Here is a 57,036-nt window from a genome sequence, read left to right as displayed (position 1 = left end):
GCTGCGGCCACGCCACAGCGGTAGCCGGTGAAATGGTCTTCATGCCTATGATTTGCCCACAACGAACGCACACGGATGCGGGGTGGGAGAAGCATGGAACACACGATGAAAAAGGGCGTGCACCACGGTGCGCGCTGGGGAGCCCTGGGCGCATTGGCGCTGGGCCTGGCCGCCTGCGGTGGAGGCAGCACGGACAGCAGCGGCAGTGGGCAGGAGGCGTCGCAGTCTTCGTCCAACGTGGTCTATGTCCAGCACAAGTCCGCCTACGAAGCAACGGCTGCAGCGCCCAGCCAGCCGGGCGTGGCCATCAAGCCCGTCACCGCGACCTCGTCCGCGGTGGAAAACCCCGGCATGGCGGCCACGGCCGCCATCGACGGCAACCTCGGTAGCCGCTGGGGCAGCACCTTCGTGGACGATGCCTGGATCCAGTTCGACTTTGGCGCCAAGGTCGACGTGGGCTACATGAAGCTGGTCTGGGAGCGCTCCTACGGCAAAGAATACGCGCTGCAGGTTTCGCAGGACGGAAGCACCTGGACGCAGATCCGCTACGTCACCAACGGCAAGGGCGGCACCGAGGAGTTCCTGAACCTGGGCATGAGCGCGCGCTACATCCGCCTGCAGGGCGTGGCGCGGGCCGGCGGCTACGGCTACTCGCTGTTCGAGGTGGAGTTCAAGACACCGGGCACCGACAACACCCAGGGCGTGGGCGCGACCTCGGCCTGGCGCTACCCGGCCAACGGCCAGGGGCTGGCGCCATTGCCCTCCGCACCCGAGGCCGCCGAGCTGACACAGTTCCGCCTGGCCGACGGCACGCTGGTGACGCGCTTCGGCGCACGCGCGCTGGGCCGCCATGGCCGCGAGCGGGGTGAAGAGTGGAACGAGATCGGCTTTGGCCCCAACGACACGGTGGACCCTGTCACGGGTGCGCCCGTGGACAAGGGCCCCGGCGCGCACTTGACCTTCGTGACCCAGTATTTCCAGAACCGCACCTGGGGCATGGAGATCCTCGACAACAGCCGCGTGGCGGGCGTGACCAAGCCAACGCTGGTGGTCAACCGCTACACCACGGTGGACTTTCTGCCGGGCGACACGGCGTTCTTTCGCGCGTTCGACCGGCCCGGCGTCACCGGCTACGGCTGGATGAACCCGGGCGAGCTGGTGGACCGCAACGTCAAGGTCTGCGCACCCACGCCCTACCCGGCCAATGGCCGCCTGGCCAGCCCCGACGGCATCAACGGCCCCTGCACCCTGCGCATCAAGGACTACCCGGGCCACGGCGGCCTGGGCGCCGATGGCCTGCCCAACGGCACCAACGTGCCCTCGCGCGCACTGGTGGCCGGGGACGCCATCGAGGTCTCTCCCGCGATGTTCAGCACGCGCGAATCCATGTCCTCCAAGGGCGACAACGGCGGCATCCGCTACTACTCGGCCGAGTGGCTGTACGTGGTGGGTACGGGCCTCGTGCCCTGGTATGGCGTGCAGCCCCGGCTGAACTCGGCGCCGCTGCCGGCGATCACGCTCTCGGGCGGCACCGGCTCGGTCTCGTACAACTACTCGGACAACGGCGCCTCGATGTTCCAGCAGCCGTTCAACAACGTGGGCATGCAGAACATGCAGCGCTTCGTCGAGGGGCGCCGGCTGATCCACACCAGCTTCGACACCGGTGCCCACAGCGAGCCGGGCAACGACCCGTACATGCCCGCCGCCAAGCTGCAGGGCACGCACTTCAACCAGTCGGCCTGCGTGGCCTGCCACGTCAACAACGGCCGCAGCCCCGCCCCCATGCAGGTCAACCAGCGCCTGGACAGCATGTCGCTGCAGACCGCCAGCCTGGGCGATGCCGGCCAGCAGCAACCGCACCCGCGCTACGGCAGCGTGCTGCAGATGAACGCCCGCGCCGCCACCGGCGAAGCGCAGGACTGGGGCAACAGCGTGCGCGTGGCCAAATTCGAGACGCGCAATGTGCGCCTGGCCGATGGCAGCGTGGTGGAGCTGCGCAAGCCCGTGCTCGGCTTCGACGGCCCGGTGCCCGCCGTGCACTCGCTGCGCGCCGCGCCCCCCATGATCGGCATGGGCCTGCTCGAAGCCGTGCCCGAGGCCGACATCCTGGCCCGCGCACGCACCGTGCCGGATGCCGATGGCGTGAAGGGCATGCCCAACTATGTGTACGACCCCGAGAGCGGCGTGGTGCGCCTGGGCCGCTTCGGCTGGAAGGCATCCAAGGCCACCCTGCGCCAGCAGGCCTCCACGGCGCTGCTGCAGGACATGTCGGTCACGTCCACCGTCTACCCCTCGCGCGACTGCAACTACGGCCCCACCGCCTGTGCATCGGGCGTGCGCAAGCCCGGCATCACCGAGGCCGACCTGGCCTCGATCTCCAACTACCTGGCCCTGGTGGCCGTGCCGGCCCAGCGCAGCCAGGCCAGCGGCTTCCCCAAGGGCGTGGCACCGCTGGACGAGCACCGCGTGAACCCGCAGCAGGTCACCCTGGGCGCCAAACTGTTCGACACCCTGCGCTGCGTGGCCTGCCACACGGCCGAGATGAAGACCGGCTCGGGCCACCTGTTTGCAGAACTGCGCGACCAGACCATCCGCCCCTACACCGATCTGCTGCTGCACGACATGGGTGCCGAGCTGGCCGACAACTTCGCGCAGGGCCAGGCCACGGGAGCCCTGTGGCGCACCGCGCCGCTGTGGGGCATCGGCTATACCGAGAAGGTGATGGGCGCTGGCCAAGCCGCCAAGGTGGGCTACCTGCACGACGGCCGGGCCCGCTCGCTGACCGAAGCGGTGCTCTGGCATGGCGGCGAGGCCGATGCGGCACGCCGCCGCTTCGAGGCACTGCCCACGGCAGACCGCGAAGCGCTGCTGGCCTTCCTGCGATCGCTGTGATCGGCCTGGAGCGGGCGCCCCGCTCGCTCCAGCCGCTCAATACAGGGTCGTGCGCTGCCGCTCGGGCAGTGCCTGGTCATAGGCCGCGCCATCGAAGCTCTGGCTGATGGCCGACAGGATGGCACCGGGCGTGGGCACGGGCCGGGGCGCACCGGGCTCGGTGGCCTCCCCCCACAAGCGCGAGCGCAGGATGGCGCGCGCGCACTGGAAGTACACGGCCTCCACCGCGATGCGCACCACGCACTTGGGCGGCTGGCCGCTGACCACGAAGCGCTCCATGAGATCGGGTGCCGTGGTGATGCTGGCGCGGCCGTTCACGCGCAGCGTCTCGCCCACGCCGGGGATCAGGAACAGCAGCGCCACGCGCGGGTCGGCCACGATGTTGCGCAGGCTGTCCACGCGGTTGTTGCCGCGCCGCTCGGGCAGCAGCAGGGTGCGCTCGTCCAGCATCTGCACGAAGCCCGGCGCATCGCCGCGCGGCGATGCATCGAGTCCGCCCGGGCCCGAGGTGGCCAGCACCGCGAAGGGCGATGCCTCGATCATGCTGCGGTACGAGGGGTGCACGAAGGGCACCTCCTTGGACAGCGAGGCCTCGCCGGGCGTGCCGAACAAGGCTTCGAGCTGGGCAATGCTCTCGATGGAATGGGCGGTATCGACAACGGTGGCGGTCATGTCAGGTTCCAGGGGTTGGTGGCGAATATTGCGGGGGGCATAGCCGCCATGGTGCAGCGCCGCACTGTCTGCGGCAAACGAGTTTACGGCCGCCCATGCGTGAGAAAATCACACGCATGACACCCCGCCTGCCCCCGCTCAACGCCGTGCGCGCCTTTGCCGCTGCAGCACGCCACCAGAGCTTCACGCTGGCGGCGGCCGAGCTGTTCGTGACGCATGGTGCCATCAGCCGGCAGGTCAAAAGCCTTGAGGAGTTCCTGGGCGTGGCGCTGTTCGAGCGGCGCGTGCGACAGGTGTCGCTTACGCCCGAAGGGCAGCGCTTCTTCGCCGAGGTGGCGCCGGCGCTGGAACAGATCGGCGCGGCCGCCCGGGCGCTGATGGACGATGCACCCGCGCGCTCGGTCACCATCAACGTGCGGCCCTCGTTCGCGGTGCGCTGGGTGATTCCGCGGCTGCCGGACTTCGTGGCGCAATTCCCGGGTATAGCCCCCAGGGTCGTCACCAGCACCGTATCGCCCGACCAGGCCAGCGAGCATTTCGATGTAGCGATCCGCCGCGGCCGCAGCGCGGGCTGGCCGGCGTCCATCGCCGTGCAGCCCTTCCTTCTGGACGAGGCACTGATCGTGGGCACGCCGGCGCTGCTTGCCAACGCACCCGTTGACGGCCCCCGCGACCTGGCCGCCCACGCCCTGCTGTGGTCGCGCTCGCGCCCCGACGACTGGGAGCACTGGAAGCGCCAGGTGGGTGCACCGCGCATGCGGCCCGAGAGCCAGCTGCAATTCGACCACCTGCACTTCGTGTTGCAGGCCGCGCTCGATGGCCTGGGCTTTGCGCTGGCCCCGGCTTCGCTGGTGGCCCACGACCTGGCCGCCGGCCGCCTGGTGTGCCCCCTGCCCGCGCTGCGCCTGCCGCTCACGCGCCACTACTACGGCCTGGCGCCCGACGCGACACCCGAGGCGCAGTGCTTTGCGCAGTGGCTGCAGAGCCAACTGGAAAGCAGCACAGGCCTGGGTTGAGGCTCAGACGTCGATGGCCTCGGCCGATCCCGCTTGCTTGCGCAGCTCGAACTTCTGGATCTTGCCCGTGCTGGTCTTGGGCAGCTCGCCAAACACCACGGCGCGCGGCACCTTGAAGCCGGCCAGGTGCTGCTTGCAGTGGGCCACGATGTCCTCGGGCGTGAGCGTGGCGCCGGCCTTGAGCTCGACGAAGGCGCAGGGTGTCTCGCCCCACTTGGGGTCGGGCCGGGCCACCACGGCTGCGGCCAGCACGGCGGGGTGGCGGTAGAGCACGTCTTCCACCTCGATGGAGGAGATGTTCTCGCCGCCCGAGATGATGATGTCCTTGCTGCGGTCCTTGATCTTGATGTAGCCGTCGGGATACTGCACCGCCAGGTCGCCGCTGTGGAACCAGCCGCCGGCAAACGCCTCGTCGGTGGCCTTCGGGTTCTTGAGGTAGCCCTTCATCACGATGTTGCCCTTGAACATGATCTCGCCCATGGTCTCGCCGTCCTGCGGCACGGGCTGCAGGGTTGCGGGGTCGAGCACGCGCACGTCGCGCTCCAGGTGGTAGCGCACGCCCTGGCGGGCGTTCAGACGGGCGCGCTCGCCGATGTCCAGGTCATCCCAGGCCCCGTGCTTGGCGCACACAGTGGCGGGGCCATACACCTCGGTCAGGCCATACACGTGGGTCAGGTCGAACCCCATCTTCTCCATGCCCTCGATCATCGACGCAGGCGGCGCGGCGCCGGCCACCATGGCCTTTATGCCGGCGGGCACGCCGGCCTTCATGGCATCGGGCGCATTCACCAGCATGCCGTGCACGATGGGTGCGCCGCAGTAGTGCGTGACGCCGTGCTGGCGCATGGCGTCGAAGATGGCCTGCGCCTCCACGCGGCGCAGGCAGACGTTGACACCCGCGCGCGCCGCCACCGTCCAGGGAAAGCACCAGCCGTTGCAATGGAACATGGGCAAGGTCCACAGATAGACCGCGTGCTTGGGCATGTCCCACTCCAGCACGTTGCTGATGGCATTGGTGGCCGCGCCCCGGTGGTGGTAGACCACGCCCTTGGGATTGCCCGTGGTGCCGCTGGTGTAGTTCAGGGCGATGGCATCCCACTCGTCAGCAGGCAGTTCCCAGGCGTGCTGCGCATCGCCTGCGGCCACGAAGGTGTCGTAGTCGGTGCCGCCCAGGGATTGGGCAGCCGGGCCGTACACGGCGTCCTGCACTTGCAGCACCAGCAGCGGCGCAGTGGACTTGCGCCATGCAAGGGCCTTGGCGAGGGTGCCGGTGAACTCCGGGTCGACAATGATGGCACGGGCCTCGCCGTGGTCGAGCATGAAGGCGATGGTCTCGGGGTCCAGGCGGGTGTTGATGGCGTTGAGCACGGCGCCGGCCATCGGTACGCCGAAATGCGCTTCCACCATGGGCGGGGTGTTGGGCAGCAGTGCGGCCACGGTGTGGTTCTTGGCTATGCCGGCGCGGTTCAGGCTGCTGGCCAGCTGGCGGCAGCGCGCATAGGTCTGGCCCCAGGTCTGGCGCAATTCGCCATGGACGATGGCCAGGCGGTCCGGGTAGACCTCGGCCGTGCGCTCCAGGAACCCGAGGGGCGACAGGGGCGCGAAGTTGGCCGGGTTGCGGTCCAGGTGCTGGTCGAACATGTGGGGCATGGCAGGGATTTCCTTCGCGGGGACGATGAACCGCCCTATTACAACGCAGGGTTCTGGCGGGGATCTGCGGGCGAACCCGGGGCCCGCCCCGGCGATAGAGGAAAATGCAGCGGTGTCCATCCCCCAGTCATTCATCCAGGAACTGCTAGCCCGCACCGACGTGGTCGAGATCGTGGGCCGCTACGTCCCGTTGAAGAAGGGCGGGGCCAATTTCATGGGCCTGTGCCCCTTTCATGGGGAAAAGTCGCCGTCCTTCAGCGTCAGCCCCTCCAAGCAGTTCTACCACTGCTTTGGCTGCGGCAAGAACGGCAATGCCATCGGCTTCCTCATGGACCATGCGGGCATGGGCTTCGTCGAGGCGGTGCAGGACCTGGCCCAGCAGGTGGGCCTGCAGGTGCCCGACGACGACATCTCCCAGCAGGAAAAGGAGCGCGCCGCCGCCGCCCGCCAGAAGCAGGCCACCCTGACCGACGTGCTGGAAAAAGCCGGCGACGCCTACCGCCGCCAATTGCGCGAATCGCAGCGGGCCATTGCCTACTTCAAGGGCCGGGGCGTCTCGGGCGCGGTGGCCAAGCGCTACGGCCTGGGCTATGCGCCCGAGGGCTGGCGCAGCCTGGCCAGCGTGTTCCCGCAGTACGACGACCCGCTGCTGGAGGAGAGCGGCCTGGTCATCGTGGGCGAGGACGGGCAGGACAAGCGCTATGACCGCTTTCGCGACCGGGTGATGTTCCCCATCCGCAACGTCAAGGGTGAATGCATCGGCTTTGGTGGGCGCGTGCTGGGCGACGACAAGCCCAAATACCTCAATTCGCCCGAAACCCCGGTGTTCCACAAGGGGCGCGAGCTCTATGGCCTGTTCGAGGCACGCACCGCCATCCGCGAGCACGGCTACGCCCTGGTCACCGAGGGTTACATGGACGTGGTGGCCCTGGCGCAGCTGGGTTTTCCGAACGCCGTGGCCACGCTGGGCACGGCCTGCACGCCCGAGCATGTGCAAAAGCTGCTGCGCTTCACCGAATCTGTGGTGTTCAGCTTCGACGGCGACAACGCCGGCCGGCGCGCCGCGCGCAAGGCGCTGGACGGCGCCCTGCCCCACGCCACGGACACGCGCAGCATCAAGTTCCTGTTCCTGCCGGCCGAGCACGACCCCGACAGCTTCATCCGCGCCAATGGGACCGATGCCTTTGCCAAGCACGTGAGCGAGGCCGTGCCGCTGAGCCGCTTCCTGATCGAGTCGGCCAGCGATGGCTGCGACCTGACCACGGCCGAGGGCCGCGCCCACATGGCCAGCAACGCCCGCCCGCTGTGGACGGCGCTGCCCGACGGCGTGCTCAAGCGCCAGTTGCTGGGCGAACTGGCCGAACTGACGCAGTTGAACGCGCGCGACCTGTCCGAGCTGTGGAACCCCGGCGGCGCCCGCGCCCCCGCTCCGGCGCCGGCACCCCAGCAGCGCCCGGCACGCACGCAGGAAGCCGCCAACCCCTATGCCGATGAGCCGCCCTGGGGCGGCGCCCCGTCCGACCTCGACGGCTGGCACCCCCCGCATGAGCCCGATTACGTGGGAGGCGGGTACCAGGGCCCGAGCGACGGCGGCCATGGCGGCTACAGCGGCGGGGGAAATGGCGCAACCGGCAATGGCAAGCCCCCCTTTCGCAAGGGCGGCGGCAGCGACTGGGTCAACACCGGTGGCAAGTGGAAGAAAAAGGACAAGGACTCCCCCTGGGGGCCCCAGCCGCGCCTGCCGCGCACACCCGCCATGGGCCGGGCAGACCACGCCGCGCGCCTGCTGCTGTCGCACATGGGCTTTCTGGAAGAACTCACACACGACGACCATGCCGCCCTGTGCGCACAGCCCTCGCCCCATGGGCCGCTGTTCACCTGGCTGGAGGGCCAGTTCCACGAGCACGGCCCCCAGGCCTGGGAGGTGCTGCGCGAGGGCCTGCGCGAGCACGAATGCGAAGACCTGGCGATGAAGGTGATGACCGGCGCCCATGCCCAGACCAAGGGCGAGTCGCAGGAACTCCGGCTGGAGCTGCGCGATCTACTGAACCGGATGCTCATAGAGGACATCAAGGAACAGCAGAAAGTGCTGATCCTTCAGGCAGCGCAGGACACGTCGGCCCTGGAGCGCTACCGTGTGCTGGAGCAAAAACGCCTGGTTTTGTTGAACGCAACCGTCAAGGTGGCTTGAAATTGCGTCAAATGGTATAATGTAGGGTTAGGCAAGAGCGACAGCAGCACCTCCGAGCCGGGCCACCGTGACAAACGCGCACAACCGCCCACCCATCGCAAGGACTGCACACCAAATGTTCGCCCAGACATCTTGCCCCTGAGGGATACCCCTCAAGCTGCAAAAGCATCGCTTTTGCAGTGCCACCCGCGCCGGGATCTGTGGCGCTTGCGTTTTCTTTGTGTCCGTTTTTGATTCTGAGGTTGTTCATGCCCGCTCAAAAGTCCGCGAAGCCATCCAAGTCAGCCCCAGTGACCGCCGCGAAGGCCGTCTCAAAAACCGCGGCCAAGGTGCCGGCCAAGGCAACTGCCTCCAAAACAGTTGCCGCGCCCGCCCCGGTCGCCAAGAAAGTGAAAACTGTGCCCTTGAACAAGTCTGCCGAGAAGACGGAAGCCCCCGAAGAACTCAAGAAAGCCCGTGCCAAGGCTGCCGTCGACGCAGACGGTGAAGAGGCCCCCAAGAAGCGCCCTGGCCGCCCCGCCAAGGTCGCAGGTGCCGCCACGGACGAGGCCAAGGTGCCGGCCAAACGCGGCCGCAAGCCCAAGGCCGCCGCCGGTGGTGCCGCGGAAAGCAGTGACGATGCCGACCTGTCGGACATCGAATCCGACCTGGAAGGTGAAGTCGAGGTCGAGGCCGAAGCCACGCCCACGGCCGAGAAGGTCAAGCCGCTGCGCATGAAGATCAGCAAGGCCAAGGAACGCGCCCTGATGAAGGAATTCGGCCTCGACGAAACCGTCCTGACCGAAGAAGACCTGGCCAAGCGCCGCTCGCGCCTGAAAACCCTGATCAAGCTGGGCAAGACGCGCGGCTACCTCACGCACGTCGAAATCTCCGACCACTTGCCCGACAAGCTGGTCGATGCCGAAACGCTCGAAGCCGTCATCACCACGCTGAACGACCTGGGCGTGGCCGTGTACGAGCAGACGCCCGATGCCGAGGCGCTGATCATCACCGACAACGCCCCCGCAGGCGCCAGTGAAGAAGAAGCCGAAGAGGCCGCCGAAGCCGCCCTGTCCACCGTGGACAGCGAATTCGGCCGCACCACCGACCCCGTGCGCATGTACATGCGCGAAATGGGCACGGTGGAGCTGCTCACCCGCGAAGGCGAAATCGAGATCGCCAAGCGCATCGAAGGCGGCCTGATGGCCATGATGGAGGCGATCAGCGCATCGCCCGCCACCATCGCCGAGATCCTCAACATGGGTGAGGAGATCCGCGAAGGCAAGGTCGTCATCTCCACCATCGTGGACGGCTTCTCCAACCCCAACGAGGCCGACGACTATGTGGCCGAAGAAGACTTCGACGAATTCGACGAAGCCGACGACGACGATGGCAAGGGCGGCTCCAAGGCGCTGACCAAGAAGCTCGAAGAACTCAAGAAGCAGGCGCTGGAGCGCTTCGACAAGCTGCGCGACCTGTTCGAGAAGGTCCACAAGATCTACGACAAGGAAGGCTACGGCACGCCAGCGTACGTGAAGGCGCAGCACGCCCTGTCGGAAGAGCTGATGACCATCCGCTTCACCGCCAAGACCATCGAGAAGCTGTGCGACATGGTGCGCGGCCAGGTGGACGACGTGCGCAAGAAGGAGCGCGAGCTGCGCCGCATCATCGTGGACAAGTGCGGCATGCCGCAAGAGACCTTCATCAAGGACTTCCCGGCCAACCTGCTGAACCTGAAGTGGGTGGAAAAGCAGGCTGCCGCCGGCAAGCCCTGGAGCACGGTGATGGCGCGCAATATCCCGCCCATCCAGGAACTGCAGCAAAAGCTGACGGACCTGCAATCGCGCGTGGTCGTGCCGCTGACCGAGCTCAAGGACATCAACAAGCGCATGAACGAGGGCGAAGCCACCTCGCGCGATGCCAAGAAGGAAATGATCGAGGCCAACCTGCGCCTCGTGATCTCCATCGCCAAGAAGTACACGAACCGCGGCCTGCAGTTCCTGGACCTGATCCAGGAGGGCAACATCGGCCTGATGAAGGCCGTGGACAAGTTCGAATACCGCCGCGGCTACAAGTTCTCGACCTACGCCACGTGGTGGATCCGCCAGGCCATCACGCGCTCGATCGCCGACCAGGCGCGCACCATCCGTATCCCGGTGCACATGATCGAGACGATCAACAAGATGAACCGCATCAGCCGCCAGCATCTGCAGGAGTTCGGCTTCGAGCCCGATGCGTCCATCCTGGCGGCGAAGATGGAGATCCCGGAAGAGAAGATCCGCAAGATCATGAAGATCGCCAAGGAACCGATCTCGATGGAAACCCCCATCGGCGACGACGACGACAGCCACCTGGGCGACTTCATCGAGGACGGTGCCAACACCGCTCCCATCGATGCCGCCATGCAGGCCGGACTGCGCGACGTGGTCAAGGACATCCTGGACGGCCTCACGCCACGCGAAGCCAAGGTGCTGCGCATGCGCTTCGGCATCGAGATGTCCACCGACCACACGCTGGAAGAAGTGGGCAAGCAGTTCGACGTGACGCGCGAACGCATCCGCCAGATAGAAGCCAAGGCGCTGCGCAAGCTGAAGCACCCCAGCCGCTCGGACAAGCTGCGCAGCTTCATCGATTCGCTGTAAGCAGCCTGCCGGTGAAGGCCCCCCAAAGGGCCTTTCCCTCAGAACGCCCTGCCCCGCACCTGCGGCGCAGGGCGTTTTTCATGGTGGCGTGGCGGCCACAGGTGTCACCCGCTTCGGCGTATACCCTGATACTCTGGACAGCCAAATGACAGTTTCAGAGCCCACCATGGGCAACTGGATACATTCGCTTACCAAGGGAACCCATGACCGCCCACACACCCCTGAACACGCGGCGCCGGCAGGTGCTGATCCGCGCGGCTGCGCTTGCCGCGCTGGCAGCACCCTTTGGCAGCACGGTGCTGGCCCAGGCCCGCCCCCCGGCCAAGGTCGCCAAGCTGGCGGGCACGCTGCGCATCGTGATCCCCGCCAATGCCGGCGGAGGCTGGGACCAGACCGGCCGCGCACTGGGCACCGCCCTGGTGGGCGCGGGTGCCGTGGACCAGGTGGAGTACGAGAACGTGGGCGGCAAGGGCGGCACCATCGGCCTGGCCCGCTACGCCGAAAAATACGCCAATGACCCCAACACCCTGCTCATGGGCGGCATGGTGATGGTGGGCGCCGTGGCACTGCAAAAGCCGGCGGTGGACCTCACGCAGATCCAGCCCATTGCGCGCCTGACCAGCGACTACCTGGTGGCCGCCGTGCCCGCATCGTCCCCAATCCGCACGGCCAAGGACCTGGTCGCCGCCATGAAGGCCGACCTGCCCGCCCTGCCGGTGGCTGGCGGCTCTGCGGGCGGGGTGGACCACATCTATGCGGGCGTGCTGGCCCGTGCCGCCAAGGCCAGCCCCGAGGCACTGGTCTACCGCCCCTTTGCGGGCGGCAATGAGGTGGTGGATGCCTTGGTCACCGGCAAGGCCGCCCTGGGCCTGTCGGGCTACAGTGAGTTCAGCGAAGCGATTGCCTCCGGCAAGCTGCGCGCCATCGGTGTATCGGCCCGGCGCAGTGTGTTCGGCCTGCCCGCGTTCCGCGAACAGGGGATCGATGCCGTCATGGCCAACTGGCGCGGCGTGTTCACGGGCAAGGGCGTCTCTGCCGCCCGCCTGGCCGAGATGGTGACTGCCGTGGAAGCCGCCACCGTGCACGAATCCTGGGTGCGCACCCTGAAAACCAACAAGTGGGATGCATCCTGGCTCACCGGCAAGGACCTGACCGAGTTCATGGAGCTGGACCTGACCACCGCGCGCGTGATGGTCTATCTGCTCAAGCTCAAAGCCTGACACCTCCCTTCGCGAGGCTCTTGCATTGCACCGCCTACCCGCTGCCGACACCTAGGACCTCCTGATGAAAATGTCCCGCTACTCCATCGGCACGCGCATGGCCGGTGCATTGGGCCTGGTGCTGGCGCTGATGATCGGCGCGGCCCTCTTCGGCATTGCCGCGCTGTACAGCACGCTGGGTACCTATGACAGCACGGTGCAGCAGCGCGTGGCCCAGGAGCGCGCCGTGACGCGCATGGAGAGCGAGTTCAAGACCCAGGTGATGGAGTGGAAGAACACGCTGCTGCGCGGCGAGGATTCGCGCAAGCGTGAACTGCACTGGAACGCCTTCCAGGCCAGCGAAAAACGCGTGGCCGATGCCGCCAAGGCCCTGGCACCGCAGCTGGTGGACAGCAGCGAGCGCGCTGCGCTGCAGAAGTTCGTCGATGCCCATACGCAGATGGCCCAGGGCTACCGCAAGGGCTTCGAAGCCTTCCAGTCCCTGGGCTTCGTGGCCTCGGCCGGCGATGCCGATGTGGCCGACATCGACCAGGGCCCGGCCAAGCTGCTGGGCGAACTGAGCCGCCAGGTGGCCGACAGCAGCGCTGCCATTGCGCAGCAGGCCGCGCAGGATGCCCGCCGCGCACTGGTCAGCAGCCTGGTGGCGCTGGCGCTGGTGAGCGCCCTCGGGGTGTTTGCCGGCTGGGTGCTCACGCGCTCGGTGGTGGGCCCGCTGCGCGTGGCCGTGTCCCTGGCCAACAAGGTGGCCGCAGGCGACCTGACGACCACCATCGCCATCGACGGCAATGACGAACCCGCGCGCCTGCTGCAGGCCCTCTCGGCCATGCAGGAGAACCTGGAGCGCGTGGTCTCGGGCGTGCGCACCAATGCCGAGGGCGTGGCCAGCGCCAGCGCCGAGATCGCGCAGGGAAATACCGACCTGAGCATGCGCACCGAAGACCAGGCCTCGTCGCTGGACGAAACCTCGTCCTCCATGCAGCAGTTGCAGCAGACCGTGCAGAACAACGCGGCGAACGCCCAGCGGGCGAACGAACTGGCCAAGAGCGGCGCCTCGGTCGCCGAGCGCGGCGGCCAGGTGGTGGGCCAGATGGTCGAGGTGGTGCAGGGCATCCAGGAAAGCTCGCGCAAGATCGCCGACATCATCGGCGTCATCGACGGCATCGCCTTCCAGACCAACATCCTTGCGCTCAACGCCGCCGTGGAAGCCGCACGCGCGGGCGAACAGGGCCGCGGCTTTGCCGTGGTGGCCAGCGAAGTGCGCAGCCTGGCCACGCGCAGTGCAGGTGCCGCGCGCGAGATCAAGGCACTGATCCAGACCAGCGTGGAGCGCGTGGAAGCAGGCTCGAGCCTGGCACGCAATGCCGGCAGCACCATGGGCGAGGTGGTCCAGTCCATCCGCGGCGTGAGCACGCTGATGGAAGAGATCAGCCAGGCCAGCGCCGAGCAGACCAACGATATGCTGCGCGTGACCCAGGCCATCGTGCGCATGGATGACGCCACGCAGCAGAACGCCGCGCTGGTGGAACAAAGCGCAGCCGCCGCCGGCAGCCTGAGCGGCCAGGCGCATCAGTTGGTGGAGGCTGTGGCCGTGTTCCGGCTGCGCTGATCAAGACGTGGCAGGTGAGGGGCCAGCAGCCTCGCGCGCTACCGCATCCCACAGCGCCTCGGCGGCGCGCCCCATCTGCACGTGGGAGCGGTACACCCGGATCTCCAGCTCGATGCTCCACTGCGGCGTGGCCGCAGCGCAGGCCAGCCGCCCCGCTGACAGATCGTCGACCACAAGACTCTGGGGCAACCAGGCAATGCCCCGGCCCTCGAGTGCCATCGTGCGCAGCACGGAAGCCAGGTGGGCCGTGAAAACCGTCTGCGTCGAGAGCTTTCCGAGCGCACCGTCGATGGTCTTGTGCAGGATATTGCCAAGCCCCGATTCCGCACTGTAGGCCAGCAAGGGCGCAACCGCACCGGAGCGCTCCAGGCCATAGAGGGCGGCACCGTCCGGCCCTACGGCGCACACGGGCCGCAAGACATCGGTACCGACGCAGACCGATGGATAGGCCTGCGCGTGCAACAGGCTGGGGGCCTGCGCATGGGCATGGCACAGCACGAACTGCACCTTGCTCTGGGCCAGCAGCGCCTCGCAGCGGTGCAGCATGTCGGACTCCAGCTGCAAGGTCCCCGCCATGGTGTGCGCACCATAGCTGCGCAGCCACCCCGGCATGAAGGTCAGCGACAACGCATGGGTCGCCGCAAAGCGCAGGCTCTTCGAATTCGCCTCGGCCACGGCGCGCGCCGCGCCGGGCAGGCGCGCCACCTCGGCGAGCAGCTCGGGCGCAACGCCTTGAAACCACTGGCCCGCCTCCGTCAGCCTGACCGGCTGCGTGCTGCGGTCGAACAGCTCCACCCCCAGCCACTCCTCCAAGGCACGCACGCGGCGACCGAAGGCAGGCTGCGTCATGTGGCGGTCTTCTGCGGCGCGGGAAAAATTTCCGACGGCGGCAAGGACCAGGAAATCCTCCAGCCAGGAGATGTTCATAACAAGCCCGCTGTGCTCTGAAAGCACTGAAGAGAACAAAAACGGCATTGGTCAAACACCGCGCGGTTGCGGATCATACCCATCCCGTCACCCGTTGTGACACCCCGTTTCGACACCCGGAGCACCGCATGAAAATCGTTGAGATCAGAGAGAAGACCATCCCCATAAGTTCGCCCATCCGCAACGCCTACATCGACTTCAGCAAGATGACGCTGAGCCTGGTGGCAGTCGTCACCGACGTCATCCGCGACGGCAAGGCGGTGGTGGGCTACGGCTTCAACTCCAATGGCCGCTATGGCCAGGGCAAGCTCATGCGCGAGCGCTTCATCCCGCGCGTGCTCGAAGCCAGCCCCGAATCACTGATCGACGACAGCGGCAAGAACCTCGACCCGCACAGGATCTGGAACGCCATGTTCACCAACGAAAAGCCGGGCGGCCACGGCGAGCGCTCCGTGGCCATCGGCACCATCGACATGGCCGTGTGGGACGCAGTGGCCAAGATCGAAGGCAAGCCGCTGTTCCAGCTGCTGGCCGACCGCTATGGCAACGGCACGCCGAACCGCAAGATTTTCGTCTATGCCGCCGGTGGCTACTACTACCCCGGCCAGGACCACGGCAAGCTGAAAGACGAAATGAAGAGCTACATCGACCGCGGCTACACCGTGGTCAAGAAGAAGATCGGCGGCGCTTCACTCGACGAAGACCTGCGCCGCATCGACTCCATCATGGAAGTGCTGCAGGACGGCCAGAAGCTGTGCGTGGATGCCAATGGCCGCTTCGACCTGGACACCGCCATCCAGTACGCCAAGGCGCTCTCGCAATACGACCTGTTCTGGTACGAGGAGCCCGGTGACCCACTCGATTTCGAGTTGCAGGCAGCCTTGCGCAACTACTACAAGAACCCCATGGCCACGGGCGAAGACCTGTTCTCCATGCAGGACGCGCGCAACCTGATCCGCTATGGCGGCATGCGCCCTGACCGCGACTGGCTGCAGTTCGACTGCGCACTGAGCTACGGCCTGGTGGAGTACCTGCGCACGCTGGACATGCTCAAGGAACACGGCTGGTCCGCAAGCCGCTGCATCCCGCACGGCGGGCACCAGATGTCGCTGAACATCGCGGCCGGCCTGGGCCTGGGCGGCAACGAGTCCTACCCGGACCTGTTCCAGCCGTTCGGCGGCTTCCCGGACGGCGTGCAGGTGGTCGACGGCCACGTCACCCTGCCCGACCTGCCGGGCATCGGCTTCGAAGGCAAGGCCGACCTGTATGCGCAGATGCAGGCACTGTCGGCCTGATCACCCCCTCAAAAACAGAACCTGAAGGAGACAAAGCCATGGGCATTTTGAAGCAAGGGGCTGCAGCCGCAGCCATCGGACTGGTTGCGATCAGCATCAGCACAACCGCATGGGCGGAATTTCCGGACAAGCCAATTACCTTGGTCGTCCCCTTTTCTGCTGGCGGCCCCAGCGACAAAATTGCCCGCGATCTGGCTGAGGCCCTGCGCAAGCCTTTGGCCCAGACCGTGATCGTCGACAACACTGCGGGCGCGGGAGGCACCATCGGTGCGGCGCGCGTCGCACGTGCCTCGCCGGATGGCTATACCCTGCTGGTGCACCACATCGGCATCTCCACCGCACCAGCGCTCTACAAGAAGCTGCCCTACAAAACGCTGGAAGACTTCGAGTACCTCGGGCTCATCAACGAAGCGCCTTCGACCCTGATCGGCAAGCCAGGCCTGGCGGCCAGCAACTTTGCGGACTTTCGCAAATGGATCAGCGCCAATGACGGAAAGGTCAACCTCGCGAATGCGGGCGTGGGCTCGGCATCCCACCTGTGCGGACTGGTGCTGCAGGCCACCCTGCAATCGAAGATGGTCTTCGTTCCCTACAAGGGAACGGCGCCTGCCATGACCGACCTGATGGGTGGACAGGTGGACCTGATGTGCGAGCAGGCCACCAACGCCGTGCCCCAGATCGAAGCGAAGAAGGTCAAGGCCTTTGGCGTCACCAGCAAGCAGCGCATGGCGTTGCCAGCGCTTGCCCAGGTGCCCACGCTGGCCGAAGCAGGCCTGGCCGGCTTCGAGATGTCGGTGTGGCATGGCGTTTATGCCCCCAAGGGCACGCCACCGGCGGTGCTGGCGAGGCTGAGTGCCGCCATCCGCGCAGCGCTCAAGGACCCCGAACTCATCCAGCGCGAGGAGGCACTCGGTGTGCGCATCGTGACCGACGCGCGCCTGGAACCTGCGGAGCACAAGAAATACGTAGAGGGCGAAATGAACCGCTGGGCCAGGATCATCAAGGACTCCGGGGAAACTGCGGACTGAAGGCCGAAAGCGGTCTCCAGGCCCCATCCGCCGAGGAGACCCGGGACTGCCAGGCCTCTCAGAACGGCACGCGGCCCCGCCAGATGTCCCGGTACATCGCCCAGTCCCCCATGAAGCTGTACAGGGGGCGCTTGAAGCTGGCCGGCTTGTTCTTCTCGAAGCCGAAATGCCCGACCCACGCGAAGCCGTAGCCGCACAGCAGGCCGACCAGCAAGAAGGACGGCTGCCGCGTGGCCACAGCCCAGGCCACGCAGAGAAGTGACAGGGTCGAGCCCACGAAATGCAGCCGTCGGCAGGTACGGTTGCTGTGCTCGGTCAGGTAGAACGGGTAGAACTCCGCGAAGCTCTTGAAGGCGCGCGGATCGGTCGGGGTGGCGCTGATGTCCATGGTGCCTGTCTCCGGTGGGCATTGTTGGTTGCTCCTGCTTTATACGCCCACGCATGCAGGGGTGGGCGTGCCGTATTTGACAGCGCGCCATGGGGATCTTCCAATAGGCCGCTTCGCCGATCCACGATTGCCTCCCCTGCCTTTGCCCTCTCCCCCTTGCTCCCTGACACAGGACGCAGCCGTACCCTGCAGTCCAAATGAAAGCGGCCCCGGCCGCGAGCACGCCATCGATGCGCTGCGCGGCTTTGCGCTGCTGGGCATCCTGGTCGTCAATGCGGGCAGCTTTGCCTCGACCTACTTTGGCCTCGGCGTGGCCGACCCCGCGTTCTCGCGGCCCGTGGACCATGCCGTGCGCTGGTTCATCAGCCTGGTCTTCGAGACCAAGTTCTACCTCTTGTTCTCGCTGCTGTTCGGCTACAGCTTTGCCTTGCAGATGGATGCCGCCCAGCGCTCCGGCAGCGCCTTCGTGCCGCGCTTGCTGCGGCGCCTGGCGGGGCTTTTGCTGCTGGGGATGGCCCATGCATGGCTGCTGTTTTCGGGCGACATCCTGGTGACCTATGCGCTGCTGGGTTTGTTGCTGCTGGCGCTGCGCCAACTGCGGCCGGGTACTGCGGTGGTGATGGCCGTGGCGCTGCTGGCGCTGGTGTCTGCGGGCTGGGGACTGCTCGCCTGGCTGATGTCGCTGGCGCCGCCGATGGACTGGCCGCTGGCCGAGATCCACGCCAAGGCACATCAGGCCGCACAGGCCTACCGTTCCGGGGCGATCGAGGCCATTGCCCAGCGCGGGCGCGACATGGCCGATGGCGTCTGGTTCGTGCTGGTGTTCGTGCAGGGGCCTTGCGCGCTGGCCATGTTCCTGCTGGGGCTGGCGGCCCATCGCTCGGGCTACCTGGCCACCATTGCGCTGCAGCCGGCACGCCTGCGCCGCTGGGTACTGTGCTGCCTGCCGGTAGGCGGCCTGGGTGCCTGGGTCTATGCCGCAGCGCAGAACAGCACCGTCCGCCAACCCGATCATGTGTCGGCCGCCACGCTCGCGCTGGACCTGGCGACAGCGCCCTTCCTCACCTTCAGTTATGTCGCGGCACTGCTCTGGGCCCTGCAGAGCGGAGCTGCAGGCCGCCGACTGGGCGCCTGGCTGGAACCTGCGGGCCGCATGGCGCTGTCCAACTACCTGCTGCAGTCCCTGGTGGGTGCACTGGTGTTCACGGCCTACGGCCTGGCGCTGGTGGGGCGGGTGTCGCCGCTGGCGGTGTTGCTGGGCTGCATGGCGCTCTATTCGGCACAGCTCGCGCTGAGCCGCCACTGGATGGCGGGGCACGCCTACGGTCCCATGGAGTGGCTGCTGCGTGCGTTCACGCTGCTGGGCTGGCCTGCATGGCGGCGTGCACCCCGGCCGGCAGAATGATCACCGGCCGATGGGCACGAGCTGATCGTCCGCCATGCCCACCAGCAAAGCCTTGCCGTCCGGCTGCACCCGGAATTCGCCAAAACGCGCCTGCTCCCAGCGGCTGGCGTCGCCCTCGGCGAAGTACCAACCGTCCGTCACCAGCGTCCAGTCGCCGTTCTTGGGCGTGAGCTGGATGCGGAACTCGCCGGGGGCAATGGGCGCATCGTACTTTTCGACGCGCTCCCAGGCCACCACGCCGCGCGCATCGAGCTGGCCCACGGCATAGGGCCGGCTGCCCAGCAGACCCTCCACGCCGGCTTCGCGCCGGTCGATATCGACCATGGGCGGCAGGGTGAAGCGCAGGCGCATGTAGTCGCCCTGCATCAGCGAGCGCGGGTCCACCGGGGCCAGGGGCACGTAGACCTTCTGGCCGTTGGCAATGGTGTTTTCCTTGTCAGCGATGCCGATGTTGGCCACGGCCACGGTGGCCACCGCACTCAGCGCCAGCAGCCAGGGGCCCATGCGGTGGGCCCAATGGCGGGCGGCATGGCCAGTTTCACCGGGCACCGCAGCGGCGCGTGGCGTGCGCAGCGCACTCCAGGCCAACACACCCAGCAGCGCACCGCAGCCCACGAGCACCATGGCCTTGGTGGTCAGGGGCCAGGCCAGCAGGTAATAGAAACCACCCATGATCCAGGTGCAGGCCAGGGCGGCCGCCGTGGCCTGGCCCCAGCGGCGGGTGGTGCCGGCGATGGCCAGGGCCAACAATGCGCTGCCGAGCAGGGGCGAGAACCAGCACAGCATGGCCAGCACCAACGCCACCACGGCAGCGCGGGGCTGGCGCAGCACCGGCCAGGCGCGCTGCGCGATGGCGGCGGCAACCAGCGCCAGCAGCACGCTGGCCGCCTGCACCAGCCATTGCAGCGCAAAGGCGCGCGGCCCGACCTCCCGGCCGACCTCGCGCACCAGCTCGCCACCGATGCCAGCACCGAACGCACCGCCCACCAGGAAGGTCTGGCCCGACAGGCCGCAGATGCCCCACAGCAGCACCAGCAGCCACCCGCAGGCCAGGGGCTCCAGCAGCGCCGCCAGCCAGTTGCCGGCCGTACCGCGGCCCAGCGCATGGCGCTGCCACAGCAGCAGCCCCACCCACACCGCGAGCACGCCATGCACCATGCTCCAGGGCACCAGCGGCGACAAGGCCCAGCGGCCATCGGAGCCGGGCCAGATGAGGACAGCGAACAGCACTGCCGCTCCCGCACCCAGCAGCACACGCAGCCAGGGCAAGGCCACCAGCGCGGCCACGCCCAGCGCCACCACCAGCATGAAGGCGGCCGCCGGCTGCAGGCCCATGTCGCGTCCGAAGGCAAAGCCCAGCAGGCCCGCGCCCGTCAGCAATGCCGGAAACGCCAGTTGCTCCAGGAAGATCGGCAGGTCCTTGCTGCGCAGGGCGGCCGTGGCGCCGGCCAGCACCACGGCGCCGATGAGGTAGGCGCCCGCGTCCCGCACGATCCACTCGCCAAAGAACAGGCCGAACATGGCCAGCAGCGGCAGCGCGGCCAGCCAGGCGCCCAGCGCCGTGAGCAGCACCACGGGCCAGGGGCGCGCCGTGCCGCCGGCACGGTGTGCATCCGCCGCCGAGGCGCCGGCCGGCAGAATGCCCTGCTCCACGGCGGCCTGCACAATGGTTTCAAGCGCACCGGGCTTGGGCACGGGCGCCGCAGCGCTTGCAGACCGATTCACGGGGTCGATGGACGCGTCGCTCATGCCGCGTCTCCTTGCTGCTGCGCGGCGCGGCGCGCCAGGCGCATCACCAGATTCACGGTTGCCGCCAAAAGCCCCGCGGCCACCAGGCCGATCAGCAGCAGCGAGCCCACGAAATCACCGAAGCGGGAGCCCGAGAACATGGCGCGCGCCAACCCCGTCACCAGCAGGATGTTGAGCCCCAGCGCCGCACCGCTGAGCAGGAAGATGTCGAAATGCGTGCGCATGCCCACCAACGCGGCAGCGGCGGCCAGCAGCACCAGGCCCAGGCCGTAGTGGCCCGCCACGGGTGAATGGAACAGGCCGCCGAGTGCGGTGAGCGTGACCAGCATCAGCGCCAGCGTGCCTGCGGTGCGCAGCGCCCAGACGCCCGCACCGGTGAAGCGCTGCGCCTGCGGCAGCATGGCCGCCGCCACGGCCAGCGCGGCGCCCAGGGAGACCAGATGCACCGTCATGTCCGCAGGCGATACGCGCCAGCTGTGGCCCGTGTGCGCCTGCGCCCACAGCGAGATGCCGACCATGGCCACCAGGGTCCAGGGCACCCACACCACATCGCTGCGCACGGCCAGCGCCAGGGGCAGCGTGAGCACGGCCCACACGGCAAACAGCTGCCAGGGGTCGGCCCCGGTCTGGTAGGTCTGCCCGAAGTAGGCGAACAGCGCGCCCGTGCCCAGCAGCGCCAGCATGGCCAGCGGCGCACGCGCACCGGCCCGGAACGCAGCGCCTGCGCACATGGCCAGCACGAAGCCCTGCAGCAGCGCAAAGCGCATGAAGCGGCCCAGGCTCTCCCAGTTGGCAGCGATCCACATCACCAGCCCCAGACCGCCGAGCGCCGCCGCGATGACCGCGACGGTGCGCCACAGCGTGGTGTGCAGGGCGGCGGGCGGGCGGTCGAACCCCGCCAGCCCGAGCAGGCGCGTGGCGGCCGGTCGGTCCAGCGTGTGCTGGCGGGCCAGCTCGAACAGGGCGGTGCGCAGGGTCATGGGAGGGGCCTTTGGCTCAGGACAGGGAAATAAAGTCGCGGATCGCCATCAGCGTACCGTCGGGCGCCTCGCTCATCTGGTTGTGGCCCACGGGCAGGCTGGTGGTGTGCACCACCTTGCCCGCGGCGCGTGCAGCGGCCACCAGGCCCTGCGCGGCCTTGGGCGCGGTCATCTGGTCCTGCGCGCCCAGCGCGAACAGTACCGGGCACCGCACGGCCGCCATGGCCTGCTCGCCGTTGGCATAGCTGTCGCAGGCCACGAAGCCGCGGTGGAACACGTTGACCGCAGTGTTGCTGCGCAGCACCTTGCGGCCCAGCGCCATGCCGGCGTTGTAGACCCAGAAGCCCGCGCCCGAAGGCGGCGCCAGCGTGCTGCGCGAGAACACGTTGACCATGCGCAGCGCCTTCTCGGGCTCGTTGAGCGCCGCATCGATCAGCGCCGGCGAGACCTTCATCGGGTAGGCCGTGCCCACCAGCACCAGGTGGCTCACGCGCTCGCCCAGGCGGGCCGCGGCCTCCAGCGCGATCAGCGAGCCGAAGCTGTGGCCCACCAGTGCCGCGCGCTGCACGCCTGCGGCATAGAGCAGCGCAGCGATGAAGTCGGCCCCCGCCTCCACGCTGGCCGGCGCCTCGCCCGCGCTGCGGCAATGACCGGGCAGGTCCACCGCCAGCACGTTCCAGCCATGGTTGGCCAGGTAGCGGCTTTGCAGGGCCCACACGCTGTGGTCGTTGAGCACGCCGTGGACCATGACCACGGTGGGCAGTGCGGGGTTGAACGCCTTGCCGCCGGTGTAGCAGTAGGTGGTGTGGCCGTTGACTTGGATCTGCATACGGATGGGTCCTCTTTGTTCGCTTGTCTTTGTTGCGTTGTGGTGGTGTCGGGTGCGATGCCGGCCTCAGCGCGGCGGCACGCCGGCAGCCAGGTCGTCCAGCACCTGGATCCAGCGCTGCGCTGCGTCGCGCACCTTGGCGCTTGCATCGCTGGCGGCCGTGGCCTCGGCCAGCGGGCGCTCGGCGGCCGCCTCGCTGCGCCAGTAGTCCAGGGCCAGCACGGCCAGGTAGCGCACCGTCTCGTCGCCATCGTGCGCCACGGCATGGGCCAGCGCGGGCACGGCGCGTGCACCGGCCTCGGCGCCCAGGGCCCGGTCGCCCAGCGCCATGGCGGCATGCTGGCGCACCACGGTCAGGGGCGAGTGCAGGCCGCGCACGGCTTCATCCACCTCGTGCGGGCGCAGCGTGCAGGTGCCCGAGCCGGGGCGCAGCCATTGCTCCACCAGCGGCAGCAGTACGGGCCGCACGGCGGGCAGGGACTCGATGGGGCGGTAGTCGAGCGGCAGCGGGTCGAGCGCGTGGTTGCGGAACGCGCCGTAGGGCGATGTCAGGCCCTGGGCCACGCATTCATCGCTGAGCGTTCCGGCCTGGGCCTGTTCCAGCAGCCAGGCGCTTTCGCCCAGATGCGCCAGCGCACCGGCGCAGATATTGCGCCCGGCCTGGGCCCGGTGGCGCATGCTGCCGCGCGGCACGGCTTTGAGCACCTGCGTACGCAACGCGGCCAACACCTCGGGCCTGGCCGCACCGATCTCGCCCAGCAGGCGCGCGGCCTCGCATTGCGTTGACGTGCGCTCCAGCAGTGACAGCAAAGCGGGGATGGCGGCAGGTCCGAAAGCCCGCAGGGCGCGCTGCGCCGCTTCGCCATGGCGCTGGGCCTGCGCGCGCGTTAGCCCCAGTTCGGGGGCAGGCTGGTGCGCCAGGCAAGCCAGGTGGTAGCGCAGGCGCTCGGCATCGGGCAACTCTGCGACGCGCCGGGCCTCGGCCAGGTCGGCAGCATGGCCGGGCAGCAGCCGGGCAAATGCCTCTTCGCCCACACAGCGCTGGGCGATGGCGATGCCCTCGTCGCTGTCCTCGTGCAGCAGCACGGCAAAGCCGGGCGTGAGCCGGTCGGCCACGGGCGACGCTTGCAGGGCGGCACGCAACCGGTGGCACACGCTCACCAGCGCATCGACGCAGCGGCGGTCTGCGGCCTCCCATTGCGCCACGTCGCCGCCCTGGGCCTCGGTCGCCAATGCGGCCTGGGCAGAGGCCATGGCGGCGCTGTCCGAGGACATCTCGGGCCAGCGCCAGTCGGCAGGGTTCCAGCGCAGGCTGTGGAGCGTGCCGCCGTCATCTTCCGGTTCCACCTCGGCCAATGCCGCCTCGCTGCCCATGGATACGGTAGGCAGGTAGATGGGGCCATCGAGTTCGCGGTACATGCCTGCGAGCGCCACGGCGTAGACGTCGCCGCACAGCGGGTGTGCCTGCAACGCGGGCAGCACCAGCGCCAGCGCGTCGTCCAGCAGCGTCTGCTCGAAGGCCTGCCAGTCCATGGCGGGTGCCTTGTCAGCCATCACCGGGCTCAGGCCGCCTTCTCCGCGGCCTTGAGGGCGCGCTTGAGGTCGTCGATCAGGTCATCGGCATCCTCCAGCCCGATGGACAGGCGGATCGTGCCCTGCGTGATGCCGGCATTCACCAGCGCCTCGTCGCTCATGCGGAAGTGCGTGGTGCTGGCCGGGTGGATCACCAGGCTGCGGCAGTCGCCCACGTTGGCCAGGTGGCTGAAGACCTTGAGCGCCTCGATGAACTTCTTGCCCTGCTCGCGGTTGCCTTTGAGGTCGAAGCTGAACACCGAGCCCGCGCCGCGCGGCAGCAGCTTCTGCGCCAGGGCGTGGCTGGGGTGCGATTCGAGCATGGGGTGGCCCACACGCGAGACAAAGGGCTGGCTGGCCAGGAACTCGACCACACGCGCCGTGTTGCGCATGTGCCGCTCCATGCGCAGCGGCAGGGTCTCGATGCCCTGCAGGATCAGCCAGGCGGTGTGCGGGCTCATGCAGGCGCCGAAGTCGCGCAGGCCTTCGCGGCGCGCGCGCAGCAAGAAGGCGCCCACCGAGCTTTCCTCGCTGAACACCATGTTGTGGAAACCCTCGTACGGCTCAGTCAGCTCGGCGAACTTGCCTGCCGAGCGCGGGCCGTCCCAGTCGAAGCTGCCGCCATCGACCACGATGCCGCCCACCACCGTGCCGTGGCCCGAGAGGAACTTGGTGGCCGAGTGGTAGACCAGGTCGGCGCCAAGCTCCAGCGGCTTCATGAGCCAGGGCGAGGTCAGGGTCGAATCGACCAGCAGCGGCACACCCGCCTCGTGCGCAATGGCACTGATGGTGGGGATGTCCAGCACATCCAGGCCCGGGTTGCCCACGGTCTCGCCGAAGAACAGCTTTGTATCGGGCCGCACGGCCGCGCGCCAGCCGTCAATGTCGCCGGGCTTGACGAAAGTGGTCGCTATGCCGAAGCGCGACAGCGTGTAGTGCAGCAGGTTCTGCGAGCCGCCGTACAGCGCCGTGCTGGCCACGATGTGACTGCCCGCGCCCATCAAGGTGCAGATGGCCAGGTGCAGCGCGGCCTGGCCGCTGGCGGTGGCGATGGCACCCACGCCGCCTTCCAGGGCCGACACGCGCTGCTCCAGCACCGCATTGGTGGGGTTGCTGATGCGGCTGTAGACGTGGCCGGGCCGCTCCAGGTTGAACAGCGAGGCGGCGTGGTCGCTCGATTCGAAGACGAACGAGGTGGTCAGGTGGATCGGTACGGCGCGTGCGCCGGTGGCGGGGTCGGGTGTGGCTCCGGCGTGCAGCGCAAGCGTGTCAAAGCCGGGGTCGGAGTAACCGGGCATCCAATGTCTCCCATGTTGTCGGTGCTGGCAGGCATTGTGGGCTATATTTCATGCGAACAGGCCTGTTGCGCCCCACCGAGCCCCATTGGAGACCGATCATGAAAGTCAGCGATATCCTTCGCGTCAAAGGCAACACCCTTTACACCGTGACCCCCGACGAACCGCTGGCCAATGCCGTGGACATCATGGCCGACCGCGACATCGGCTCGCTGGTGGTGATGGAGCTCGGTGACCTGGTGGGCATGCTCACCTTCCGCGAAGTGATCCAGGCCATCGTCAAGAACGGCGGCAGCGTGGGCACGCTGCAGGTGCGCTCGGCCATGGACGATCACCCGCTGACCTGCACCCTTGAAACCGACATGGACGAGGTGCGCCGCATGATGCTGGACCGCCACGCCCGCTACATGCCGGTGATGGACAAGAAGATGCTCATGGGCGTGATCAGCTTCTACGACGTGGCCAAGGCCGTGGTGGACAGCCAGAACTTCGAGAACAAGATGCTCAAGGCCTACATCCGCGACTGGCCAGAGGAAGAATCGGGCGGCTGAGCGCGGACTGCGCCAACGCACCCTGATTGCCGCCGCCCCGGTCCGCATCCATGCGGTTGTTGCTGCGCCTGTGTACCTGCCTGGCCTGCTGGTTCGTGCTGACGGGCTGGGCTGCGCCGGCGGCGATTGCCTTGTCTGCGGTGGCAGATGCCAGCTCGCTGGGCTTGCGGGCAGAGGTGCTTGAAGACAAAACCCGGGCACTGGGCATTGCCGACGTCCTCGCAGCGCCGGATCTGCCCTGGCGTGCCAACGGCACCGAGGTGCTCAATTTCAGCTTTTCCCACTCGGCGTACTGGGTGCACCTGCGCCTGCACAACGACACGGCCGCACCGCTGACGCGGTTGCTGGAGACGGCGTCGGCGCTGCAGGACGTGGTGGACCTGCACGTGGTGCACCGTGGGCAGATCACCGAGACCGTTGCCACGGGCGACCGGCGGCCGTTTGCCAACCGACCCCTGCCCTACCGGTATCCCGTGTTCCCGCTGGCGGTGGCACCCGGCGAGACGCTGGACCTGTACCTGCGGCTCGACACGCACGATGGCCTGTTCGAGGCCATGCCCCTGGTCCTGCGCACCCCCCAGGGATTTCTCAGGCACAGCCAGACCGAGAGCGTGGCCTTTGGTGCCTACTACGGTGCCATCGTGGCGCTGCTGCTGTACAACCTGCTGCTGTTCGCGCTGGTGCGCGACGGGCTGTTTCTGAAGTACGTGCTGTACCTTGCGGCCTACCTTACCTGGAACCTGTGCTTTACCGGCATCGGCTTTCACTACCTGTGGCCTGGCGCACCGGACCTGAACAACCAGATGCTGGCAGTGGCAGTGCCGCTGATCTTCGTAGCGTTGACGGCTTTCTCTGCCAGCTACCTGCAGACACGCACCCGCGCACCGCGGTTGCACCGAACGATGGTTGGCCTGGTGGTGCTGTGCACCTTGCAGCCCATCACGGGGCTGCTCGACTTTTACGCAGCCACGTTCATCACCATCCTTCCCATCGGCGCGGCCATGCTGGTGGTGCAGATGATTGCGGCATTGCGCATCGCCGTGGCGGGCTACCGCCCCGCGCGCTTTTATGTGCTGGCCTCTTCGGCACTGGCGCTGGGGGCGTTGGTCACCTTCCTCAAGGTGTTCGACCTGGTGCCATCGAGCCCGCTGGTGGAGTACAGCCTGAACATCGGATCGGCACTCGAATTCATTTTGCTGGCCCTGGCGCTGGCAGACAAGATGAACCAGTTGAAGGCCGAGAAACTGGCGGCAGAGCAGCAGGCCCTGGCCGTGCAGACCGCACTGGCACAAGACCTGGACCGCAAGGTGCACGAGCGCACCCAGGCCCTGGAGCTGGCCAACGCGCAGCTGCAGACGGCCGCCATCACCGATGCGCTGACAGGCATCTACAACCGGCGCTATTTCGACACCCTCCTGCGCCGTGAATTCAACCGGTGCATGCGCCAGCAGGCATCGCTGGCGCTGTGCGTCATCGACATCGACAACTTCAAGAAGTACAACGACCGGTTTGGACACCAGCAAGGCGACGAGGCCCTGAAGGCCGTGGCACAGGCGCTGGCGCAGCGGGTGCAGCGATCTACGGACCACCTGTTTCGCGTGGGGGGTGAGGAATTCGTGGTGCTGATGGCGGGCCAGACGCGTGCCAGCGCCATGGGCCACCTGGAGATCCTGCGCCTGGCCGTCCAGGCCCTGGCCATGCCGCATCCCGACAACCCGGCGCAGGTGGTGACCGTCTCCTGCGGCATGGCCTGGAGCGAGGTCATGCAAGGCGAACCCGATGCCCTGTATGCCCAGGCCGACCAGGCGCTGTACCGCGCCAAGCAGGCCGGGCGCAACCAGTCGGCGCAGTAGCCAGCCACCGGTTGCCCACTCTGGGATAATCGCTGCCCATGAGCGGCAACACCATCGGTACCCTATTCGCTGTCACCAATTTTGGTGAATCCCACGGCCCGGCCATTGGCTGCGTGATCGACGGCTGCCCGCCGGGCATGCTACTGACCGAGGCGGACATCCAGGCCGACCTGGACCGCCGCCGCCCCGGCACCAGCCGCCACGTGACCCAGCGCAACGAGCCCGATGCGGTGGAGATCCTCTCGGGCGTGTACGAGGGCAAGACCACCGGTACCCCCATCGCGCTGCTGATCCGCAACACCGACCAGCGCAGCAAGGACTACAGCAACATCTCCGAGAGCTTTCGCCCGGGCCATGCCGACTACACCTACTGGCACAAGTACGGCATCCGCGACCCGCGCGGCGGCGGCCGCTCGTCGGCACGCCTGACGGCACCCACCGTGGCTGCGGGCGCCGTGGCCAAAAAATGGCTGGCCGAGCAGTACGGCACGCAGTTCCGCGCCTGCATGACGCAACTGGGCGAGCTGCCCATCCCCTTCGAGAGCTGGGACCATGTGCGCCAGAACCCCTTCTTCGCCCCGGTGGCCGACGTGCAGCAGTACGAGGACTACATGGACGCGCTGCGCAAGGCCGGTGATTCGTGCGGCGCGCGCATCCGCATCTCGGCCAGCGGCGTGCCCGTGGGCCTGGGCGAGCCGCTGTACGACAAGCTCGACGCCGACATCGCCCACGCCATGATGGGCCTGAACGCCGTCAAGGGCGTGGAGATCGGCGCCGGCTTCGACAGCGTGGCCCACCGCGGCACCATGCACGGCGATTCGATGACGCCCCAGGGCTTTCGCACCAACCACGCCGGCGGCGTGCTCGGCGGCATCAGCACCGGGCAGGACCTGGAAGTGTCGATAGCGATCAAGCCCACCAGCTCCATCATCAGCCCGCGCGAGTCCATCGACATCCACGGCCAGCCCACCGAGGTGATCACCAAGGGCCGCCACGACCCCTGCGTGGGCATCCGCGCCGCGCCGATTGCCGAGGCGCTGCTGGCGCTGGTGGTGATGGAGCACGCCCTGCGCAACCGTGCCCAGTGCGCGGACGTGGTGCGCGAGGTGGCGCCCATCCAGGCGTCGTTCCTTTGAACGCCTACGCACAAAGCGCCGCGCGCCGCCGGCCGCTGGCGTTCGCCGCGTCTGCCCTGGCAGCAGCCGCCCTGCTGGCGGGCTGCGCATCCCCACCCGCGCCACCCACCCACATCGACATCGGCCTCATCGCCTTCAACGACCTGCACGGCAACCTGGAACCGCCGCGCATGGCACTGAACGTGGCCGCGCCCGACGGCAGCGGCCAGGCGCGCGTGCCCGCAGGAGGCGCGGCCTACATGGCCAGCGCCATCGCGCACCTGAAGACCCTGCACAGGCACCATGCGGTGGTGGCGGCGGGCGACATGGTGGGCGCATCGCCCCTGGTGTCGGCCTTGTTCCTCGACGAGCCGACGATCGAGGCCGTCAACCGCATGGGCATCGACTTCAACGCCGTGGGCAACCACGAGTTCGACAAGGGCTGGCGCGAGCTGCTGCGCCTCAAAAACGGCGGCTGCGAGAAGCACACGGTGCGCGTGCCCTGCCAGCTCAACCCCACCTTCCCGGGCACCAACTTCGGTCTGCTGGCAGCGAACACCTCGCACGACGACGGCCGCCCGCTGCTGCCGCCCACCGGCATCAAGCGCTTTACCGAGGGCGGCGTCACGGTCAGCGTGGGCTTCATCGGCCTGACCCTGCGCGGCACGCCCGCGATGGTGGCGCCCGCCGGCGTGGCCGGCCTGCGCTTTGCCGACGAGGCCGATACCGTCAACGCACTGATCCCGGGCCTGCGCGCCCAGGGGGCCGATGTGATCGTGGTCATGGTGCACGAGGGCGGCGAGACCGAGGCGGCGCTGGGCGAGACCAGCTGCAAGGGCCTGAGCGGCGACATCCTGCCCATCCTGGAGCGGCTCGACCCTGCGGTGGACGTGGTGGTCTCGGGCCACACGCACCGCTCCTACCTGTGCGACTACGGCACCGTGAACCCCGCCCACCCGCTGCTGCTGACCAGCGCCGGCCAGTACGGCACGCATGTCACCGACATCAGCCTGCGCGTGAACACCGCCACCCGCCGCGTGGTGCGCAAGAGCGCACGCCAGGTCATCGTGCAGGGCGAGGGCTTCACCAGCGGGTCTACCACCTTCGCCGTGGACACACGCTTCCCCGTCTTCGCGCGCGATGAGGGCGTGTACGCCATCGTGGAGCGCTACCGCGCCGCCGCCGAGCCTCAGGCCCAGCGCCCCGCAGGGCGCCTCACCGGCCCTGTCTCGCGCGAGCCTGCTGCGTCGCTCGAAACCTCCATGGGCAACCTGATCGCCGACGCACAGTTGCTTGCGGCCCAGGGCCCGGGCCTGAATGCCCAGATCTCCTTCATGAACCCCGGCGGTGTGCGCGGCGTTCTGGTGCCTGGTGCGGATGGCCAGGTGCGCTATGGCCAGATGTTCACGGCACAGCCGTTTGGCAACAGCCTGATGGTGCAGTCGTTCACGGGTGCACAGGTGAAAGCCATCCTTGAGCAGCAGTTCGCCAGCGGCACCAACACCGCGCAGAGCCCTCGGGTGCTGTCGGTCTCCAAGGGCTTCACCTACCGCTATGACCTGCGTTTGCCTGCGGGTCAGCGGGTGAGTGGGGTGTTGCTCAATGGGCAGCCGCTGCGATCCGATGCTGTGTACCGGGTGGTGGTGAGCAGTTTTCTGGCTACCGGCGGGGACAACTTCACTGTGTTCACGCAGGGGCTGGATGGGTTGGGGGCGGGGCAGGATCTGGATGCGTTGGAGGCTTACTTCTCGGCTGCTGGGGGGGCTGTCGTTCCCCCGGCTACGGATCGGATTGTGCGGGTGGATTTGCCCTGATCCTTCAGGGTTCGTTTCTGGCTTCGTGCCTGTGTGGAGGGCGGAGGCCGGGGTGTGCGCCCGGCGGCGCACCTACCTTCTTTTGCTTCGTCAAAAGAAGGTAGGCCAAGAAAAGACGACCCCGCTGCCCGTGTCCCCCTCGCCGGTGGTGAGGGGGCAGCCTGCGATGCTCGGTCCTGGGGTGCACCGCGGAACTCGCTGCGTTCGCCCTTCGGACGAACTCCGCTCGGACAACCGCGGTGAGTCAGTTCACGATGCGCGTGTCCTTCGGCACGCGCTCACCCCAGGCCCTGCGCTTCTCGGCACGGTCAGAAGGGGGTGGGATCGGGCTCCACTCGGGCCATCGCTCCGCTCGGCCTGTGGTCCTTCGCTGCGCTCGGCTCGCCAGAGCGATCGCCCAGCGCGTCGGCAGCGCGCAGCGCGAACCGACACCCGGCGTAGCTGCGAAGCAGCAGCCGTGGGGACCCCGCTCCCCACCCCTTCTGGCTGCGCCGAGAAGCGCAGGGCCTGGGGTGGGTGCGTGTGCCGAAGGACACACGCACTTCGTGATCTGGCTTGCCGCAGCTGTTTGAGCGAAGTTCGAAGAACGTAGCGAGTTCTGCGGCACCACCCCAGGACCGAGCATCGCAGGTTGCCCCCGTTCGCCCGACAGGGCGAATGGGGGACGCAGACTGGGGGTCGCCTTTTCTTGGCCCACCTTCTTTTGGCGACGCAAAAGAAGGTGGGTGCGCCGCCGGGCGCACACCCCGGCCTCCGCCCTCAGCCCAGGCGCGCACCATCAGAGCGAAGCGGCACCCACACAACAAATCAGAACTCGTAGTTCGCCGACAGCCAGAGGCGACGCCCATCCTGGCTGTTCGTATACAAGTTCCGATAGTTCGTCACCGCAGGCGCCCCCGGCACCGTATACGCCGTGTAGTCCACAAAATCCTTGTTGAACAGGTTGTACACCGCCGCATTGACCGTGAACTGCGGCGTGACCTTGTAGCTGCCTCCCACATGGAACTGCGTGTACGCCCTGAAGTCCCCCAAAGCCGCCTTCGCAGCCCGCGTATCCGCCGTAGTCCCCGGATCGCGGAACCGCTCGCTGCGGTACTCCGCACGCAGCCACACATTCCACTGCCGCGAAGGCTCCCAGTTCAGCCGCGCATTGAGCGCATGCTCCGGCGTATCCATGAGGGTATTGCCCACATTCGGCCCGCTCTTCTGCTCGCTCTTCATGTAGGTGTAGTTGGCCGTTGCCGACCAGCCTTGTTGCTCGGGATGCGCATGCTCAGTTCGAGCCCGCGTCACGGCCTCGTCCACATTGATGGACTGGCCAAACGCATCCACACACGGTTGCAACGCGCGTGTACGCACGCATGCGCCGCCCTCAGTACACATCGCGCCGGTAGCGCCCGCTGCGCACCAGCCCGGCCATGGGCACGGGCCCGAGCAGGCCGGCGAGCGCCATGTCCACGCCCTGCGCCATGCCCTGCAGGCTGCCGCACACGTAGATGGCCGCGCCCTGCTCCTCGACCCAGGCGCGCACGGTGGCGGCCTGCGCCTGCAGCAGGTCCTGCACATAGACCTTGTGGGCCGGGTCGTCGCGCGAGAAGGCCAGGTCAAGCCGTGTGAGAGCCCCACTGGCCTGCCAGGCGGTGAGCTCGTCGCGAAAGAGGAAATCGTGCGCAGCGTTGCGCTCGCCGAAGAGCAGCCAGTTGGGCCCGGCACCGGCCTGCGCCCGGGCCCGCAGGTGGCTGCGCAGGCCGGCGATGCCCGTGCCATTGCCCACCAGGATCAGCGGGCGCGCAGCATTGTCTTCGAGCCGGAAATTGCGGTGCGCGCGCAGGCGCATTGGCACCGCGGCGCCCACCTGCGCCCCCTCGGTCAGCCAATGCGATGCCAGGCCTGGCGTGCCGTCCTCGCGTGTGGCCTGGCGCACCACCAGGTGCACACGGCCATCGCTGGCGAGCGAGGCGATCGAATACTCGCGCGGGTGCTCCATGTCGCCGGGCACGCACACCTGCACCAGGTCGCCCGACTCCCATGCAGCCGCCGCGCCAGCGGGCGGTGCCAGCTCCACCAGGTGCACGGGCGCCCCCTCGCTGCCGGGGTTCAGGTGGCTGCGCGCTGCCAGGGTCCATGGGCCAAAAGCGGGTGCTTCCCACGCGGGCAACTCGCTCAGGCTCGATACCTGCGCCAGTTGGTGCTGCCAGGCCGTGAGCGCGGCAGGCGCGCCGTTGTCCATCTCCACGCGCTCGAACAACGGTGTGGCGCCGCGCGCGCGCAGCCATGCGTCAAGCTGGCGGCCAAAGCCGCAGAAGTGGGCGTACTGGCGGTCGCCCAGCGCCAGCAGGCCGTACTGCAGTTGCGACAGGTCCGGCATGGCTTCATCACCCGCCCCCATGTACGCCTCCTGGAAGGCCGCAGCATTGTCGGGCGCATCGCCCTCGCCGTAGGTGCTGGCCAGGAACAGGGCACGCCGGCTGCGCGCGAGCAAGACGGCGTCGAGCTTGTCGAGCGCGCACAGGTGCACAGGCTCACCCGCCGTGTGCAGCAGGCGTGCCGTCTCGCGCGCCAGTTCTTCGGCCTGGCCAGTCTGGCTGGCGTACACCACCAGCAGCGGCTGCACGCCTTCGCGCGCGGATGCCAAGGCCAGGGCCTGCACGGCCTGTGCCTGGTGCCTGCGCTGCTCGCGCAGCCAGATGGCGGCGCACAGGGCGGCGTACAGCAGCACCAAAGCGACGGCAGCGGCCAGCCGCACGGCGGGGTCGGAACCATTCATGAAAATTCGGGGAAGTGCGCAGCAAACGCCGGGCTCGCAGTCCATACCGGACCTTGCGCAGTGCGCTCACACAGCAACGCAGCCACCCCTTGCTCCAGAGCAAAGGTCAGGCCTGCTGCGGGCCCCAGCACGGTGAGCACCGTGGCCAGGGCATCGGCATGCATGCATTCCTGGTGCAGCACCGTCACACTGGCCAGCGCATGCACCACGGGCTCGCCAGTGCGCGGGTCGATGGTGTGCGAGTAGCGCCGGCCCCCGTGGTCAAAGGCATGCCAATGGTCGCCCGATGTAGCGATGGCCATGCCCTGGAGAGGCAGCGCCCGGGCCGAGCCAGCCTCGCCTGCCACGGCCACGCGCCAGGGCTGGCCGCCGGGGCGTGTGCCGCTGGCGCGCAGCTCGCCACCGACCTCGGCCAGAAAATCCACCCAGCCCTGCGCCTGCAGGGCCTGCACCACCAGGTCCACTGAGTAGCCCTTGGCAATGCCCGACAGATCCAGCTGCAGGCCCCCGGGCTGCAGCGCCTGCTGCCCCTCGTCGCGCAGCACCAGGCCTGCGCCCACGCTGTGCGGACGCAGGGCCTGCAGCTCCTGCGCCGAAGGCATCGTGGCGGGAGCCATGTGGTCGGCCTGCGGGTCGTGCCGGGGGCCGAAACCCCAGCGGCCCACCAGTTGCCCCACGCCCACATCGAACGCACCGCCACTGGCCAGCGCCCAATGCTGCGCAGCCTGCAGCACGGTGAAGAACTCGGGCGACAGCGCATGCCAGCTGCCCGCGGGCGCGCGGTTGAAGCGGGAGACCTCCGATTCGGATTCCCAATTGCTCATCTGGCGCACGACCAGGGCCAGCGCCTCTTCGATGGCGGCGCGCACGGGTGCCAGCGGCACGAACTGCGGATTGCACAGCCGCACCGACCAGGTGGTGCCCATGGCCTCGCCGACCAGGGTCTGCAAGACAGCGGGATCGGCAGCGCGCACAGGCACATGCGGGGCGGCATGGCCAGCCCCGCCGAACGATGCCAGGGCAGGAAGAGGCGCCGCAGCAACGGCTGCGCGCCCGAACCCCTGCCCGTACTGCACCTGGATGCTCATGCGCGCCGAAACCTTACCTGCAACAGATCAAGGCAAAACTTCGAGCGTGCCCACGTACGAGAGACGACGCTCCTTGGCCTGGGGCAGCGAGGTCTTCTCGTCCTTGGCATCGGCATCCACCCAGTACATGCCGGCGGCAGGCCAGGTCACGCTGAACTCGCCCTTGGCATCGGTGGTGGCCTTGATCTCGCCGATCTTGTCGCGGTAGCGGGTGGAACCGGCGATCAGCACCACTTCGAGGTTGGCGGCGGGCTTGCCGTCCACGTGGAAGGCAAACGTGGCCTTCTCGCCCTTCACGAGGTCATTGGGGTGCGTCACGGGCACCAGCTCCAGTCCCTGGCCTGTGGGCTTGATGGCGCTGGGCTTGCCCACCGTCACGAAGGTCTCGATGCGGCCTGCCGACTGCGTCACCTTCAGCTCCTGCGCGTCCGCAGGCACTTCGGCCGCGAACTTCTCGGCCGTGCCGCGCCAGCGCTTGTTCTGGCCGGCCTTGTCCTTGTAGCTCGCGTTCAGGCCGCTGCTGACCACGGCCAGGTGGTAGGTGCCGGTCTGTGTAAGGTTCAGGTCGAACACGCTGCGCAGCTTGCCGCGGTGCGAATTCTCGGGCTTGACGGCGGAGCCATCGGGGGCCACCACCACGAGGTTGTCCAGGCCCAGCGGGAAGTGGTTGAAGAAGAACAGGTCGTTGGAGACGGCGGCATCCACCGTGATCCACTCGGCCTTGGAGAGCACGGTGGTCGATGGCAGCAGCCACACGTTGTGGGCCTGGGCCGAGAAGGCACCGCACAGCAGGGCGATGCAGGTGGCGATACGGGTCTTGAATTGCATGAAGGTACTCCGGATATTCGTTAAAGGGTTCACGGCTTGAGGTCGAGGGTGACCTCGCCCAGCTCGCTGCTGCCCTTGGCACTGAGCTGCTGGGCCTTGGCGGCAGGCCAGGTGAAGGGAATCGTCACCAGTTCACGGCCGCCGACCTCGCGCGAGGCCTCGACCACCAGCTTGTAGCTGCCGGCGGGCAACGTGGCCAGTTGCTTGGTGCCTTCGTTGAAAGCCACCTGGTGCTTGCCGACGGGGCGCGTGGGGCTGGTCACGCCATCGATGGGAACCGTGAGCTCACGGCCCGTGCGGCGCCACCACTGGCGCAGGTCCTTGAGCCACTTGGCGCCCTCTTCGTTCTTCATCTTCACGTCGTACCAGACCGCAAGGGTCGAGGCCACCGAGTTGTCGGCACGCTCGACCCACATCGCCACGTAGGGGCGGTGGTATTCGGCCACGTCCAGGCGCGGGATCTCCACGCCCACGCCCAGGCCAGCGGCAAACGCCGGGGCACCCAGGCATGCGCCCAGCGCTATGCTGTAGCGCAGGTGCAAATGCTTTGTCACAGGCATTCTTTTCTTCTTTCGGTTCAGTGGATAAACAGGAGCGCCAGCACCACCGGGATCACCAGCCCCATGCCCACCATGGGCCAGGTGAAGGGGCGGTTGCCCGCGTGCATCTTGAGAATGAACAGGCCGGTGACGGTGAACACCAGGCAGGCGGCAGCGAAGATGTCGATGAACCAGCTCCAGGCGGCACCGGTGTTGCGCCCCTTGTGCAGGTCGTTGAGGTAAGAGATCCAGCCCCTGTCGGTGCGCTCGTACTCGGCCTCGCCGTCGGCCAGGTTCACGCGCAGCCAGGCATCGCCGCCAGGGCGCGGCAGCGAGATATAGATTTCATCGGCCGACCACTCGGCCTCGCGGCCCGCCGTGTCCAGCGACCACTGCGTGCGCGCCCAGGCCTGCAAGGCCTCGGGCAGTGGGGCACGGTCTTTCGGCGGCGCAGGCAAGGCCTTGAGCGTGGTCAGCAGTGCATCGGGTACGGGGGCCTGCTGGCTCACCACCTTGGGTTTGGACTCGATCTGCCCGGCATGGTTGAGCGTGAAGCCCGTGACGGCAAACAGCAGCATGCCGATCAGGCACATGGCCGAGCTGACCCAATGCCATTCGTGCAGCGTCTTGAGCCAGTAAGACCGGCGCCGGTTGTCCTGTGGTTTGTTCATTCCTGGAGGGGTGCGCGCGATGGAGCCTTGTCAGGCGGTGCGCCGAGTGCGAAGCCCGTATTCTAGTTTCAGAGAATGACAACCATTTGCATTTGCAAAATCTTTACCTTGCCTGGTGCAAGGAGATGGCCTGCAGCATGGCACACAAGGCTTGCAGGCACCCAATCAACAAGAATGGTTATCATTCACAGGTTTTCAGCAGCACCGCACCGCGTACCTTCCACCACTCCATGTCCTTCCCGCACGCGCTGACCGATCTCTACGTACAGCACCATGGCTGGCTGCGCAGTTGGCTGCAGCGGCGGCTGGGCCATGCGGGGGATGCGGCCGACTTTGCCCAGGACACCTACCTGCGCGTGATCGAATCGCGCACCGTGCTGGCCGACATCCGCGAGCCGCGCGCCTTCCTGACCACCGTAGCCAAGCGCGTGGTGGCCAACCACCTGCGCCACCGCGAGATCGAACGCGCCTACCTCGAGACGCTGGCCCACATGCCCCAGCCGCTGGCGCCCTCACCCGAGGAGCGCGCCATCGTGCTGGAGGCACTGCTGGAGATCGATGCCATCCTGGACGGCCTGCCGCCCAAGGTGCGCATCGCCTTCCTCTGGGCGCAGCTCGACGGCATGCCCTATGCCGAGATTGCCGAGCGCATGGGCGTCTCGCTGAGCTCGGTCAAGCAGTACATGGCGCGCGCCATACGGCACTGCTACTTTCCAGGGGCAGGCGCATGAGCGCCCACCCGCCCCCTCACCCCGGCACGGCCCTGCCCGCGCCTGTCGTGGATGCCGCGGTGCAATGGCTGGTGCACCTGTGGTCCGGTACGGCCACCCCCGAGAGCCGCGCTGAATGGCAGCGCTGGCGCGCCGCCCACCCGCAGCACGAGCAGGCCTGGCAACAGATCGAGGCCACCGACACGCGCCTGCGCGGGCGCACGGCCGGCATGGTCACGGCCGCCACCGCCGTGGCCACGCTGGCCGGCCCGCCATCACCCCGCCGGCGCCATGCGCTGCGCGGCCTCGGCGGCCTGGCCGCTGGCGGTGTGGCCGCCTGGCTGGGCTATGAGCAACTGCCCTGGCGCGGCTGGGGTGCCGACCTGCGCACCGCCCGGGGCGAGCAGCGCAGCACCACCCTGCCCGACGGCACGCGCATCATGCTCAACACCGGCAGCGCGCTCGACGTGCGCTACACCGCTGGCCTGCGCCGCCTGCACCTGCGCGAGGGCGAGGTGCTCATCACCACCGCACCCGATGATGCGGCCACGCCGCCGCGCCCCTTCGTGGTGGACACGCCCGCAGGCCGCATCCGCGCCCTGGGTACCCGCTTCACGGTGCGGCACGATGGCAGCGCCAGCGAGGTCGCCGTGTACGACGGCGCGGTGGAGCTGAGCCCCCTGGACAGGCCGGACGCCACCGTGCGTGTCGACGTAGGCCAATCGGCCCGGCTCGCATTCGGTGCCGCCACCGCCCCCAGTGCCGGCGCAGCGGACCCGGCCTGGGCCGAGGGCGTGCTGGTCGCTTCCGACATGCGCCTATCGGACTTCGTGGCCGAGCTGCGGCGCTACCGCAGCGGCGTGATCAGCCTGGCACCCGAGGTGGCGCACCTGCGCCTGTCGGGCGTGTTTCCGCTGGAGGACACGGACCGCATCCTGCAATCGCTGGCCCAGGTGCTGCCGGTGGAGGTGCGGGTGCCGGTGCGCTACTGGGTGCGCATAGGCCCTTCGGCCTGAGCGCCGGTGCGCAGCGGCAGGCGTGCAGGCCTGTGAGAACTATTTCACGCCCGGCCTGTACCTTCTGCGCCTTCGCGTGACAAGGAAGGGAATAGCGCATTCCACTCCTTCCACCTTCCATCCGACCACCATGCCCACCGCACCCCGGCACGCTGCTGCCCGCACGCCTTCTTCCCAGCCCCTCTTCACCCTGCGCCCCACCGCCGTGCTGGCGGCCACGCTGGCCGGCGCATGGCTCGCCGCTGCAGCCCTGCCCGTCCACGCACAGGCGCAGCAGACGGCGCAGGCCAGCCGCAGCGCCAGCTACAGCATCCCCGCCGGCCCGCTGGAGCCCGCGTTGACCTCCTTCGCCAAGGCATCGGGCGTGCTGCTGGCCTACACGCCGGACCTGGTCCGGGGCCGCAGCAGCCAGGGCCTGCAGGGCAGCCACACCGCGCCGCAAGCGCTGGCCGCCCTGCTGGTGGGCACCGGCCTGTCTGCCGTGGTAGCCGACAACGGCACCTACACCTTGCGCCGCGCCCCAACCCCCACCCAACCGCCCGGCGCAGCGGCACCCGCCGGCAGCGTCACCCTGTCCGAAGTGCGGGTGACCGCCGAAGCGCCGCGCAACGACGCCACCACCGAGGGCACGGGCAGTTACACCGCACGCGGCCCGAGCAGCACGGCCACGGGGCTCGCTCTCTCGCTGCGCGAAACCCCGCAGTCCGTCAGCGTGATGACGCGCCAGCGCATGGACGACTTCAAGCTCGAAACACTGACCGACGTGATGGAGCAGACCCCCGGCATCAGCACCTACCGCCAGGGCAACGCCACCGATTTCCAGGCGCGCGGCTCCAGCGTGAACCTGCAGACCGATGGCGTGCGCCAGCTCACCAGCGGCTGGTACTACTTCACCAGCACCATGTACGCGCTGGACGACATGGCCGAGATCGACCGCATCGAGGTGCTCAAGGGCTCCTCGGGCCTGGTCAACGGCTATGGCAGCGCGGGCGCCACCGTCAACCTGGTGCGCAAGCGCCCCACCGCCGAATTCCAGGCCCATGTGGGCGCCAGCGCCGGCAGCGGGAACACCCTGCGCAGCGACGTGGACGTGGGCGGCCCGCTCAACGCCAGCGGCAGCCTGCGGGGGCGCATCGTGGCTTCGGTGTCGGATGCCGATTCGTTCCGCGACCACGAAAAGAGCAATAGCCAGATGCTGTTCGGCGCGCTGGAGGCGGACATCGCGCCGCAGACCTCGGTCAACGGCGGCTTCACCTGGCGCCGGCGCGAGCTGCGCGGCATGGGCAGCACCCAGCCCATCCAGCGCTACACCAGCACCGGCGACACCGTGGCCTGGCTGCCGCGCTCGTTCAACCCCGGCGCGCCCTGGGCCGGCTACCAGCAGGATGCACTCAATGTTTTCGGCAGCGTGGAGCACCGCTTTGCCGGCGACTGGTCGACCAAGCTGCAGTTCTCGCACCAGAGCGTGCAGATGGACGACATGCTGCTCGGCTACCTGTACGACCGCAGCAGCGTCGCCACCGCACCCTACCAGGGCATCGACAACCGCAACTGGACGGTGAACCTGGACGTGAAGGGCCCCATCGAACTCTTTGGCCGCAAGCACGAGCTGCTGATGGGCGCCGGCACGGCCCGCTACCAGGGCGAGATGCAGACCAGCAACAGCGTGCGCACCCCGCTCGCCAGCCTGGGCATGGCCTATGCCGACGGCGGTGCACAGATTCCGACGCCCGACTGGAGCCGCTACAGCTACGCGCCCAATCGCTTTTCGCGCAAGCAGCACTACGCCTATGCAGCAGGGCGCTTCCATCTGGCCGATCCGCTCAAGCTGATCACCGGCGTGCGCATCACCGACTATGCGCAACTGGACACCACCCCCTTCTGGTGGAACTACGACCTCAAGGAGCACGGCGTGGTCACGCCCTATGCGGGCCTGGTCTACGACGTGCACCCGAATGTCTCGCTGTACGGAAGCACCACCAGCATCTTCGAGGCGCAGAGCGGCCAGGACGAGCAGGGCCGTGCCCTGCCGCCCGAAAAGGGCGTGACCTACGAGGTCGGCGCCAAGGGCGAATTCTTCGACAAGCGCCTGAACGCCGCCATCAGCCACTTCTGGATGAAGACAGACAACACCGCCGAGGAAACCGGCCAGCTCACCCCCTCGGGGGACATGGCCTACCGCGCCGTGGCGGGCGCCACGCGGCGTGGCTGGGAGATCGAGCTCTCGGGCGAGATCGCCAGCGGCTGGCAGGTCCAGGGCAGCTACGTGACCCAAAGCAGCAGCCTGACCAGCGCCAGCCAGCACCCCAGGCACCAGTTCAAGCTGGGCAGCACCTACCGCCTGGGCGGCAGCGCATTGCAGGGCCTGATGGTGGGGGCCGCCACCCGCTGGCAGAGCGAGACTTCCACCCGCAACGATGCCGCCACGCTGGCCCAGAAGTCCTACTGGCTGGTGGACCTGATGGCCCGCTACCAGGTCAACCGCCACCTGAGCGTGGGCGCCAACATCAACAACCTGTTCGACAGGAAGTACTTCTCGGGCGTCACCAACTTCAGCAGCCTGCACTACACCTGGGGGGCACCGCGCAGCTTCCACCTGAACATGCGTTACATGTTTTGAGAGGCACCCCTTGAGTCGCTTCGCGCCTTCACCCCTCTCTCGACTCGCTACGCGATTCGGGAGGGGGGACGCCCCCGGTGCACGCAAGCGAAGCGCCGCCTACGCGGCTTGGCGGCCCTTGCACGGGGCACTGGCCTTGGCTCCGCCAGTTTCATGCGCCGCAGGTAGCGCGTACCGCGGTAAGGCCCGATATTGCACCTCGCACGACGGGCATCTCAATCCATGGTCACATGCGCGTTCTTCACCACCTGCGCCATGCGGGCCAGTTCGCTGCGCATGAAGGCCGTGGATGCCTCGGGCGCCGTGAGCTTGATCTCGTAGCCCTGGGCGACCAGGGCATCGCGCGCTTCGGGCATGGCCAGGGCGTTCTTGAAGCCGTTGTACAGGCGGGCGAGTTCGGCCTTGGGAATGCCGGCGGGCGCCACTGCGGCGATCCAGCCGTCCAGGGCATAGCTGGGCAGGCCCTGCTCGGCAATGGTGGGCACGTCGGGCAGCGAGGGCACGCGGGTGGCCGTGCTCACGCCCAGGGCGCGCAGGGTGCCAGCCTTGATGTGGGCAGCGGCCGGCGCTACCGCCACCACGCCCAGCTGCACCTGCCCGCCCAGGATGTCGTTCATCAACGGGCCCATGCCCCGGTAGGGGATGTGCTTGATGTCGAGCTGCGCCTGGTCCACGAACATGGCCGCGCCCAGGTGCAGGATGGTGCCGTTGCCCGACGAGCCGTAGTTGAGCACGCCCGGTTTGGCCTTGGCCAGGGCGATCAGTTCCCTGACGTTCTTCGCCGGCAGTGCCGGGTTGGCGACCAGCACGAAGGGCGTGGCGCCGATGATGGTGATGGGCGTGATGTCCTCGATGGAGTCGAAGGGGATGTTCTTGTAGACGCTGGGGTTGACCACGTGGTTGTTGGACACCACGCCGATCACCGAGCCGTCCTTGGGTGCGCGCACCAGTTGCGTGGTGCCGGTGATGCCACCCGCGCCCGGCAGGTTCTCGATCACCACCGGCTGCCCCAGTGCCTTGGCCAGGCTGTTGCTGATGGCGCGGATGGCGCCGTCGGCCCCCGAGCCGGTCGACAGCGGCAGGATGATGCGCAAGGGCTTGTCGCCCAGTTGGGCAAGCACGAGACCTGGGGCCGCGAGGGCCGCGAGGGCTGCGGCGCCCTGCGCCAGGGCGCGGCGGCGGGAGGTGGTTATGAGGGGAAGGATCGGCATGGTTTGTCTCCTGTGGGGGCGAACCGCCAGGGGCGCGCAGACTGCTGCTGCGCTCATGTCACCTGGCGGGGAATGGGAACTCAGGCCACTGCCGCGGCCGCCTGCAGTGCCTGCACCTGGTCGGCCGTATAGCCCAGGCCGGCGAGCAGTTCGGCGGTGTGCTGGCCCAGTTGGGGCGGGTCCATGCGCACGCCCATGCGCTGGCCATCCAGGCGCAGCGGCAGCAGCGTCACGCGCGCCGTGCTGCCGGCACGCTCGCCATCGGGCAGCGTGATGTCGGCCAGGCCGCCGGTGGCGTTCAGGTGCGGGTCGTCGAACAGTTGCTCGGGCCGCATGATGGGCGCGAAAGGCAGGCCATGCCGCTCGAAGATGGCCGACAGCTCCTCGGCCGTGTGCTGCGCCAGGCGCCGGCGCAGGTCGGGAAGCAGGGCGCCACGGGCGCGTACGCGGTCGTTGTTGCTGGCCAGCGCCGGGTCGGCTTTGAGGTCGGCATAGCCCATGGCATCGCAGAAGGTGACCCACTGCGCATCACTCACGGCGGCCAGGAAGATCTGCCCGCCGTCCTTCACGCTGAACACGTCGTACACCGCCCAGGAGGAGATGCGCTCGGGCATGGGCGCCGCGGGCTGGCCCGTCACGGCGTACTGCATCATGTGCTGGCCGACGAGGAAGACGTTGTTCTCGAACAGGGCCGAATCCACCTCCTGCCCGCGCCCGGTGGCCGCGCGCTGCATCAGCGCGGCCATGGCGCCGATGGCACCGAACATGCCGCCCATGATGTCGTTCACGCTGCTGCCCGCGCGCAGCGGGTCGCCCGGGCGCCCCGTCATGTAGGCCAGGCCGCCCATCATCTGCACCACTTCGTCGAGCGCGGTGCGGTGCTCGTAGGGGCCGGGCAGGAAGCCCGCGTGATTCACGTAAACCAGGCGCTCGTTCAGGCGCGACAGCGCCGCGTAGTCCAGCCCGTACTTGGCCATCACGCCGGGCTTGAAGTTCTGCGCCACCACGTCGGCCGACGAGGCCAGGCGGATCGCCACCTCCAGGCCTTCGGGCCGGCGCAGGTCGAGCGCAATGCTCTTCTTGTTGCGGTTGAACATGGGAAAGAAGCCGGCCCCCGCGCCCAGCAGGTGGCGCGTGCGATCGCCATCCACCGGCTCGACCTTGATGACCTCGGCGCCCAGGTCGGCCAGCACCATGCCGCAGGTGGGGCCCATGACCATGTGGGTGAATTCCACCACGCGCAGGCCGGCCAGGGGCAGCGCGGGGGCAGGGACAGAAGAAGGGTTCAAAGGAGCATTCATGGGTCGGGACGATAAACGGTTCAGGCCACGGCCAGGGCCGCAGCGGCTGGAAGGGTGCGTGGCAGCCCCGCCTGCCACAGCGTGCCGTGCAAGGTCTCACCGGCCAGCCAGCCTTGCACGCGCTGACGCAGGGCCAGCAGCGCGGGCACGTCGAGGCCGGTGGCCACACCCATGCGCTCTAGCATGAAGGCCAGGTCTTCGGTGGTGACGTTGCCGCTGGCGCCGGGCGCATGCGGACAGCCGCCGATGCCGGCCAGGCAGGCATCGAAGCGCGTGATGCCGGTCTGCCATGCGGCGTAGGCGTTGGCCAGGCCCATGCCACGCGTGTCGTGGAAGTGCGCGCAGGCCAGGCGCTCGCCCACCAGGGCTCGGGCCTTCTCGAACAGGCGCTGCACGCCGGCCGGGTCGGCATAGCCCACGGTGTCGGCCAGGCTCACGCAGTCGGCACCGGCGTCCAGCAGGGCCTGCATCAGGCGCAGCACCTCGCTCTGGGCCACCTCGCCCTGCAGCGTGCACCCGAAGGCCGTGCCCACACCGCCCTCGATCAGCGTGCGGCTGCCCGAGGCGTCGCGTGCCGCGCGGATGCGCGCCACCTCGGCCACCACCTCGTCGGGCGTCTTGCGCAGATTGGCCAGGCTGTGGGCATGGCTGGCCGACAGGGGCACCACCATCAGGTGGGCGCCGCATTCGATGGCGCGCTGGGCACCCTTGAGGTTGGGCACCAGCACCGAGGCCGTGAGGCCGGGCAGCGTGAGCGCATGCGCCAGCACCTCGGCCGTGTCGGCCAGTTGGGGCAAGAGGCGTGCGGGCACGAAAGAGCCGACCTCGATCTCGCGCTGGCCAGCGGCATGGGCCGCATCGAGCCACTCGATCTTGTGCGCGGTGGAGACGATGGTGGCAATGCTCTGCAGGCCATCGCGCAGTCCGACCTCGCGGATGACGGCGGTCGCGGGCACAGGGTTCATGGTGTGGTGAGCGGTGTTCATGGCGTGGAGGTATTCTAAAATTCCACCACGACACATGAACTCAATTTTGGAACTACTAAAATTCCGAACCGGAATATCTGAAGAAGCACCACCATGCGCCCGCTCGACCTGCAAACGCTCAAACTCTTCGTCGCCGTCTGCGAGCACCGCAACATTGCGCGCGCGGCCGAGCAGCAGTCCATCGTCGGCTCGGCTGTCAGCAAGCGGCTGGCGCAACTGGAAGACACCGTGGGCACACCGTTGCTGGTGCGCAAGCGCCATGGCATGGTGCCAACGCCGGCGGGCGACACCCTGCTGGAGCACGCGCGCGCCATGCTCGCCAGCGTGGGCCAGATCGAGCGCGACATGGCCGCCTTTGCCACCGGCATCCGGGGCCATGTGCGGGTGCTGGCGACGGCCTCGGTGATGGCCGAATCGCTGGCCGAGGACGTGGCCGCCTTTTTGCAGGATCCGGCCCACCGCGACATCCAGATCAGCATGGAGGAACGCGTAAGCCCCGACGTGGTGCGCGGCATCCGCGAGGGCAGCGCCTCCATCGGCATCTGCTGGGATGCGGCCGACCTCACGGGCCTGGCCACCTGCAGCTACCGCCACGACCACCTGGCCATCGTGGCCCATGCCAGCCACCCGGTGGCGCAGCACGAGAGCGTGCGCTTTGCCGACGTGCTGGACCACGAGTTCGTGAGCATGCCCGCTCTGAGCGCCGTGCAACTGCTACTGACCCGGGCCGCCGCCGTGGAGGGCAAGGCCCTGGCGCATCGCGTGCAGGTCTCCAACTTCGACGCCGCCCTGCGTGTGGTGCGCGCCAACCTGGCCATCAGCGTGGTGCCGCGCGAGGTGGCCGCGTCCTTTGCCCAGACCGCACCAGTGCGCATCATCGGCCTGTCGGACCCCTGGGCCGACCGTCGCTTTGCCATCTGCTGGCGCAACCCGCAGGCACTGACCCCGGCGGCCCGCCTGCTGGTGGACCACCTGGCGGAGCGCGGCTGAACAACGCAGGCAGTGCGGCCTTGCGGGCGCCGGTCAGGCGTAGTCGTAGCGCGCCTGCCACTGCGGATCGAACACCAGGGCGGCGGGGTGGAACTCCACGAAGACGAAGCGCCCGCCCGGGCGCAGCGCCCCGGCAATGCCGCGCGCCCAGCGCGCCAGGTCCGACAGCCAGCAGATGGTGCCGTAGGAGCTGAAAACGGTGTCGAACAGCCCACCCGGCCCTGCCGAGGCCGCCAGCCCGTCGAAGTAGTCGTACACATCCGAGCGCACGAACTCCGCTGCAATGCCGCTGGCTTCGGACAGTGCCCGGGCAAAGGCAATGGCCTCGTCCGAGATGTCCACACCCGTCACCCGGGCGCCCAGTTGGGCGATGCCCAGGCTGTCCTGCCCGGCATAGCACTGCAGGTGCAGCACGGCCTGGCCGTGCAGGTCGCACAGCAGCGCCGTTTCTTCGGAAAACAACGGCGAGCCGCCGTTCCGCAAAAAGGCGGCCTGGTCGCCCTTGTGCTGGTTGTGGGCACGGGTGGCGGCGTTCCAGGACAGCCGGTTGGCCTCGTGCAGGTGTTTGTGTTCCATGAATTCCTCGCAAGGCAGCGCGCCTCGATGGCCGGCATGCTACCCGCTTCACCCCGCCGTGGCAGCACCGCAACACTTCGCAAAAAAGACCCTTGGTTAAGTGGGTTGGCGCATATCAGTGCTGCGTTCAGAGCTATTAAACTTGTAGCAAAATCGTTTCCAAGCTATATTGACAGCGTCTTGCGGGCAGTGTCCGGCGGGCCGCCACTGTTTTCCATACACACCGCGCGAGGAGAAGCTTGCATGAGCTCCAAGGAAAATTTCGCCATCAACCAGCTGTTCGAGCGGCTGGAATGCCGCTATGCGCTGCGTGTGCTGTGGGCCCTGCGTGACGGACACCCCCAGACCTTCCGCCTGCTGCAGGACAGCGTGGGCGGCATCACCCCCAACACGCTCAACACCCGCATCAAGGAACTGCGCGAGGCCGGCTTGGTCGACCACGGCAGCGACGGCTACACCGTCACCCCCTCGGGCACCGACCTGCTCAAGCGCCTGAGCGACGTGCAGGCCTTTGCCACGCGCTGGGTGGCCAGCCGCGTGAAGAAGCCTGCCGCGTAAAATCAGGCCGTTCTACAGGGCCAGCGCCCTCCACCAACACCCATCAACCGGCGTTTTTCCGTTGCAAGACAACGGCATCTCGCTACCAACTCCATAGCAAACAAGGATTTTCATGGCGTTCACCACCACCGCATCCGGCCTGCAGTACGAAGACACCACCGTGGGTGAAGGCGCAGAAGCCACCAAGGGCCAGAACGTATCGGTGCACTACACCGGCTGGCTCTACAACAACGGCGAACAAGGCGCCAAGTTCGACTCCAGCCGTGACCGCAACGACCCCTTCGAGTTTTCGCTGGGTGCCGGCATGGTCATCAAGGGCTGGGACGAAGGCGTGCAGGGCATGAAGATCGGCGGCCAGCGCACGCTGATCATCCCCGCAGCCCTGGGCTACGGCGCGCGCGGCGCTGGCGGCGTGATCCCTCCGAACGCCACGCTCAAGTTCGACGTGGAACTGCTCAAGGTCGGCCGCTGAGCCCAGCGCCTCCTGGCGACCGGAAAGACCAAGCGGCCTGCTGGCCGCTTTTTCATGGCCGGTTGTGACTGCTCTCAGTCAAAAAGCGCTTTGTCGAAGCGCGCAAACTTCGCATCCCCCACCGCCTCACGGATCTTGGGGGCCAGCGCGGCCAGGTCGGAGAAGCTGCTAGCCCCCTCCACCGCCAGGTTCAGGCGAAAGCCCCGCAGCCCCAGGCCGGCCGTGAGTTCCGTGGCAATCGGGTAGGCATCCGTGTAGCGCTGCTGGTCCGAGCGGCCGCTGCCCTTCACGGCCTCCATGGCCACCGTGGCTTCGTACGACGTGCTCGAGGCCGAAGACGCGGCATTGGCAGCTGCCACCGCCTGTCCCGTGCCCTTGGCGGCGGCTGCCGCAGCCACGGCAGCGCCTGCGCCGCTGCCGGACTGTGGCTCCAGCAGGCCCAGGGATATCATGGCCTGCACGTCGTCCTGCGTGATGCCCATGGCCGCCGTGGCCGCCAGCACCTCGCCTGTGGAGCGCTTGCCATCGAACAGAATGAAGGCGGAGCGCTGCCGCGATGTCAAACCACCCTGGCGGTCCTTGAGCGCTTCCTGCCCCGCCTGCGTTTTGACCAAAACCATGACTCTCCCCCGAAATCTTTTGAAATAGCCCACTGCGGACTGCGCACAGCCCAATCCACCGCCTCCCGTGGGAGCCGGTTTACAGGGTGTCACGTTTGCGGCGCCTTGAGAAGTCGGGTTTTTCCATGCCCCTTCGGCCTGTACCGATTTAGAGCGGCTCAGGGCCCCATCCCGCAGGCCACGGCCGCCAAGCGAAGCGCGTGGCTACATCTCCATGCGAACGCGCGGCAGCTCAGGCGCAGGCCGCGTGATGCGGCTGACCACCAGCGCCACCATCAATCCCAGGGGCACGCCGAACACCCCGGCCGAGATGGGCTGGATGCCCAACCACAGCCCATCGGCCAGCAGCCAGGCCGGCAGCAGCGTCTTCACGGCCACGACATGCGAGAGCATGTAGTACACCGCCACGCCCAGGCCCGCCAGCATGCCGGCCACCGCCCCCTGGCGTGTGGTGCCGCGCCAGAAGATCCCGAGCACCATCACCGGCACGAAGGCCGATGCCGCCAGCGAGAACGAGGCAGACACCATGGGCAAAATCTCGGCCGGCTTGAGCGCCGCCACGAAGGCCGCCGACAGGGCCACCGCCAGCAGTGCGAACTTGGTGAGGATCACCCGCTGCTCGGGCGAGGCCTCGCGGTCGGAGCCCTGGAAGTACAGGTCGCGCACCAGCGCATTGCTGATGGTGAGCAGCAGCCCGTCGGCCGTGGACAATGCCGCCGCCAGCCCGCCCGCCGCCACCAGGCCCGAGACCACGTAGGGCAGGCCACCGAGTTCGGGCGTGGCCAGCATGATCAGATCGGCCCCGAGCCGGATCTCGCCGAACTGCACGATACCGTCGCCGTTGACGTCTTCGATCGACAGCAGCGAGCCATCCACCCGCGCCCACTGGGCCATCCAGTTGGGCAGCGCCTCGAAGCTGCTGCCCACCAGGTTGTGCATGACCTCGAACTTCACCAGCACCGCGAGCGCCGGCGCACTCAGGTACAGCAGGGCGATGAAGAACAGCGACCAGCCCACCGAGGCCCGCGCACCCGACACCGTGGGCGAGGTGTAGTAGCGCGTGAGCAGGTGCGGCAGCCCGGCCGTGCCCACCATCAGGCAGAACATCAGTGCCATGAAGTTGCGCCGGCTCAGGTCGAACTCGCGCTGCTCCTCGGGCGTGCCGTCGGGGTCGCCCGCAAAGGCCTGGCTGTGCTGTGGCAGGCCCCCGAGGGGGCGGGCGCGCTCGATGTTCTCCTGCATCTCGCGCGTCCAGCGCTCGCGTGCTGCAGCGGGGTCGCGCGGCAGCGCCGCCAGGTCACGGCTGGCCAGCACGATCAGGCCCACTTCGGCGTTCTGCGCGCGCAGCGTGCGGATGCGCTCACGGCCCTTTTCGCGCTCGCGCTCCAGGGCCGCTTCCACGTCCTTCAGGCGCTCCTCGAATTCCTGCGCACGCTGGCGGTAGATCTGCACCACCTGCTGCTCGGCGGGCGAGTCCAGCAGTTGCGCCTCCAGGTCGGCGATCTTGGTGATCTGTGCACCGTACACCAGCGGCGCCAGCGGGCTGCCCAGTTGCTTGTAGGCCAGCCAGGACACGGGGATCAGAAAGGCCAGCAGCAGCACCACGTACTGCGCCACCTGGGTCCAGGTAATGGCGCGCATGCCGCCCAGGAACGAGCACAGCAGCACCCCGCCCAGGCCGAGCATGATGCCGATCTCGAACTGCACACCCGTGAGGCGCGAGGCGATCAGCCCCACGCCGTAGATCTGCGCCACCACGTAGGTGAACGAGCACAGCACGGCGGCCAGCGCCGCGATCACACGTGGCCAGCGCCCGCCAAAGCGCACGTGGAAGAAATCGGGCACGGTGTACAGGCCCATGGCCCGAAGGTGCGGCGCGATCAGCATGGCCACCAGGCAAAAGCCCCCCGTCCAGCCCAGCAGGTAGGCCAGCCCGCCGGGCTGGCCGGGCGTGCCCGCAAAGCCCTGCAGATACAGCGCCCCCGAGAGGCTGATGAACGAAGCCGCGCTCATCCAGTCGGCGGCGGCTGCCATGCCGTTGTACATGGGCGGAATGCGCCGCCCCGCCACGTAGTATTCCTCAGGGTCCGAGGTGCGGCCATAGACGCCGATGCCGGCGTACACCATGACGGTGAGGAACAAGAAGATCGGCCCGATCCAGTGGCGCGACAGCCCCTGGTGCTCGGCCCAGGTCATGAGGGCCAGAAAACCGAGCACCCCGGCGATGTACAGCGCCAGGATGCGGTGCAGGCGCCAGGAATAGGCTTTCTCCACCGCGCTCGGGCCGGACTCGGACGCATTGCCGGAAGGCGCTCCTGCAGGGCCCTGCTTGCGCATGGCGTCAGGCCGCGTCCGCAGGGAGCTTGCCGTCCGCTGGCGGGGCGGCTTCCAGCGCCAGGCGGCGCCGTTCGTCCTGCCGCTCGAAGCGGTTCATGGCCCAGGCATACACCACCACGATGGCAATGAACACCAGCACCGCGCCCTGCGCCTCGATCCAGTAGCCCAGCGGCCAGCCGCCCGGGATGAGGAACTGCAGGTCGCGTGCGAAGTAGGTGGCCACGAAGGACACCAGCACCCAGATCACCAGCAACCCCGCCTTCAGCCACAGGTGGCGCACGTCGTGCAGGTCGGGCGGAAAAGGGCCTGCGAGCTCGGGCTCGGCAGGCTTGATGGGGGAACGGGGCAGCACGGGCATCGGATCAGCCAGGGCGCTGCATGAATTGGCGTGCCCGTGCCCGCAAGGCGTCAGCCCGCAGCCAGTTGCTGCCAGGTGGCCATCACGCTGTCGGGGTTCAGCGAGATGGAAGAGATGCCCTCGGTCGCCAGCCACTGCGCAAAGTCAGGGTGGTCGCTGGGGCCCTGGCCGCAGATGCCGATGTACTTGCCCTGCGCCAGGCAGGCCTTGATGGCCTGGTGGATCAGCGCCAGCACGGCGGGGTCGCGCTCGTCGAAGTCCTGCGCCAGCAATTCCAGGCCCGAGTCGCGATCCAGGCCCAGCGTGAGTTGGGTCAGGTCGTTGGAGCCGATGGAGAAGCCGTCGAAGAACTCGAGGAAGCGCTCGGCCAGGATGGCATTGCTCGGCACCTCGCACATCATGATGACCTTGAGGTCGTCCTTGCCGCGCTGCAGGCCGTGCTGGGCCAGCAGTTGCGTCACGCGTTCGGCCTGGCCGAGGGTACGCACGAAGGGCACCATCACCTGCACGTTGGTCAGGCCCATCTCGTTGCGCACGCGCTTCAGTGCCTCGCACTCCATCGCAAAGGCCTCGCCGAAGTCAGCGCTCAGGTAGCGCGCCGCACCGCGAAAGCCCAGCATCGGGTTCTCTTCCTCGGGCTCGTAGCGGCTGCCGCCGATGAGCTTGCGGTATTCATTGCTCTTGAAGTCCGACAGGCGCACGATCACCGGCTTGGGGTAGAAGGCCGCGGCTATGGTGGCCACGCCTTCGGCGACCTTGTCCACGTAGAAGGCGCGGGGGCTGGCATGGCCGCGGGCCACCGACTCCACGGCCTTCTTCAGGTCGGCGTCGATCTGCGGGTAGTCCAGGATCGCCTTGGGGTGCACGCCGATGTTGTTGTTGATGATGAACTCGAGCCGCGCCAGGCCCACGCCTTCGTTGGGCAACTGGCAGAAGTCGAAGGCCAGTTGGGGGTTGCCCACGTTCATCATGATCTTGGTCTTGATGGCCGGCATCTCGCCGCGCTGCACCTCGGTGACCTCGGTTTCCAGCAGGCCGTCGTAGATGTGGCCGGTGTCGCCCTCGGCGCAGCTCACCGTGACCAGGGTGCCGTCCTTGAGCAGCTCGGTCGCGTCACCGCAGCCCACCACGGCCGGGATGCCCAGCTCGCGCGCGATGATGGCGGCGTGGCAGGTGCGCCCGCCGCGGTTGGTGACGATGGCGCTGGCGCGCTTCATCACCGGCTCCCAGTTGGGGTCGGTCATGTCGGTCACCAGCACGTCGCCGGGCTGCACCTTGTCCATCTCGGAGATGTTGTGCACCAGGCGCACCGGGCCGGTGCCGATCTTCTGGCCAATCGCGCGGCCCTCGGCCAGCACGGTGCCCTGGCCCTTGAGCTTGTAGCGCATCTCGGCCTGGCCCTTGGACTGGCTCTTGACCGTCTCGGGGCGCGCCTGCAGGATGTAAAGCAGGCCGTCGGTGCCGTCCTTGCCCCATTCGATGTCCATCGGGCGGCCATAGTGCTGCTCGATCACCAGCGCATAGTGCGCCAGTTGCTGCACGTCGGCATCGGTCAGCGAGTAGCGGTTGCGCTGCTCGGTGGGCACGTCGGTGGTCTTCACCAGCTTGCCCGATGCGGCCTTTTCCTCGGCCGTGGAGAACACCATCTGCACCAGCTTGCTGCCCAGGTTGCGGCGGATCACGGCCTTCTTGCCGGCCTGCAGGGTGGGCTTGTGCACGTAGAACTCGTCGGGGTTCACGGCGCCCTGCACCACCGTCTCGCCCAGGCCGTAGCTGCTGGTGATGAAGACTACCTGGTCGAAACCCGACTCGGTGTCGATGGTGAACATCACGCCCGCAGCACCCAGGTCGGAGCGCACCATGCGCTGCACGCCGGCCGACAGGGCCACCACGTCGTGCGCAAAGCCTTTGTGCACGCGGTAGGAGATGGCACGGTCGTTGTAAAGGGAGGCGAACACCTCCTTCATCTTGTGCAGCACGTCGTCGATGCCCACCACGTTCAGGAAGGTCTCCTGCTGGCCGGCGAACGAGGCGTCGGGCAGGTCTTCGGCCGTGGCCGACGAGCGCACGGCAAAGCTGGCCTGCGGGTTGCCGGCGGACAGGGTGGCAAAAGCTTCGCCAATGGCTTTTTGCAGGTCGGCCGGGAAGGGCTGGGCCTCGACCATGGCGCGGATTTCGCCGCCTACCCGGGCCAGGGCGCGCACGTCCTCGGTATCGAGGCTGGCCAGCTTGGCGCTGATCTTGTCGGCCAGGCCATCGTGGGCCAGGAATTCGCGGAAGGCATGTGCCGTGGTGGCAAAACCCGTAGGGACGCGCACGCCCTCGGGCAGCTGCGAGATCATTTCGCCGAGGGAGGCGTTTTTACCGCCCACCGACTCGACATCGGTCATTCTCAGGTTTTCAAACGGTACGACCAGGGCGGTCGGGCTGAAAAGTGCAGACATGGGAAAGCTCCAGAAGTTGAAACCGGGTCGTCTGCGCGCCCGCCCCCACCAAGGGGCACCGTGGGGCGAGCGGACATGCACTGGCTAAGGCTTTGTCGTTGTGGTTGTGTGCCGACGGCGTGCATGGTTGAGAAATTTGGATAATTGACACAATTGTAGGCCTGCGGCGCCGGGAGCACGCAGGAACCTGTTTACGATGCCTGTAGTCCTCGCACTACGATCCACCCGAACACAAGGCGCTGCCAAAGCGACGAAAGGCCCTGCCCCCATGCACACGCGCACCGTATTCTTCGTCTCGGACGGCACCGGCATCACGGCAGAGACCTTCGGCAATGCCATCCTGGCCCAGTTCGAGATGAAGCCCCGCCATGTGCGCCTGCCCTTCATCGACAGCGTGGACAAGGCGCACCAGACGGTGCGGCAGATCAACCACACGGCCGAGATCGAGGGCAAGAAGCCCATCGTCTTCACCACTCTGGTCAACATGGAGGTGCTGCGCGTCATCCAGGAAGGCTGCAAGGGCATGCTGCTGGACATGTTCGGCACCTTCGTGCACCCGCTGGAGGAAGAGCTCGGCATCAAGTCCCACCACCGCGTGGGCCGCTTCAGTGACGTGAGCCGCAGCAAGGAGTACACCGACCGCATCGAGGCCATCAACTTCAGCCTGGCGCACGATGACGGCCAGAGCAACCGCGACCTGGCCGGTGCCGACGTGATCCTGGTGGGCGTGAGCCGCAGCGGCAAGACCCCCACCAGCCTGTACCTGGCCATGCAGTACGGCATGAAGGCCGCCAACTACCCGCTGATCCCCGAGGATTTCGACCGCCGCCAGCTGCCGCCCGCGCTGGAGCCGCACCGCAAGAAGATCTTCGGCCTGACCATCCAGCCCGAGCGCCTGTCCGAGATCCGCAACGAGCGCCGCCCCAACTCCAAGTATGCCGACCTGGTCAACTGCCGCCACGAGGTGGCCGAGGCCGAGGCCATGATGCGCCGCGCCGGCATCCGCTGGCTGTCCACCACCACCAAGTCGATCGAAGAGATCGCCACCACCATCCTGCAGGAGATCCGGCCCGAACGGCTGGTGTATTGACGGCGGCGGGCCATGCCCGCGCCAGCCGTCAACCCCAGGAATCGGTCCAGGCCTTGAATTCGGCTGCTGCGGCGGGTGGGTTCAGGCGGGCCACCCACTGGTTCAGCACCTCGGCCGGCTCATCGCCATCCGAGACCGACACCTGCAGCAGCAGGGACTCGCGGGCGAAGGCCGGGTCTTCGCGGCGCAGGCGCTCCAGCACCTGGACCATGGTTTCGAGCAGTTGCGCACGAAAAGCCGTGAAGGCGGCATCGCCACCCTCGTCCGGCAGCGCAAGCACATGTTCACGCACCAGCGTGCACAGGTCATTGAAGGCGCCATTGGCGCCCTCCCCCTCCAGGGGCCATTCCGAGGAGCTGTAGAGGTAGAAGCTGGCCTCGTCCGGGTGGCGCGCTGTGAGTTCGCGCACCTGCGATTCGGTCAACAGGGCCGGGCAGACGGTCATGGCCCCGTCGTCGGTGTACAGGGTGAAGGCACACACGGGGTCGTGCGGGCCGCAGCGCTCGGAGATATCGGCCAGGGCCGCACGGCTGGCCTGGGCGATGCCCTCGGCCAGCGTAGCGAAATCGAAATCGGTGGAAACAGGCATGGGCACATGGTAGGCCCACCCTGGGCCGCACGCAGCCCGTGCTGGCGCCACCAGCGCCATTTTCGTGACGCATTGCGCGCTGGCCTGCGTTGGTGCCTGCTTACTTCAACGCAAAACGCACGTTCGCGGGCTTCTTGCCCGGCAAGGTCACCAGCGCCACCACCTTGGTGCCGGGCGCCACCTTGAACGAGCCCTTGGCTTCGAGCCTGCCCTCGCCGGCCGGTACCAGCACGGCCTCGGATTTTTCGGTGCCGTTGAGCAGCGTGAGCTTGGCGCCCACGCCCTGCGAGCTGGCCGGCTTGCCGTGGTCGCGCAGGTGCAGGGTGATCACGTCGGGCCGTGCCACCAGTTCATAGTCCATGTCGTGCGTGCCGGCCACGATGCCGCCGTGCTGCGGCTTGTGGTCGTCGCCATGGGTGTGTTCGCCGGCGGCGAATGCTGCGCCAGAAAGAGCCAGGGCCAGGGAGGCCAGGAGGTACTTGGTTTTCATGGGTGTCCTTTCAAAGGGTTGACGGAAACAGGGGAAAAGCTCAGAACGCCTCGGCGTTCTTGTCGTCCAGCAGGCGCTCGGCATCGCGGCGGCCGAACAGCCAGAACAGGGCGGGGGTCAGGAAGGTATCGAGCAGGGTCGAGCTGATCAGGCCCGAGAAGATCACCACCGCCACCGGGTGCAAGATCTCGGTGCCGGGGCGCTCGGCCTCCAGCAGCAGCGGCGCCAGCGCGAAGGCGGTGACCAGGGCCGTCATGAGCACGGGGGAGAGGCGTTCGAGCGAGCCGCGCACGATCATGGCGTGATCGAAGTTCTCGCCCTCCACGCGCATCAGGTTCAGGTAGTGGCTCACCTTCAAAATGCCGTTGCGCACCGAGATGCCCGCCAGCGTGATGAAGCCGATCAGCGCCGCCACCGACAGCGGCTGGCCCGAGATCCACAGCCCCAGCACGGCGCCCACCAGCGCCAGCGGGATGTTGGCCATGATCAGCGCCGACAGCGTGGCCGAGCGGTAGCGCGTGTACAGCACCACGAACATCAGCACCAGCGAGACCACGGCCAGCATGCCCACCAGGCGGCTGGCCTCCTCCTGCGCCTGGAACTGGCCGCCCAGGGTGATGAAGTAGCCATCGGGCAGGCGCGTCTCGCCCACCACCTTGCGGATGTCGGCCACCACATCGGACAGCGCCCTGCCCTGCGCGTTGGCAGACAGCACGATGCGGCGCTTGCCATCGTCGCGGCTGATCTGGTTGGGGCCGTCGCCGTCCTCGATGCTGGCCAGGCGCGACAGCGGCACCCGCCCGCGCGGGGTCTCGATCATGATCTGCGCCAGGCCTTCAAGTGAGCGCGCGCTCTCGGGCAGGCGCACCACCAGCGCAAAGCGCCGGCTGCCCTCCACGATCTGTGTGACCTTCTCGCCCTCCACCAGGCCCTGCAAGGTGGCCAGCACCTGCGCTGCGGGCACGCCGTACTGGGCGGCCGCGGCATGGTCCACGCGCACGGTGATCTGCGGCGCCAGCACCTGCTTTTCCACCTCCAGGTCGGCCAGGCCGTCGATGCTGGCCAGGCGCGCGCGCAGCGCATCGGCCTGGCCGCGCAGGGTATCGAGGTCTTCGCCGAAGAGCTTGATCGCGATCTGCGAGCGCACGCCCGAGAGCATGTGGTCGATGCGGTGCGAGATCGGCTGGCCGATGGCAATGGCCGCCGGCATCTGCGCCAGCCGGCTGCGGATGTCGGCCTGCACCTCGGCCATGCTGCGCTTCAACTCGGCCGCTGGCAGCAGGCCCACGTCGAGCTCACTCACGTGCACGCCCTCGGCGTGCTCATCGAGCTCGGCCCGGCCGCTGCGCCGGCCCACGTGCGTGACCTCGGGCACCTGGCGCACCAGCACCTCGGCCTGGCTGGCCAGGGCGGCCGACTCGGCCAGCGTCACGCCCGGGTTCAGGCGCATGCCGATGAGCAGCGTGCCCTCGTTGAACGGTGGCAAAAAGGTGGTCGGAAAGAACGGCACCGCCGCCACCGAAAGCACCACCGCCACTGCGCTCACGGCCATGGCGATGCGCGGCCGCGCCAGCACGCCCAGCAGCCCGCTGCGGTAGCGCGCCTTGAGCCAGGCCACCACGCGCGTGTCGCCATGGTCCAGGTTCTTCATGCGTGGCAGCAGATAGAAGGCCAGCACCGGCGTGACCGTGACCGACACCAGCAGCGAGGCCACGGTGGAGACGATGAAGGCAATGCCCAGGGGCACGAACAGCCGCCCCTCGATGCCTGGCAGCGCGAACAGCGGCAGGAACACCAGCACGATGATGGCCGTGGCGTAGAGGATGCCCGAGCGCACTTCCATCGACGCGAGCTTGACCACCTCGATGGGGTGCAAGCGGTGGTTCGGGTGCTTGGCGCGGTCCATCTTCAGGCGGCGCAGCACGTTCTCCACGTCCACCACGGCATCGTCCACCAGGCCGCCGATGGCAATGGCCAAACCGCCCAGCGTCATGGTGTTGATGGACAGGCCGAAGTACTTGAACACCAGCGCCGTGATGAAGATCGACACCGGGATGGCCGTGAGCGCGATCACCGTGGGCCTGAGCGTTCCGAGAAACACGAACA

Annotated in this window: 45 protein-coding genes and 1 pseudogene (1 of these 46 running past the window's edge); 20 read left to right on the top strand and 26 right to left on the bottom strand. The window is 67.9% G+C overall.

The features are described 5' to 3' along the window. Positions 1 to 105: 105 nt before the first annotated feature. Complete coding sequence (locus ACSQ9E_RS04970) at positions 106 to 2,892, top strand: di-heme oxidoredictase family protein (protein WP_436217071.1); 2,787 nt, start codon at positions 106 to 108, stop codon at positions 2,890 to 2,892. A gap of 36 nt (positions 2,893 to 2,928) precedes the next feature. On the opposite strand, the gene ACSQ9E_RS04965 is transcribed toward ACSQ9E_RS04970, so the two are convergent. After that, the gene (locus tag ACSQ9E_RS04965) at positions 2,929 to 3,564 is read right to left on the bottom strand and encodes a pyridoxamine 5'-phosphate oxidase family protein (RefSeq protein ID WP_436179257.1); all 636 of its coding nucleotides are present in this window, start codon (positions 3,562 to 3,564) and stop codon (positions 2,929 to 2,931) included. 116 nt (positions 3,565 to 3,680) lie between these two features. Here ACSQ9E_RS04965 and gcvA point away from each other — a divergent pair, with 116 nt between their 5' ends. Next, positions 3,681 to 4,580: a transcriptional regulator GcvA gene (gcvA, locus tag ACSQ9E_RS04960; protein WP_436217070.1), complete on the top strand. Its 900-nt coding sequence runs from the start codon at positions 3,681 to 3,683 to the stop codon at positions 4,578 to 4,580. Positions 4,581 to 4,583: 3 nt separating this feature from the next. Here gcvA and ACSQ9E_RS04955 read toward each other — a convergent pair whose 3' ends face one another. Next, complete coding sequence (locus tag ACSQ9E_RS04955) at positions 4,584 to 6,230, bottom strand: acyl-CoA synthetase (RefSeq protein ID WP_436217069.1); 1,647 nt, start codon at positions 6,228 to 6,230, stop codon at positions 4,584 to 4,586. Between the two features lie 112 nt (positions 6,231 to 6,342). Here ACSQ9E_RS04955 and dnaG point away from each other — a divergent pair, with 112 nt between their 5' ends. From dnaG to ACSQ9E_RS04935, 4 genes are all read left to right on the top strand, one after another. Next, positions 6,343 to 8,421 carry a DNA primase gene (gene dnaG, locus ACSQ9E_RS04950; RefSeq protein WP_436217068.1) on the top strand — a complete coding sequence of 693 codons (2,079 nt, stop codon included), beginning with the start codon at positions 6,343 to 6,345 and terminating at the stop codon, positions 8,419 to 8,421. A 248-nt stretch (positions 8,422 to 8,669) separates the two neighbouring features. Then, complete coding sequence (gene rpoD, locus ACSQ9E_RS04945; protein WP_057202584.1) at positions 8,670 to 11,042, top strand: RNA polymerase sigma factor RpoD; 2,373 nt, start codon at positions 8,670 to 8,672, stop codon at positions 11,040 to 11,042. 203 nt (positions 11,043 to 11,245) lie between these two features. Then, positions 11,246 to 12,262 carry a Bug family tripartite tricarboxylate transporter substrate binding protein gene (locus tag ACSQ9E_RS04940; protein WP_436217067.1) on the top strand — a complete coding sequence of 339 codons (1,017 nt, stop codon included), beginning with the start codon at positions 11,246 to 11,248 and terminating at the stop codon, positions 12,260 to 12,262. Positions 12,263 to 12,326: 64 nt separating this feature from the next. Further along, positions 12,327 to 13,868: a methyl-accepting chemotaxis protein gene (locus ACSQ9E_RS04935; RefSeq protein ID WP_436217066.1), complete on the top strand. Its 1,542-nt coding sequence runs from the start codon at positions 12,327 to 12,329 to the stop codon at positions 13,866 to 13,868. On the opposite strand, the gene ACSQ9E_RS04930 is transcribed toward ACSQ9E_RS04935, so the two are convergent. Then, a complete protein-coding gene (locus ACSQ9E_RS04930) occupies positions 13,869 to 14,795 on the bottom strand; it encodes a LysR family transcriptional regulator (RefSeq protein ID WP_436217065.1) in 927 nt (308 codons plus the stop codon). It abuts the gene before it with no gap. Positions 14,796 to 14,923: 128 nt separating this feature from the next. On the opposite strand from ACSQ9E_RS04930, the gene ACSQ9E_RS04925 reads away from it, so the two are divergent. Together ACSQ9E_RS04925 and ACSQ9E_RS04920 are read left to right on the top strand one after the other, a co-directional pair. Beyond that, positions 14,924 to 16,090, top strand: coding sequence for a mandelate racemase/muconate lactonizing enzyme family protein (locus ACSQ9E_RS04925; protein ID WP_436217064.1), 1,167 nt, complete (start codon positions 14,924 to 14,926; stop codon positions 16,088 to 16,090). Between the two features lie 38 nt (positions 16,091 to 16,128). Then, positions 16,129 to 17,118 carry a tripartite tricarboxylate transporter substrate-binding protein gene (locus tag ACSQ9E_RS04920; protein WP_436217063.1) on the top strand — a complete coding sequence of 330 codons (990 nt, stop codon included), beginning with the start codon at positions 16,129 to 16,131 and terminating at the stop codon, positions 17,116 to 17,118. 58 nt (positions 17,119 to 17,176) lie between these two features. Here the strand turns inward: ACSQ9E_RS04920 and ACSQ9E_RS04915 are convergent, their stop codons facing one another. Further along, positions 17,177 to 17,506, bottom strand: coding sequence for an Mpo1-like protein (locus ACSQ9E_RS04915; RefSeq protein ID WP_436217062.1), 330 nt, complete (start codon positions 17,504 to 17,506; stop codon positions 17,177 to 17,179). 226 nt (positions 17,507 to 17,732) lie between these two features. Between ACSQ9E_RS04915 and ACSQ9E_RS04910 the strand changes: the two genes are divergently transcribed. Continuing rightward, positions 17,733 to 18,911 (top strand): DUF418 domain-containing protein, encoded by a 1,179-nt coding sequence (locus ACSQ9E_RS04910; RefSeq protein WP_436220186.1) that lies wholly within the window; start codon positions 17,733 to 17,735, stop codon positions 18,909 to 18,911. Here ACSQ9E_RS04910 and ACSQ9E_RS04905 read toward each other — a convergent pair whose 3' ends face one another. The 5 genes from ACSQ9E_RS04905 to ACSQ9E_RS04885 all read right to left on the bottom strand — a co-directional run bounded on the left by ACSQ9E_RS04905 (position 18,912) and on the right by ACSQ9E_RS04885 (position 25,339). Beyond that, entirely contained in the window at positions 18,912 to 20,660 is a 1,749-nt protein-coding gene (locus ACSQ9E_RS04905) for a GDYXXLXY domain-containing protein (RefSeq protein ID WP_436217061.1), read from the bottom strand. Further along, on the bottom strand, positions 20,657 to 21,640 hold the full coding sequence (locus tag ACSQ9E_RS04900; protein WP_436217060.1) for a DUF2157 domain-containing protein: 984 nt from the start codon (positions 21,638 to 21,640) through the stop codon (positions 20,657 to 20,659). The genes ACSQ9E_RS04905 and ACSQ9E_RS04900 overlap by 4 nt, the downstream gene beginning before the upstream one ends. Before the next feature lie 16 nt (positions 21,641 to 21,656). Further along, positions 21,657 to 22,469: an alpha/beta fold hydrolase gene (locus ACSQ9E_RS04895; protein ID WP_436179266.1), complete on the bottom strand. Its 813-nt coding sequence runs from the start codon at positions 22,467 to 22,469 to the stop codon at positions 21,657 to 21,659. Positions 22,470 to 22,535: 66 nt separating this feature from the next. After that, the gene (locus ACSQ9E_RS04890) at positions 22,536 to 24,023 is read right to left on the bottom strand and encodes a DUF4303 domain-containing protein (protein ID WP_436217059.1); all 1,488 of its coding nucleotides are present in this window, start codon (positions 24,021 to 24,023) and stop codon (positions 22,536 to 22,538) included. 8 nt (positions 24,024 to 24,031) lie between these two features. After that, complete coding sequence (locus ACSQ9E_RS04885) at positions 24,032 to 25,339, bottom strand: O-acetylhomoserine aminocarboxypropyltransferase (protein WP_436217058.1); 1,308 nt, start codon at positions 25,337 to 25,339, stop codon at positions 24,032 to 24,034. Between the two features lie 98 nt (positions 25,340 to 25,437). On the opposite strand from ACSQ9E_RS04885, the gene ACSQ9E_RS04880 reads away from it, so the two are divergent. From ACSQ9E_RS04880 to ACSQ9E_RS04865, 4 genes are read left to right on the top strand one after another with little or no spacing between them, the layout of a single operon-like run. Further along, on the top strand, positions 25,438 to 25,887 hold the full coding sequence (locus tag ACSQ9E_RS04880) for a CBS domain-containing protein (RefSeq protein WP_057202397.1): 450 nt from the start codon (positions 25,438 to 25,440) through the stop codon (positions 25,885 to 25,887). 50 nt (positions 25,888 to 25,937) lie between these two features. Beyond that, positions 25,938 to 27,740, top strand: coding sequence for a diguanylate cyclase (locus tag ACSQ9E_RS04875; RefSeq protein ID WP_436217057.1), 1,803 nt, complete (start codon positions 25,938 to 25,940; stop codon positions 27,738 to 27,740). A 38-nt stretch (positions 27,741 to 27,778) separates the two neighbouring features. Beyond that, entirely contained in the window at positions 27,779 to 28,876 is a 1,098-nt protein-coding gene (gene aroC, locus ACSQ9E_RS04870) for a chorismate synthase (protein WP_436217056.1), read from the top strand. Next, positions 28,873 to 30,669 carry a bifunctional metallophosphatase/5'-nucleotidase gene (locus ACSQ9E_RS04865; RefSeq protein ID WP_436217055.1) on the top strand — a complete coding sequence of 599 codons (1,797 nt, stop codon included), beginning with the start codon at positions 28,873 to 28,875 and terminating at the stop codon, positions 30,667 to 30,669. Before aroC ends, ACSQ9E_RS04865 begins: the two co-directional genes overlap by 4 nt. A gap of 807 nt (positions 30,670 to 31,476) precedes the next feature. Here ACSQ9E_RS04865 and ACSQ9E_RS04860 read toward each other — a convergent pair. Genes ACSQ9E_RS04860 through ACSQ9E_RS04835 form a run of 6 tightly spaced genes read right to left on the bottom strand, consistent with a single transcriptional unit; the run spans position 31,477 to position 36,562 of the window. After that, positions 31,477 to 32,001, bottom strand: coding sequence for a TonB-dependent receptor domain-containing protein (locus tag ACSQ9E_RS04860; RefSeq protein WP_436217054.1), 525 nt, complete (start codon positions 31,999 to 32,001; stop codon positions 31,477 to 31,479). Positions 32,002 to 32,041: 40 nt separating this feature from the next. Further along, positions 32,042 to 33,436 (bottom strand): sulfite reductase subunit alpha, encoded by a 1,395-nt coding sequence (locus tag ACSQ9E_RS04855; RefSeq protein WP_436217053.1) that lies wholly within the window; start codon positions 33,434 to 33,436, stop codon positions 32,042 to 32,044. Then, positions 33,433 to 34,524: an FAD:protein FMN transferase gene (locus ACSQ9E_RS04850; RefSeq protein WP_436217052.1), complete on the bottom strand. Its 1,092-nt coding sequence runs from the start codon at positions 34,522 to 34,524 to the stop codon at positions 33,433 to 33,435. Before ACSQ9E_RS04850 ends, ACSQ9E_RS04855 begins: the two co-directional genes overlap by 4 nt. A gap of 27 nt (positions 34,525 to 34,551) precedes the next feature. Then, entirely contained in the window at positions 34,552 to 35,352 is an 801-nt protein-coding gene (locus ACSQ9E_RS04845; protein ID WP_436217051.1) for a DUF4198 domain-containing protein, read from the bottom strand. A 29-nt stretch (positions 35,353 to 35,381) separates the two neighbouring features. Further along, positions 35,382 to 35,912 carry a DUF2271 domain-containing protein gene (locus tag ACSQ9E_RS04840; protein WP_427999799.1) on the bottom strand — a complete coding sequence of 177 codons (531 nt, stop codon included), beginning with the start codon at positions 35,910 to 35,912 and terminating at the stop codon, positions 35,382 to 35,384. A gap of 17 nt (positions 35,913 to 35,929) precedes the next feature. Beyond that, positions 35,930 to 36,562, bottom strand: a complete 633-nt coding sequence (locus ACSQ9E_RS04835) for a PepSY-associated TM helix domain-containing protein (RefSeq protein ID WP_436217050.1) — start codon at positions 36,560 to 36,562, stop codon at positions 35,930 to 35,932. Between the two features lie 230 nt (positions 36,563 to 36,792). On the opposite strand from ACSQ9E_RS04835, the gene ACSQ9E_RS04830 reads away from it, so the two are divergent. The 3 genes from ACSQ9E_RS04830 (at position 36,793) to ACSQ9E_RS04820 (ending at position 40,908) form a co-directional block, all read left to right on the top strand. After that, complete coding sequence (locus tag ACSQ9E_RS04830; protein ID WP_436217049.1) at positions 36,793 to 37,293, top strand: sigma-70 family RNA polymerase sigma factor; 501 nt, start codon at positions 36,793 to 36,795, stop codon at positions 37,291 to 37,293. Further along, entirely contained in the window at positions 37,290 to 38,288 is a 999-nt protein-coding gene (locus tag ACSQ9E_RS04825) for a FecR domain-containing protein (RefSeq protein WP_436217048.1), read from the top strand. Before ACSQ9E_RS04830 ends, ACSQ9E_RS04825 begins: the two co-directional genes overlap by 4 nt. Positions 38,289 to 38,418: 130 nt before the next feature. Beyond that, positions 38,419 to 40,908, top strand: coding sequence for a TonB-dependent siderophore receptor (locus ACSQ9E_RS04820; protein ID WP_436217047.1), 2,490 nt, complete (start codon positions 38,419 to 38,421; stop codon positions 40,906 to 40,908). A gap of 215 nt (positions 40,909 to 41,123) precedes the next feature. Here the strand turns inward: ACSQ9E_RS04820 and ACSQ9E_RS04815 are convergent, their stop codons facing one another. The 3 genes from ACSQ9E_RS04815 to ACSQ9E_RS04805 form a co-directional block, all read right to left on the bottom strand. Continuing rightward, the gene (locus ACSQ9E_RS04815) at positions 41,124 to 42,119 is read right to left on the bottom strand and encodes a tripartite tricarboxylate transporter substrate binding protein (RefSeq protein ID WP_436217046.1); all 996 of its coding nucleotides are present in this window, start codon (positions 42,117 to 42,119) and stop codon (positions 41,124 to 41,126) included. Between the two features lie 80 nt (positions 42,120 to 42,199). Continuing rightward, positions 42,200 to 43,420: a CaiB/BaiF CoA transferase family protein gene (locus ACSQ9E_RS04810; protein WP_436217045.1), complete on the bottom strand. Its 1,221-nt coding sequence runs from the start codon at positions 43,418 to 43,420 to the stop codon at positions 42,200 to 42,202. 20 nt (positions 43,421 to 43,440) lie between these two features. Next, the gene (locus ACSQ9E_RS04805) at positions 43,441 to 44,385 is read right to left on the bottom strand and encodes a hydroxymethylglutaryl-CoA lyase (RefSeq protein ID WP_436220185.1); all 945 of its coding nucleotides are present in this window, start codon (positions 44,383 to 44,385) and stop codon (positions 43,441 to 43,443) included. 114 nt (positions 44,386 to 44,499) lie between these two features. On the opposite strand from ACSQ9E_RS04805, the gene ACSQ9E_RS04800 reads away from it, so the two are divergent. Continuing rightward, positions 44,500 to 45,396 (top strand): LysR family transcriptional regulator, encoded by an 897-nt coding sequence (locus tag ACSQ9E_RS04800; RefSeq protein WP_436217044.1) that lies wholly within the window; start codon positions 44,500 to 44,502, stop codon positions 45,394 to 45,396. 39 nt (positions 45,397 to 45,435) lie between these two features. Here the strand turns inward: ACSQ9E_RS04800 and ACSQ9E_RS04795 are convergent. Beyond that, positions 45,436 to 45,972, bottom strand: a pseudogene (locus tag ACSQ9E_RS04795) (class I SAM-dependent methyltransferase); the annotation flags it as partial. Between the two features lie 243 nt (positions 45,973 to 46,215). Here ACSQ9E_RS04795 and ACSQ9E_RS04790 point away from each other — a divergent pair. Then, a complete protein-coding gene (locus ACSQ9E_RS04790; RefSeq protein ID WP_007857697.1) occupies positions 46,216 to 46,530 on the top strand; it encodes a winged helix-turn-helix transcriptional regulator in 315 nt (104 codons plus the stop codon). A 112-nt stretch (positions 46,531 to 46,642) separates the two neighbouring features. Further along, the gene (locus ACSQ9E_RS04785) at positions 46,643 to 47,002 is read left to right on the top strand and encodes an FKBP-type peptidyl-prolyl cis-trans isomerase (protein WP_057202373.1); all 360 of its coding nucleotides are present in this window, start codon (positions 46,643 to 46,645) and stop codon (positions 47,000 to 47,002) included. A gap of 74 nt (positions 47,003 to 47,076) precedes the next feature. On the opposite strand, the gene ACSQ9E_RS04780 is transcribed toward ACSQ9E_RS04785, so the two are convergent. From ACSQ9E_RS04780 to ppsA, 4 genes are all read right to left on the bottom strand, one after another. Beyond that, the gene (locus ACSQ9E_RS04780; protein ID WP_436217043.1) at positions 47,077 to 47,622 is read right to left on the bottom strand and encodes a hypothetical protein; all 546 of its coding nucleotides are present in this window, start codon (positions 47,620 to 47,622) and stop codon (positions 47,077 to 47,079) included. A gap of 204 nt (positions 47,623 to 47,826) precedes the next feature. Then, positions 47,827 to 49,959: a VC_2705 family sodium/solute symporter gene (locus tag ACSQ9E_RS04775; RefSeq protein WP_436217042.1), complete on the bottom strand. Its 2,133-nt coding sequence runs from the start codon at positions 49,957 to 49,959 to the stop codon at positions 47,827 to 47,829. A gap of 4 nt (positions 49,960 to 49,963) precedes the next feature. Beyond that, on the bottom strand, positions 49,964 to 50,317 hold the full coding sequence (locus ACSQ9E_RS04770) for a DUF4212 domain-containing protein (protein ID WP_436179284.1): 354 nt from the start codon (positions 50,315 to 50,317) through the stop codon (positions 49,964 to 49,966). A gap of 50 nt (positions 50,318 to 50,367) precedes the next feature. Next, on the bottom strand, positions 50,368 to 52,761 hold the full coding sequence (ppsA, locus tag ACSQ9E_RS04765) for a phosphoenolpyruvate synthase (RefSeq protein ID WP_436217041.1): 2,394 nt from the start codon (positions 52,759 to 52,761) through the stop codon (positions 50,368 to 50,370). A gap of 268 nt (positions 52,762 to 53,029) precedes the next feature. Here ppsA and ppsR point away from each other — a divergent pair, with 268 nt between their 5' ends. Beyond that, positions 53,030 to 53,851, top strand: a complete 822-nt coding sequence (gene ppsR, locus ACSQ9E_RS04760) for a posphoenolpyruvate synthetase regulatory kinase/phosphorylase PpsR (RefSeq protein WP_436217040.1) — start codon at positions 53,030 to 53,032, stop codon at positions 53,849 to 53,851. Positions 53,852 to 53,879: 28 nt separating this feature from the next. Here the strand turns inward: ppsR and ACSQ9E_RS04755 are convergent, their stop codons facing one another. The 3 genes from ACSQ9E_RS04755 to ACSQ9E_RS04745 all read right to left on the bottom strand — a co-directional run. Beyond that, positions 53,880 to 54,440, bottom strand: a complete 561-nt coding sequence (locus ACSQ9E_RS04755; RefSeq protein ID WP_436217039.1) for a DUF4303 domain-containing protein — start codon at positions 54,438 to 54,440, stop codon at positions 53,880 to 53,882. A 100-nt stretch (positions 54,441 to 54,540) separates the two neighbouring features. Beyond that, the gene (locus tag ACSQ9E_RS04750; protein ID WP_436217038.1) at positions 54,541 to 54,930 is read right to left on the bottom strand and encodes a hypothetical protein; all 390 of its coding nucleotides are present in this window, start codon (positions 54,928 to 54,930) and stop codon (positions 54,541 to 54,543) included. 40 nt (positions 54,931 to 54,970) lie between these two features. Then, positions 54,971 to 57,036, bottom strand: the 3' portion of a protein-coding gene (locus ACSQ9E_RS04745; protein ID WP_436217037.1) for an efflux RND transporter permease subunit. 1,054 nt of this gene lie beyond the right edge of the window; the window shows 2,066 of its 3,120 coding nt (coding positions 1,055-3,120); the start codon falls outside the window, past its right edge — the gene reads right to left on this strand; it ends in the stop codon at positions 54,971 to 54,973.

The sequence above is a fragment of the Acidovorax sp. LjRoot118 genome (assembly GCF_964253575.1).
Classification (GTDB): Bacteria; Pseudomonadota; Gammaproteobacteria; order Burkholderiales; family Burkholderiaceae_C; genus Acidovorax.
This window is presented reverse-complemented; position numbering and strand designations above follow the sequence as displayed.

Bases quoted from the DNA above. Each gene is read 5' to 3' on its own strand.
- ACSQ9E_RS04895 (WP_436179266.1), bottom strand. From the start codon at position 22,469: ATGCAGATCCAAGTCAACGGCCACACCACCTACTGCTACACCGGCGGC.
- ACSQ9E_RS04885 (WP_436217058.1), bottom strand. From the start codon at position 25,339: ATGCCCGGTTACTCCGACCCCGGCTTTGACACGCTTGCGCTGCACGCC.
- ACSQ9E_RS04845 (WP_436217051.1), bottom strand. From the start codon at position 35,352: ATGCAATTCAAGACCCGTATCGCCACCTGCATCGCCCTGCTGTGCGGT.
- ACSQ9E_RS04915 (WP_436217062.1), bottom strand. From the start codon at position 17,506: ATGGACATCAGCGCCACCCCGACCGATCCGCGCGCCTTCAAGAGCTTC.
- ACSQ9E_RS04850 (WP_436217052.1), bottom strand. From the start codon at position 34,524: ATGAGCATCCAGGTGCAGTACGGGCAGGGGTTCGGGCGCGCAGCCGTT.
- ACSQ9E_RS04835 (WP_436217050.1), bottom strand. From the start codon at position 36,562: ATGAACAAACCACAGGACAACCGGCGCCGGTCTTACTGGCTCAAGACG.
- ppsA (WP_436217041.1), bottom strand. From the start codon at position 52,761: ATGTCTGCACTTTTCAGCCCGACCGCCCTGGTCGTACCGTTTGAAAAC.
- ACSQ9E_RS04935 (WP_436217066.1), top strand. From the start codon at position 12,327: ATGAAAATGTCCCGCTACTCCATCGGCACGCGCATGGCCGGTGCATTG.
- ACSQ9E_RS04880 (WP_057202397.1), top strand. From the start codon at position 25,438: ATGAAAGTCAGCGATATCCTTCGCGTCAAAGGCAACACCCTTTACACC.
- ACSQ9E_RS04785 (WP_057202373.1), top strand. From the start codon at position 46,643: ATGGCGTTCACCACCACCGCATCCGGCCTGCAGTACGAAGACACCACC.
- ACSQ9E_RS04780 (WP_436217043.1), bottom strand. From the start codon at position 47,622: ATGGTTTTGGTCAAAACGCAGGCGGGGCAGGAAGCGCTCAAGGACCGC.
- ACSQ9E_RS04820 (WP_436217047.1), top strand. From the start codon at position 38,419: ATGCCCACCGCACCCCGGCACGCTGCTGCCCGCACGCCTTCTTCCCAG.
- ACSQ9E_RS04805 (WP_436220185.1), bottom strand. From the start codon at position 44,385: ATGAACCCTGTGCCCGCGACCGCCGTCATCCGCGAGGTCGGACTGCGC.
- ACSQ9E_RS04790 (WP_007857697.1), top strand. From the start codon at position 46,216: ATGAGCTCCAAGGAAAATTTCGCCATCAACCAGCTGTTCGAGCGGCTG.
- ACSQ9E_RS04900 (WP_436217060.1), bottom strand. From the start codon at position 21,640: ATGACCCTGCGCACCGCCCTGTTCGAGCTGGCCCGCCAGCACACGCTG.
- ACSQ9E_RS04770 (WP_436179284.1), bottom strand. From the start codon at position 50,317: ATGCCCGTGCTGCCCCGTTCCCCCATCAAGCCTGCCGAGCCCGAGCTC.
- aroC (WP_436217056.1), top strand. From the start codon at position 27,779: ATGAGCGGCAACACCATCGGTACCCTATTCGCTGTCACCAATTTTGGT.
- rpoD (WP_057202584.1), top strand. From the start codon at position 8,670: ATGCCCGCTCAAAAGTCCGCGAAGCCATCCAAGTCAGCCCCAGTGACC.
- ACSQ9E_RS04920 (WP_436217063.1), top strand. From the start codon at position 16,129: ATGGGCATTTTGAAGCAAGGGGCTGCAGCCGCAGCCATCGGACTGGTT.
- ACSQ9E_RS04840 (WP_427999799.1), bottom strand. From the start codon at position 35,912: ATGCCTGTGACAAAGCATTTGCACCTGCGCTACAGCATAGCGCTGGGC.
- ACSQ9E_RS04925 (WP_436217064.1), top strand. From the start codon at position 14,924: ATGAAAATCGTTGAGATCAGAGAGAAGACCATCCCCATAAGTTCGCCC.
- ACSQ9E_RS04815 (WP_436217046.1), bottom strand. From the start codon at position 42,119: ATGCCGATCCTTCCCCTCATAACCACCTCCCGCCGCCGCGCCCTGGCG.
- ACSQ9E_RS04855 (WP_436217053.1), bottom strand. From the start codon at position 33,436: ATGAATGGTTCCGACCCCGCCGTGCGGCTGGCCGCTGCCGTCGCTTTG.
- ACSQ9E_RS04930 (WP_436217065.1), bottom strand. From the start codon at position 14,795: ATGAACATCTCCTGGCTGGAGGATTTCCTGGTCCTTGCCGCCGTCGGA.
- ACSQ9E_RS04825 (WP_436217048.1), top strand. From the start codon at position 37,290: ATGAGCGCCCACCCGCCCCCTCACCCCGGCACGGCCCTGCCCGCGCCT.
- ACSQ9E_RS04965 (WP_436179257.1), bottom strand. From the start codon at position 3,564: ATGACCGCCACCGTTGTCGATACCGCCCATTCCATCGAGAGCATTGCC.
- ACSQ9E_RS04940 (WP_436217067.1), top strand. From the start codon at position 11,246: ATGACCGCCCACACACCCCTGAACACGCGGCGCCGGCAGGTGCTGATC.
- gcvA (WP_436217070.1), top strand. From the start codon at position 3,681: ATGACACCCCGCCTGCCCCCGCTCAACGCCGTGCGCGCCTTTGCCGCT.
- ACSQ9E_RS04775 (WP_436217042.1), bottom strand. From the start codon at position 49,959: ATGCGCAAGCAGGGCCCTGCAGGAGCGCCTTCCGGCAATGCGTCCGAG.
- ACSQ9E_RS04970 (WP_436217071.1), top strand. From the start codon at position 106: ATGAAAAAGGGCGTGCACCACGGTGCGCGCTGGGGAGCCCTGGGCGCA.
- ACSQ9E_RS04755 (WP_436217039.1), bottom strand. From the start codon at position 54,440: ATGCCTGTTTCCACCGATTTCGATTTCGCTACGCTGGCCGAGGGCATC.
- ACSQ9E_RS04750 (WP_436217038.1), bottom strand. From the start codon at position 54,930: ATGAAAACCAAGTACCTCCTGGCCTCCCTGGCCCTGGCTCTTTCTGGC.
- ACSQ9E_RS04905 (WP_436217061.1), bottom strand. From the start codon at position 20,660: ATGAGCGACGCGTCCATCGACCCCGTGAATCGGTCTGCAAGCGCTGCG.
- ACSQ9E_RS04955 (WP_436217069.1), bottom strand. From the start codon at position 6,230: ATGCCCCACATGTTCGACCAGCACCTGGACCGCAACCCGGCCAACTTC.
- ACSQ9E_RS04875 (WP_436217057.1), top strand. From the start codon at position 25,938: ATGCGGTTGTTGCTGCGCCTGTGTACCTGCCTGGCCTGCTGGTTCGTG.
- ACSQ9E_RS04800 (WP_436217044.1), top strand. From the start codon at position 44,500: ATGCGCCCGCTCGACCTGCAAACGCTCAAACTCTTCGTCGCCGTCTGC.
- ACSQ9E_RS04830 (WP_436217049.1), top strand. From the start codon at position 36,793: ATGTCCTTCCCGCACGCGCTGACCGATCTCTACGTACAGCACCATGGC.
- ppsR (WP_436217040.1), top strand. From the start codon at position 53,030: ATGCACACGCGCACCGTATTCTTCGTCTCGGACGGCACCGGCATCACG.
- ACSQ9E_RS04890 (WP_436217059.1), bottom strand. From the start codon at position 24,023: ATGGCTGACAAGGCACCCGCCATGGACTGGCAGGCCTTCGAGCAGACG.
- ACSQ9E_RS04810 (WP_436217045.1), bottom strand. From the start codon at position 43,420: ATGAATGCTCCTTTGAACCCTTCTTCTGTCCCTGCCCCCGCGCTGCCC.